This is a genomic window from Actinoplanes sp. NPDC019969 (assembly GCF_055562375.1).
The window spans coordinates 453,386-511,056 of sequence record NZ_JBVHFK010000001.1; the positions used below are offsets into that span (position 1 = coordinate 453,386).

Consider the following 57,671-nt stretch of genomic DNA (forward strand, 5'->3'; position numbering starts at 1 on the left):
AACCGGCCACCCTCGGCCGTCGCACACACTCGCCAACCAGCCCACCTCCCACCACGAGCCGTCGCTCAGACACGGCACCGGCCCGCCACAACGACCCTGAACGACGGCCGACCGCGCCGCCCAGATCGCGAGCCGTCGCTCAAACACCCCAACAGCCCGCGATAACCGCACTGGACGACGGCCGAGTGGCCGGCCCGTCGCCACCGATGCGGTGCTCACCGCTGCCTGCGCGGCCTCGGGCGGGCGATCTTTCCGGCTGGTTGTCACGGCTGTCTCAGCGCTGCTGAGACAGCCGTGACAACCAGCCGGACAAACCACCGCGTACCGGTCGGCGCGGTGTGTGCCGTGACGACCGCATCGGTCGCGGGGCCGGATTCAACCGGTGGCCGCGCTGAGGCCTGGGCCCTCGCCGATCTCGCGCGCCGGGGGTCGCGGGACGGGTTGGATCTGGCGGGGCGGCTCCGGGCGTACAGGAAACGGGGTTGAAAGCTGGACGTGCGGGATCGCCGCAACCACCGGCGGGGTCTCAGGCGCCGTAGCGGCGCTGGCGGGTGGCGTAGGAGCGGAGGGCGCGGAGGAAGTCGATGCGGCGGAAGTCCGGCCAGTTGGCGTCGTGGAAGTAGAACTCCGAGTGGGCGGACTGCCACAGCAGGAAGCCGGACAGGCGCTGTTCGCCGCTGGTGCGGATGACCAGGTCGGGGTCGGGCTGGCCGCGGGTGTAGAGGTGCTCGGCGATGTGCTCGACGTCGAGGATCTCGGCGAGTTCCTCGATGGTGCCGCCGGTCGCGGCGTGTTCGTACAGCAGGGAGCGGACCGCGTCGGTGATCTCGCGGCGGCCGCCGTAGCCGACGGCCATGTTGACCTCGACGCCGTCGGTGCGGGCGCGGGTCCTCTCCTGGGCGGCCTTGAGGGTGGCGGCGGTCGCGGCGGGCAGGATGTCGAGCGCGCCGACCATGCGCAGCCGCCACGGGTTGCCGTCCTCGGCCAGCTCGGTGGCCAGATCCTCGATGATCTTGACGAGGGGGTCCAGCTCGGCGGCCGGGCGGCGCAGGTTGTCGGTGGCCAGCAGGTAGAGCGTGACGTGCTCGATGCCGGCCTGGTCGCACCAGCCCAGCAGCTCCTTCACCCGGGTCGCGCCGACGCGGTGACCGTCGTTCGGGTCGACGAACCCCATCTCCCGGGCCCACCGGCGGTTGCCGTCGCACATCACGCCGATGTGTTTGGGCACGGGTTTGCCGGCCAGCTTCCCCGCCAGCCGCCGTTCGTAAAAGGTGTAGACCAGAGAACGCAGACTCATCACCCCAAAGCGTAGCCACCCGCGCCAGAGGCTCAAGCGGGACCGCCGTCATGGGGCCATCCGCGCACCGGATGCGCCCGATCGTGGGACCGAGCGTATCCGCCGACCGGCCGGTCCCGCCCGGGCGCCGTTGCCGCGGGCGGGGACCAGCCGGGGGTCAGGCGTCGGCGAGCCGGGCGCGCAGCGCGTCCAGTTCCGCCCACAGCACCGCGGGAAGTTTGTCGCCGAACTTGGTGAACCACTCGGTGACCTGCGGGATCTCCGCCTGCCATTCGGCCGGGTCGACCCGCAGCGCCGCCGCCAGGTCGGCCGGGTCGATGTCCAGGCCGGTGACGTCGAGGGCGTCCGGGGTGGGCACGAGGCCGATCGGGGTCTCGATCGCGTCGGCCTTGCCGTCGAGGCGTTCGGCGACCCACTTGAGGACCCGGCTGTTCTCGCCGAAGCCGGGCCACAGGAACCGGCCGTCGTCGCCGCGCCGGAACCAGTTCACGTAGAAGACCTTGGGCAGTTTGGCGGCGTCGCCGGACGCGCCCTTGGCCATGTCGATCCAGTGCTGGAAGTAGTCGCCGGCGTGGTAGCCGATGAACGGCAGCATCGCCATCGGGTCGCGGCGGACCACGCCGACCTGGCCGACGGCGGCCGCGGTGGTCTCCGACGACAGGGTGGCGCCCAGGTAGACCCCGTGCACCCAGTCGCGGGCCTCGCTGACCAGCGGGATGGTGGTCTTGCGGCGGCCGCCGAAGAGGATCGCGTCGATCGGGACGCCGCGCGGGTCGTGGTACTCGTCGGCGAGGATCGGGCACTGCTCGATCGGGGTGCAGAACCGGCTGTTGGGGTGACTCGACAACGCCTCCGACGAAGGCGTCCAGTCGTTGCCCTTCCAGTCGGTGAGGTGCGCGGGCGGCTCGCCCATGCCCTCCCACCAGATGTCGCCGTCGTCGGTCAGCGCCACGTTGGTGAAGACCGAGTTGCCCTTGGCCAGGGTGCGCATGGCGTTCGGGTTGGTGTGGAAGTCGGTGCCGGGCGCGACGCCGAACAGCCCGAACTCGGGGTTGGTGGCCCAGAGCCGGCCGTCCTCACCGAATCGCATCCAGGCGATGTCGTCGCCGATGGTCTCGACCTTCCAGCCCGGCAGGGTCGGCTCGAGCATGGCCAGGTTGGTCTTGCCGCAGGCGGACGGGAACGCGCCGGCGATGTAGCGGACGACACCCTCCGGCGAGGTCAGCTTCATGATCAGCATGTGCTCGGCGAGCCAGCCCTCGTCCCGGGCGGCCACGCTGGCGATGCGCAGCGCGAAGCACTTCTTGCCGAGCAGCGAGTTGCCGCCGTAGCCGGACCCGAACGACCAGATCTCGCGGGTCTCCGGGAAGTGCGAGATGTACTTGGTCTCGTTGCACGGCCAGGCGACGTCCTCCTGGCCGGGCTCCAGCGGCGCGCCGATCGAGTGCAGCGCCGGCACGAAGTCGGCGTCGTCCCCCATCGTCTTCAGGACCTCGGCCCCCATCCGGGTCATGATGCGCATGCTGGCGACGACGTACGGGCTGTCGGTGAGCTCGACGCCGAACATCGGGTCGGCCGCGTCCAGCGGGCCCATGCAGAACGGGACGACGTACATCGTCCGGCCCTTCATGCAGCCGCGGTACAGCCCCGTCATGAGCTGTTTCATCTCGGCCGGCGCCATCCAGTTGTTGGTGGGGCCGGCGTCGGCCTCGTCGGCCGAGCAGATGAACGTACGCTCCTCGACCCGCGCCACATCGGACGGATCGGTGCGCGCCCAGAACGAGTTCGGCTTCTTCTCCGCGTCGAGCCGGACCAGCGCGCCCGACTCGACGAGCTCGTCGGTGAGACGGGTCCACTCGGCCTGGGAACCGTCACACCAGACGATGCGGTCCGGTGTGGTCAGTGCGGCGACCTCGTCGATCCACGCCAGCAGGCGGGGGTGCGAGGTGGGGGGAAGAGACAAGATGAAGCTCCTTCGGTCGGCATTGACCTATGACTGACCTGCCGGGGATTTCCGGCCTTGTCATGGGGAGTCACGTCAGCCTAAGCCCGATTCCACGCCGAGTTCATCGGCAGAACTTGTGGACAACCGCACAATCTATGGCTGTCGTGCGCGCAAACGATCGATTCTTCGCCGCAAAGTGCACCAGCGCGCAAGTCCGTCTCCTGGAGCCCGTGCCACACCGCGCTCACGACAACTTTCACAAAAAGGACTTAACGCCTTAGACTTCCGCGTAATCGGGCTTTCCTCGCAGTTCCGGCCACAGGAGGCGGAATGACGATCCCGGGCAACGACGCGGACTCGGACACCGGCCTCCTGGCGGCGGTCCGGGCCGGCGACACCGCCGCGTACGGGACGCTCTATGAGCGGCACCACACGGCAGCCCGCAAGTTCGCCTTCGGTCTGGTCCACGATCCCGCCGACGTCGACGACCTGGTGGCCGAGACGTTCGCCAAGGTCTTCGCGACGCTGCGCGCCGGGCGCGGCCCGCTCGTGGCGTTCCGCGCCTATCTGCACACCACCATGCGGCACCTCTTCTACCAGCGGGCCCGGCGCGACCGGCGGCTCGAGTTCACCGACGACCTGACCCGGTACGACCCCGGCGAGCCCTTCACCGACCCGGCCCTGGACCGTCTCGAGCGCAGTTTCGCCGCCGCCGCCTTCCGCCAGCTTCCGCAACGCTGGCGCGACGTGCTGTGGCAGACCGAGGTCGAGGGCAGCACCCCGGCCGAGCTGGCCCCGCGGATGGGCCTGACCCCGAACGCGGTGGCGGTCCTGGCCCACCGCGCCCGCGAAGGGCTGCGCAGCCTCTATCTGCAGCAGCACGTGACCGTCGCCGAGCACCCGGAGTGCCGGTGGGCCGGCGAGCGGCTCGGCGGGCAGGTGCGCGGGCGCCTGGCGACCCGGGACGAGCACCGGATGCGCACGCATCTCGGCTGGTGCGCGGAGTGCCGGGGCCGGCTGGCCGAGATCCGCGAAGTCGACGTCCTTCGTCACGGTCCGTACAGGCAGCGTCACCATGCTGAGACGCCTCATTAAGGCTCAGCAACAAGGTACGGCGATGGGTGACGCACGCCGGTACCCTCGAACTCGTGCCCCCGACAGCCACGCCAGCGAGTCTCCGGGGGCTCGTCCGTGAGCCGGGCATCACCACCACGTCATCGCGGGGTCCGGCGCCCGAACCGCACTGGGTACCCTGTCCCGGTTGCCCACAGTGACCCCGCGTAACCGCCCCCGTTCCCGTAAGGTTGCCCAATGCCCTCAGCCAGCATGCTGACGGAACGAATCCGTCAGCTCGCCCCCGAAGCCGTCGCCTTCGGCATCATCGGGGCCGGCAACACCCTGCTCTACCTCGCCATCACCTACGTGGCGATGGGAATCGGGCCGGTGAAGGCGAGCGTTCTGGCGACGGTCATCACGACCACGCTGGCGTACGTGGCCAACCGTTACTGGACCTACCGGCATCACACCCGGACCGCGCTGCGCCGCGAGTACACGATGTTCTTCGGGTTCAACCTGGTCGGCATGGTCATCCAGTCCGGCATGACCGCGCTCGGCAAGTACGGCCTGAACCTCTCCGAGCACGACGACAAGCTGCAGCTGCTCGGCATGACCACGATCGGCATCGTGATCGGCACGATCTTCCGCTTCTGGGCGTACCGCACGTTCGTCTTCCTGAAGCCGCCGGTCGACGGGCACGAGGGCGCCATCACCGACATGGACGCGACCGCCGGGTTCGCCGAGCTCAGCGCGATCGACGAGCCGGGCAGCGCGGCTAGCCTCGACCTGCGGCCCGAGCTGGATCCTCGCTGACCGGCTCCGCCTCCTCGGCCGGGGCCAGCTCGATCAGCTCGTAGAGGGTGCTCTGCACCAGCTGCGCGGCGGGCACCCCGGCCAGCACGGCGCTCTGATCACCGATCGAGTCGACGGTGAGCGTCCCGCTGCCGAACATCCGGTCCAGCAGCGACTGGGCCAGGGCGTGATCGTTGATCCGGTTCAGCGGCAGGTCACGGCGTTCCCGGACGAGCACGCCGCGCTGGGTCAGCAGCCGCTCGGTGGTCAGCACGTACTCGGTGCAGCGCCAGCGCAGGAGCGGCAGAACGCCGTACCGCGCGCCGTAGTAAAGCATGATCGCGGCGACCATCAGGAGCCCGATCCGGCCGCCCTCGCTCGGCGGCAGCATCACCCAGCCCATCGTCAGGCCGGTGACGGCCAGGGTCAGCACCAGCGACGGAAGAACCGCCGCCTTCCAGTGACCGCGCAGGTGGAGGACGATCTCCTCCTCGTCGGCGAGCAGCTCCTCCGGGAATGACACGCCGTCAGCGTACGTGCAGGACATCCCCCGCTGAGACCCGGAAATCCACACCTTCCTCCGTACGGATCACCAACTGCCCGGCCCGGTCCACACCGGTCGCCTCGCCGGACCGCTCGCCGCCGCCCGGCAGCAGCACCCGCACCCGGCGGCCGATCGTCGCGCAGTGCCGCTCGTAGGCGCCGAGCAGCCCGCACATCTCGGCGTCGCCGCCGGACTCGCGCCAGCCGGTGTACCACCGCTCCACTCCGCGCAGCAGCGCCCGCAGCAGCGGGTCCCGGTCGAAGCTCTCGGCACCGGCCACGCGCAGCGAGGTGGCCGGCGCCCCGGTCGTCTCGGGCAGCTCCTCGGCACGGGTGCTGACATTGAGCCCGATCCCGACCACGATCGCGTCCCCGGCCACCTCGGCCAGGATGCCGGCGCACTTGTGGTCACCGACCAGCAGGTCGTTCGGCCATTTCAGGGCCGCCTCCACGCCGGCCACCCGGGTGACCGTCTCGGCCAGCGCCACCCCGGCCAGCAGCGGCAGCCAGCCGAACTCGGCCGGCGCCACCCCAGGGCCGGGCCGCAGCAGCACGCTCACGGTGAGCCCGGCCCGCGGCGGCGAGGTCCACTGCCGGTCCCGGCGGCCCCGCCCGGCGATCTGGCTCTCGGCCACCACCACCAGGCCCTCCGGCTCACCGCCCGCGGCGGCCGCGGCGGCGTCGGCGTTCGTCGAGCCGGTCTCCTCGCGCAGGTCGAGCCGGGACCACAATCCGCCCGGCACGATCAGCGCACGGGTCAGCGCCCGCGCGGACAGCGGCGGCCGGTCCAGATCGGTGTAACCCATCCGGGCAGCTTAGGCCCTAATCTGCCGAGTGGCGGCTGACGTAGGGAGTGGTGTTCCGCGGGCGGGGACTCGGGCGGTCGACGTCGCGGTCGGCCCACGAGCGGGGCAGCCGGACCCGGTGCTCCCGCATCGGCCACTCCGGGGCGGGCGCGGCCGGTTCGGCGGGCACCGGCGGCAGGTCGAAGCCGGTCGCGGGCTCGTAGTCCGGCACCGGTGGCAGCACCCCGATGGCGGACGCCGAGAAGAGGTCGTCCGGCACCGGGGTCCAGTAGTCCCCGGCCGGCGGGCGGTCCCAGTCGTCGCCGTGCAGGCCGCGGTACCGCCCGGCGTACCCCAGCGGGACCTCGGCGTCGCGCCGCGCCCAGGCCGGGCCGTCCGGTTCCGGGTCGCGCCGGCGCCGCCGCGGCGGCCAGGAGTCGTCGTGTTCGGCCGCCATGGCCTGCTCCTCGTCCTCCTCGTCGTCGGCCAGGCCGATCGACGCCAGCGTGCTGGGGCCGGGATCCGCCTCGGCGGGACGGCCGCTGAAGGCTTCCGCCAACCGCCGCCGCCGGGCGGCAGGCGGCTCGGCATCCACCGGCGGCGCAGCGTCCACCGGGGGCTCAGCGTCCACCGGGGGCCGGGGCCGCACGGCGGCTTCCGGACGCCGGCGGCGGGACCGGCGCTCGCCACCGCCGAAGAGCACGGCGCGGAAGCTGATCAGTGTGGCGAGGCCGGCTGCGATGAAGGCGAGCCCAGCCGCGGTCATCCAGTTCGTCACGCCGGATGTAACGAATGGGGCATTGGGTATGAAACGCACGCGTAGCGACGCCCTGCCTGTGCGACATCTCCCCAGTTACGATGCTGATCGTTGCCTTAACGAGCGCTCAGAGGGTGGAGACCTTCGTGACCACAGAGCCCGACATCCACACCACCGCCGGTAAGCTCGCCGAACTCGCCCGCCGCACCGAGGAGGCCGTGCACGCGGGCTCGGCACGCGCCATCGAGAAACAACACGCCCGCGGCAAGAAGACCGCGCGCGAACGCATCGAACTGCTCCTCGACAAGGACTCCTTCGTCGAGCTGGACGAGCTGGCCCGGCACCGGTCCACCGCCTTCGGCCTCGACAGGAGCCGGCCGTACGGGGACGGCGTGGTCACCGGCCACGGCACCATCGACGGCCGCCAGGTGTGCGTGTTCTCCCAGGACTTCACGGTCTTCGGCGGCTCCCTCGGCGAGGTCTTCGGCGAGAAGATCGTCAAGGTGCTCGACCTGGCCATGAAGATCGGCTGCCCGATCATCGGGATCAACGACTCCGGCGGCGCGCGCATCCAGGAGGGCGTGGTCGCGCTCGGCCTCTACGCCGACATCTTCTTCCGCAACGTCCGGGCCAGCGGCGTCATCCCGCAGATCTCGCTGATCATGGGTCCGTGCGCGGGCGGCGCCGTCTACTCCCCCGCGATCACCGACTTCACCGTCATGGTCGACCAGACCTCGCACATGTTCATCACCGGACCCGACGTGATCAAGACGGTCACCGGTGAAGAGGTCGGGATGGAGGAGCTGGGCGGGGCGCGGACCCACAACACCCGCAGCGGCAACGCGCACTACCTGGCCAGCGACGAGGAGGACGCGATCGAGTACGTCCGGGCGCTGCTCTCCTATCTGCCGAGCAACAACCTGGACGAGCCGGTCGCTTTCGACGCGTCCGTTCCCCTCGAGGCGGATCTCGAACTCGACACCCTGATCCCGGACTCGCCGAACCAGCCGTACGACATCAAGAAGGTCGTCGAGACCGTCGTCGAGGACTTCCTCGAGGTGCAGGCGCTCTACGCGCAGAACATCGTGGTCGGGTTCGGGCGCGTCGAGGGCCGGCCGGTCGGCGTCGTCGCCAATCAGCCGCTCAGCCTCGCCGGGACGCTCGACATCGCGGCCTCGGAGAAGGCGGCACGCTTCGTGCGCACGTGTGACGCGTTCAACATCCCGGTCCTGACCTTCGTGGACGTTCCCGGCTTCCTGCCCGGCACCGGCCAGGAGTGGGACGGGATCATCCGGCGCGGAGCCAAACTGATCTACGCGTACGCCGAGGCCACGGTCCCGAAGGTCACCGTCATCACGCGCAAGGCGTACGGCGGGGCGTACGACGTGATGGGGTCCAAGCACCTCGGCGCCGACGTCAACTTCGCCTGGCCGACCGCGCAGATCGCGGTGATGGGCGCCCAGGGCGCGGTCAACATCCTGTACCGGGCGGAACTCGCCTCCGCCGAGGACCCGGCGCAGCGGCGGACCGAACTGATCCGGGAATACGAGGACACGCTCGCGAACCCGTACATCGCGGCGGAACGCGGCTACGTCGACGCGGTCATCGCCCCGTCACAGACCCGCGCCCAGGTGACCCGGGCGCTGCGGATGCTGCGTACCAAGCGGGAGACCCTGCCCCCGAAGAAGCACGGCAACATCCCGCTCTAGAGGGCGGCGCTGATCTCCGGCAGCCACTGACCCGCCAGCAGGAACGCGCCGGTGGCCAGGGCGATCAGGTTCACCACGAGGAAGACGCCGACCCAGAACAGCGCGGGCAGGTGGGTCAGCCGCGCCAACTGGTCGGCGTCCGAATCGCGCATCCGGCCGCGGCTGCGCAGACGCTGCAGCTCGAAGACCGGGCGGACACCGCCGAAGAGCAGGAACCACACGCCTGCGTACGCGAACGCGGCCTGCACCTGCGCCGACGCGTACCAGGACACGGCGAAGACGATCGCGCCCGTGACGAGCAGCGAGATCACGCCGAAGAAGTTCCTGATGTTGATCAGCATGAGCAGCAGCAGCGCCACCGCCAGCCACAGCAGCAGCGTGATCCGGTTGCCGCCGAGCAGCCACGCGCCCAGCACACCCACCAGCGACGGCGCGATGTAACCGCCGAGCAGGGTCAGGATCATGCCGAGCCCGGTCGGCCGGCCCGCCGAGAGCGTGAGGCCGGACGTGTCGAACTCCAGGCGGATGCCCTTCAGCTTGCGCCCGCTCAACAGGGCGATCAGCGCATGACCACCCTCGTGGGCGATCGTGACGGCGTTACGGGTGACCCGCCACACCACGGTGATCGCCACCGCGAGGAAACCGGCCACCGCTGTAACCAGCACCAGCGTCTCGGGCGGGTCGGGCTGTGCTCCGAGAAGCTGATCCCACAGGTCACTCACACCGTCGATCGACACGCCGGGGACTGTAGCCGATCGGGCTATGCGCCGGGTTATGCGCGGCGGCGGGCCACGATCTTGGCGGGCTCCGGCTCGGGGCGGCCGATCGAACGGGCCGCGGCCACACCGACGACGGTGAGCAGCGTGAGGGCGGTCAGGACCAGCAGCATCGCGAGAAGGCCGGTGGACGCCACGATGATCGCGACGTCAGCCGCCGCCACCAGCATCCACAGTGCGATCGTGGGCTTACTGCCGTGTCGTCGGCAGTTCATGATGTACCTCCATCCGTGACTCTGGATAACTACCCGGTCATCCGGATCTCACTCATGGAGGCCATCACTACCCGACTTTGAAGCTCTCGAAGACCTTGTCCCGGTCGCCCTTGAGCGCCTCCCACTCGCCGGGCGGGGCGTACCACGTCATCACGTAGGTCTTCCCGTTCCGGACGATGGCCCGGCGCAGCGCGCGCTGGTCCTCCTTGCGGAGGTAGTCACGCTCCGCCGCCGGCGCGCCTTGGAACTGCAGTTCCCGGACCGGGCCGGACGAGGACTCGTCACCCCGCAGGTACTCGACCGGGGTGCCACCGCCCGGCACGATGTCGACACGGAACCGGCGGCTGCCGTACTGACCCCACACCAGGGTGACGTCGCCGTCGGACTCCGGCTCCGCCTCCTGCGGCACCCACACCCGGTAACCGGTGCCCTGGTAGGTCTTCCAACCCGCCGGCAGGGTGGGCGTGGTCGGCGCGGCGCTCGATGGCGCCGCCGGACTCGGGCTGCTCGACGTGCTCGGCGACTTGTCACCACCGGCGTTCGCCGACGGCACCGGCAGCGCGCCGCCCTGCGTGATCGCCTTGTCGCCCGTGTCGTCCTTGCCGAACGCCTGCACCACGATGATGCCGACGAGCAGCACGAACGTGAGCACGATGCCGAGACCGATCACCGCCTGGCGACGGGTCAGGGTGGTGCCGAAGATCGTCACCCCGCGGCGGGCCGCCGGCCGCAGCTGCATCGGCGTCCACGCCGGACGGGTCGGCCGGCTGAATCCGGGCACGTCACCGACGACCCGGGTCTCCTGCTCCGGCGCGGTGACGATGCGGCGCCGCGGCGGCATGCTCACCACCGACGTCTTGTCGTCGTCACCGGCGGCCGGGGCGGGCCGCCCGGCCGGCAACAGCAGCGACGTCTTCTCCTCGGCGTCCGCCCGGCTGCCCAGCAGCGACGTCTTCTCCTCGGCGTCCGCCCGGCTGCCCAGCACGGACGTCTTCTCCTCGGCTGCGGAGGCGGCCGGGCTGACCACCGACGTCTTGTCGTCGGCGATTGGCTCCACCACTGCCGATTCGGCCTTCGCTGCCGCGGGCTCCGTCTCCTCCGCGGGCTCCGGGGCCTCGGCGGGCTCCACCGCCGCAGCAGGCTCCGCCGGGCTCTCCGCCTCGGACTCGCCCTCGGTGTCCGCCGCGTCGGCCTGCGTGTCACTCTCCGGAGTGGCATCCGACTCGTCGGCGGGCTCCTCCTCCGGGGTGACGGCCGGTTCCTCGGCGACCTGGGCGTCCGGCGTGTCCTGGGCGGCATCCGGCTTCACGTCGGCGTCCGCCGTGGTCGCCGGGGCGTCCTCGGCGGCGGGCTCCTCGGCCGGAGCGTTGCGCGGCGTCACGACCGGGTAGCCGGACGTGGCCTGGGCCAGCGACCGCTCGTGCTCGGGCGCGGCCTGCTTACGCCGGTTGGCGGCCACGTCGGCAGCGGTGAAGCCGGTACGCAGCGCGTTCGTCGGCGCCGAACTGTTCGCCATCGACTGCGCCTCGGCGGTCAGCGGCGCGCTGCCCCCGATGCCGGCGATCGGCGGCTGACCGGAGTCGGCAGGCTGCCGGCCCGGGCCGGGACCGGTCGGACGGCCCGTGGCGGGACGCGGCTGACCGGCGCCCGACAGCGGCGGCTGACCGGGGCCGGGGCCGGTCGGACGACCTGCCGGGCCGGCACCCGGCGACGGCGATTGACCAGGGCCGGCGCCCATGGGACGACCCGCCTGGCCGGTGCCCGGAAGCGGCGGCTGGCCAGGGCCGGGGCCCGTCGGGCGACCCGCCTGGCCGGCACCCGACAGCGGCGGCTGACCGGGACCGGGGCCCGTCGGGCGGCCGGCGCCGGGGAGGGGCGTACGGCCCGGGCCGGGACCGGTCGGGCGGCCCGTGCCGGGGCGGGAGGCTTGGCCCGTACCGGAAGAGGGGTTGATGTCGTCTCGAACCGGAGGGGTGTCGACGCGCGTCGGGTCCAGGGGCTTTCCGCCGCGGCGCGGCGTCTCCGGCGGCGTCTGGCCACCGACCTGGGCCTTGCCGGAGGCGAAATGCGGCGGACGGCCATCGGCTGCGGGTGGCTGCGCGACCGGGGGACGCGGATTGGGTACGACGGGAGCCGAACCCGTGGCGGTCACCCAGCCCGAACCCGGCAGCACCGGCGGTCCACCCGGGCCACTCGGCAGCGACGGGCGCTCCCGGCCGGCGCCCGGACGGCGCATGCTCGGGCTCATCGGGAACGTGATCTTGGAGCGGCGGCCGGCCGCACGCGCCAGCAGACGCTCGGCCTCCTCCGCGTTGATGCGATGCGCGGGATCCTTGCGCAGCAGCCCGTTGAGCACCGGCTTGAGCGGGCCCGCGTTCCGGGCGACCGGTACGTTCTCCGTGGCCAGGGCGGCGAGCGTGGCGATCGCCGACGGCCGGGCGAACGGCGACTGCCCCTCGACCGCGGCATAGAGCGTGGCGCCCAGCGACCACAGATCGGCGGCCGGGCCGGCGGTGCCGTCACGGGCGCGTTCGGGAGCGATGTACGCCGGGGAGCCGAGCACCAGACCGGTGCGGGTCACGTTCGGGTCGCCGGGGACGGTGGCCAGGCCGAAGTCGGTGAGGACCACCCGGCCGTCCGCTCCGAGCAGGACATTGCCCGGCTTGACGTCCCGGTGCACGACGCCGTTGCGGTGGGCGGCACGCAGCGCGTTGAGCACGCCCAGGCCGATCTCCGCGGTGCGCAGCGCGTTGAACGGGCCGTCCTGCGCCAGCGTGTCCTGGAGGGAACGGGACGGAACGTACTCCATCACGATCCACGGGTCGGCATCCGTGGAGAGCACGTCGAAGACACGAACCACGTTGACGTTGTTGAGCCGGGCGATGGCGCGCGCCTCGCGAAGGGAGCGCTCGCGCATCTCCTGCCGCTCACCCGGGGTCAGCCCCGGCGGCGGCACGAGCTCCTTGATCGCTACTTCTCGGTGCAGGACGACATCGGTCGCCCGCCAGACACGACCCATCCCGCCCTGACCGAGCGGCGCAACGAGCCGGTACCGATCAGCGACAACGAGTGGGGGAGAAGAAGACATCACGCAGAAAATACCTGGTTCTGTCGAGCGGCCGCGAATTGATCAGCCGAGTGTGGGACACGTGTCACCGGATCTCCGGCCACGCGTCGTACGCTCGGTTGATGAATGAGGAACCGCTGGTCAGCGTCGTACGAGGAAGCCTAGACGATCATGAGTTGGCGGCGCTTGCCGCCATCCTGGCATCTCGATCCACTTCGGTCAATTACCCCACGCCGCCCCAAGCCGTCTCAGACTGGTCCCGTTCCGCGCGTCCCACCGCCGAACCGCGCAACTGGCGCACCTCCGCCCTCCCCCGCTGACCGTCATCCACAGGGGCAGAAAAGCCGGGCACAAGTTCGCTAACCTCCGAAGTTCGTTCGTCGATGTCGATGGGAGGTTCGCCGATGCGGTACGACGACCCTGTGCCCAAGAGCACGGTCGCCGACTGGGACTTCAGTTCCATCGAAGGGATTGAAGCCGACATCGCCGCGATGGAGGATTTCGCGGCCGGCCTGAAAGCGAACCTCCAGCAGAACTACGCGCCACACTCGGACGCGGTCGCCGAGGCGATGTTCACACCTGTGCCCTCCGGCGACCCGTTCTACGAGCTGCACCTCTTCATGTACACACATCAGCAGGTCCAGGACGCCACCCAGCGCAACGTCGACCTGTTCTTCGACGACACCCACCAACTCGCCGTCGCAGCCGAGGACATCAGCGCGAAGTACCGCGATTCCGACGCCTTCTCCCGGGCCACCGTGGCTGATATCGAGGCCGAGTTCCGGACGCCCCCACCGGGCACACCGCGGGGCGGAGACACACTCAAGCCGCTCGGGGAGGCGTGATGGGCGAGCTCAACGACAGTGGAGGTGCTCTCGCCGGCAACGGCAGGTGGCAGAGCACAGACGTGCCCCACATGTGGAGCATGCTGAGCGGCCACGATCACGCTCCGCACCAGGTGGCACTCGACGGGTGGCGGCACGCCTACGAATTGGTCCTGGCTCACCGGACGCAGATCGAGGCGTACAAGGACAAGCTGATCCAGGCGTGGCCACCGGAACGCAGCTCGGCGTCCCGGGCGTACGTCGGACGCCTCGACAACCTGATCACCAACCTCACGAACACGTACGAGGCGGCGATCGCCAATTACACGACGTACTCCTCGGCCATTAACGCGGTCAGCGCGGCCAAAGCGGAGATGAAGTACATCCAGGAGGAGTACGCGAAGAACGCGGTGCTGATCGCGCAGTTCAAGGAAGCAAGCGCGAACCAGGTCGTGGGGCTCGGGGAGGCGGGCATGATCGCGCCCCAAGCCCCAACCAACCCGGTTCCCGACGGACACCAGGAGGCGCTCCAGAGACGCGCCGCCGAAATCATGACGAAGGTTAGCGCCGAACTCTCCACCGCCAAGTTTTCGCTCGTGACACCTGAGCCTTTTGTATTGCCCGTCGCTAAGGTCGCCGACAATACAAAAATCCTTGGTGGAGGCGGAGGAGCTTCATCCTCTTCTTCGATTTCAGTATCGCCGTCGGGGCGAACAAGCCGAGCGACTCGACCTACAGAATCGTTGATCCGCGAGCCCGTCGATACGAGCGTCACCGGTCCAAGCAGCGGTAACACCGGGAAGTCAGAAACGCCGGGTTCATCATCTGATGGACCGGTCCTAGGCGGAGTCAAGACAGATCCTACCGGACCAGTGACGACGCTCCCTACTAATACGACCCCAGTTACTACCACTCCGAACACCAACACATCCGGCCCTTACACGTATACACCGGGCGTCACACCGCCGAGCACTCTGCCTCGAGGTGGAACCGGCCCCTTCTCGCCCACAAATAATCGCGGCCTGGGCCCTACCGCCGGGTCAGGCCCCGGCCCCATCGGCACACGCGGGGGCACAGGCCCTCACTCAGGAATCATCGGTGCGGTACCTCCCGGCGGCACCGCTGCTTCCGGCCGAGGTGGAATGCCTATCGGCGCGATGCCAGTTGGTCAACCGCCCTCCGCCGGACGCGCGGGCCAACCCGGGACGTCGAGCCGCACTGGACAAAGAATCAATCCTGTCGGCGGCATGATCGGGCAAGATGGAATAGCTCGGCCCGGACAACGTCAAACCCGTCGGACTGGAGAGGAAGAGCAAAGCCGAAGCTGGGATCCGGATAACCCCTGGGAGACCGACGCCGGCGTCGACCCGGTGCTGCTTCCCCCGCCAGAGCGGCACATCGACCCCGGGCCCACAATCGGCGGTCGATAAGTGAAGCGCATGAGCAGAGCGGCAGTTGTTGTTGTTGCGGCCGCAGCCTTCTACCCCGCGACACCAGCACATGCCGATCAAATACGGAATTCTCAATGGCATCTCCAATTCCTCAACATAAATAAAGCTCACAGCCTATCCCGAGGGGCTGGAATCAGCGTTGCAGTGATCGACTCTGGCGTTTCTCCCCACATCGACCTACAGCGGAACCTCAGCAAAGGCACCGACACGGTTCCCGGGGGCGACGGCAGCGGGCAGGTCGATAAGGACGGCCACGGGACCATGATGGCCGGGCTGATAGCTGGACACGGCCACAACTCCAGCGACGGCGTCATCGGGATAGCCCCAGAAGCTAAGATAATTCCAGTTCGAGCCCTCGATAACCGAGATAGCGGCGACGGTCTGATAGCTGGAATAAAGTCGGCATCCCAGTCCGGCGCAAGAGTGATTAACATATCGGCGACGACAGTCAGATCTAGGGCCTTGAGTGATGCAATTTCCGAAGCCTCCTCCGCCGACAGCGTCATCGTCGCGGGCTCCGGGAATGCATCAACAAGCGGACGTTTTGGTTATCCCGCAGCGCTGCCGGAGGTCCTCGCCGTAGGCGCGATAGGCCGAGATGGCATACACGCCAAGTTCTCGATGACTGGGCTAGAGATCGATATCTGCGCGCCCGGTGTGGATATCGTCACAACTCACCTCAGGAATCGATATTCCAGCAGCGAAGGGACGTCTGACGCGACGGCGATTGTTTCGGGGGCGGCGGCGTTGGTTCGGGCGAAGTTTCCGGAGCTGTCGGCGCAGGAAGTCATTCACAGGTTGACGGCGACGGCTACGGACATCGGGCCGGCGGGCAAGGACGACCAGTGCGGCTACGGAGTGCTGAACATCGTCAAGGCTCTGACGGCTGACGTACCGCCGCTGAACGCGCCTGCGGGAACGTCCTCCATTCAGCCGACCGCCTCGTCGGTGACCGCTGCGCCTGCTGCCACCGGACCGGCGGGAGCCGCGCCGGCGACCGAACCGGCCAGTTCCAACCTGCCGATCGTCATGGCCGGGGTGGGCGCCGGGATCGTTGCCGCCGGAGCGCTCGTCGCGCTTCTCGTCGCCCGACGGCGGCGGTCAGGTTCGTAAGGGTCACTCTCCGGTGGCCATGGCCACCGGAAGCGGGGGCGGAACCGTGGGCGGTCATTCGCTAACCTCTCAGAGGTCATTCGCTGGGGATCGATGGGAGGACGCCGAATGCCCCAAGCATGGGACGCCAGTGGGACATGGCTCGGCAACGTCGACTACACCGACTTCGGTGCCATCGAGGCGGACATCGCCGCCATGGAGGAGTTCGCCGCTCAGCTCAAGGCGGACATCGAGAACAACTTCGCGCCGTACGCGGAGACCGTGAGCCAGACGATGGTCGAGCGGCTGCCCGAGACGACGTTCTACGACCTGCACCTGTTCCTGTACTCGCACGATCAGGCGCAGATTGCCACCCAGATGAACGTGGCCAGCTACACCGACGGCACGTACCAGTTCGCCAGCGCTGCCAGTGGGATCAGCCAGCAGTACCGCGACTCCGACGCGTTCTCCCACGCCCGGGTCGCCGATGTCGAAGCTGCCTTCAAGAACCCTCAGCATCTCGAGTCCAGCGTGGAAACCGTGACCGGAACCGGCGAGACCGTCGCCGAGGTTCCCGGTTCTGGAGGTTCCTGATGGTTGATTACACCGGTGGCGGCGTCCCGGCGACGGACTGGCGGAGCATGCCGATCGAGATGATCTGGCCGCTCCTGAAGAGCCATGACAGCGGGCCGCACCGCACCATGGGTGACGCCTGGCAGAAGTCGTCCGAGCTTCTGGCAAACCACATAAGCCAGGTCAAGGCTTACCGCGACAAGCTGAGCGAGGCCTGGCCGCCGGAGCGGAGCCGCGCCGCGGCGGCCTACCTGGATCGTCTCGAGCTTCTGATCGCCAGCCTGCAAGAGACCCAGCTCGCGTCCGCCACGAACGGGCGTGCTTTGACGGGTGGCATCGACGCCGTCGACGAGGCCAAGGTGGAGCTGGCCGGACTGGAGCAGCAGTACCGGGAGATCAAGGCACAGACCGACGCGTACGAGAAAGCCGCCTCAGCGCCGATTCTCGCCACGACGGATCCTCTGCCGGTGCGGCCGGTGGAGGCGTACGCCCGCTTGAATGCGCTGGACAAGCAGGCTCGGGCCACGGTGCAGTCGCTCTCCGCCGAGCTTGCCGCGGCCCAGAGCACGTTCGTCGCACCGAAGCCGTACAACCCGAACCTCAAGATCGACAGTGTCGAGGACATGGGTGGTTCGGGTGGCGCCGGGGCCGGCATGCCGCCGATGGTGCCGCCGTTCTCTCCGCGTTCGGTAACGCCGAGCAAGCCATCGCCGAGGGACACCGTCGCCACTCCGGTTCAGGAGAAGCCTTCGACGGGCCCGGTGACGAAGCCGGATCTGCCGGACTCCCACGCCCCGTCGAATCCGTCGGTGGACGGCCCGATTCTCGGCGGTACGAAGACGGTGCCGGCGCCGTCTCCCGGTCTGCCTCCCGTCACGACGACACCGGGCCTGCCGCCGACGAACACGCCTGCTTTCCACCCGACGGGCCCCTACACGGTGACGCCCAGCGGCCCGTCGACGTCGCCGATCTCGCGTTCGTCCGGTCCGAGCGGTTCGGCTCCGCACTCGTTCCAGCCGACGTCGGGGAGCCGCGGCACGTCCGTTCCGCACAGTGGGGTGCTGGGTGGTTCGCCGTCGGCCATGACCGGCGCGGCTCCTTCGGGTGGCCGGGGGGTCCCGGGCACCTCGACTCGTGGCGGGCAGCGCGTTAATCCGGTCGGCGGCGTGATCGGCGGCGTGGGAACCGGAACGGGCACCGGTGGGGGGCCGGGCATGGGCGCCTCACCCGGGCGGCGTTCACCCGCCCGCGGCGAGGAGGAGTCGCATCGCCTGCAGTGGGATCCGGACAATCCGTGGGAGACGTCGGAAGGCATGGACCCGGTTCTGCTTCCCCCTTCGGTGCAGCGCATCGATCCCGGACCGACCATCGGCGGGCGATGAATGGGCGGGGCAGCGAGGTCGGCGAGCTTTCTCGCGGCGTGTGTCGTGACCATGGCCCTGTGCCCGGCCGCGCCGGCGTTCGCCGACGACACCAGGAGAGCGCAATGGCATCTGCCGTTCCTGAAGGTGGAGCAGGCGCACCGGATCACCACGGGCGCCGGCGTCACCGTTGCGGTGGTCGACAGCGGTGTCTTTCCGCACCGTGACCTGACGGGGAATGTCAGGAAGGGCGCTGACATGGGCCCCGATGGTGACGGGACGGGTCAGGTGGACACGGACGGACACGGCACCCGGATGGCCGGCATCATCGCCGGGCGGGGACATGGTTCCGGCCAGGGCGTTCTAGGGATCGCCCCCGGCGCGAAGATCCTCCCGATCAAGGACAGCGCCCGCCGGGACAACGGACGGAGCATCGCCGACGGGGTGGCGTGGGCGACGAAGGCCCGCGCCGATGTGATCAACCTGTCGGTCGTCGTGCCCGATTCCAGGATCATCAGGGACACTGTCCAGGCCGCGATCGACGCCGACATCGTCGTGGTCGCGGGTGCGGGGAACACCACCAAGAATCTGAAGCTCGGCTATCCGGCGGCGCTTCCGGGCGTCCTGGCCGTCGGGGCGACGGACCAGCAGGGGAAGCGTCACGGCATTTCGGTGACCGGTCCGGAGATGGGGATCTGTGCGCCCGGCGCCGAGATCATCACGACGGGCATCAACAACAAGTACCAGCGCGCCACCGGCACGTCCGATGCCGCGGCGATTGTCTCGGGGGCGGCGGCGCTGGTGCGGGCGAAGTTCCCGAACCTGTCGGCGCCGGAGGTCGTGCACCGGCTGACGGCGACGGCGGACGACTACGGGACGCCGGGCAAGGACGAGGAGTGCGGGTACGGCGTACTCAACATCGTCAAGGCTTTGACCGCCGACGTCCCGCCGCTGCCTGTCTCGGCCGCTCCGGAGGTGTCGTCGGCGAAACCGGCCGAGTCCGCGGTGCAGCTCACGGAGTCGGCCCGGGCCGTGCCCACGCCGAAGTCGTCCGGGTCCGGTCTTCTCCTGTTCGGCGGGATCGGCGCCGCTGTCGTCGCGGCCGGTGCGGTGGTGGCCCTGGTGCTGACCCGCAGGCGGCGGGCCAACGGCTGAGCCGAAACCGGAATCAGGGCGGAAACACGCTGCTTGGTGACGGTTTTGTATGGGTCGGGCTTGTAGGCTCGTTTTCCGTGCAGACCGACATCGCATACCGCCTGATCCTCGCCTCGGCCAGCCCTGCCCGGCGGGCGCTGCTCACCGGGGCCGGGATCGATGCCGAGGTCATCGTCAGTGGCGTGGACGAGAGTGTCGTCGATGCCGACGACGCCTACACGACGAGTCTGGCGCTGGCGCGGATGAAGGCGCGGACGGTCGCGGCGAATCTGCCGGCCGATCCGGCGGCGCTGGTGCTGGGTTGTGACTCGGTGCTGGCTTTCGAGGGTGAGGTGTTCGGCAAGCCGGCCGACGCGGGGCAGGCGGTGCGCCGCTGGATGGCGATGCGCGGCAAGTCGGGGGTGCTGCACACCGGGCACCATCTGACCGGCCTGGTGAGCGGGTTGCAGGCGGAGGCGGTCGGCACGACGACGGTGCATTTCGCTGATGTGACCGACGCGGAGATCGAGGCGTACGTCGAGTCCGGTGAGCCGTTGCAGGTGGCGGGCGCGTTCACGCTGGACGGCCGGGGTGGCGCGTTCGTGGAGCGGATCGAGGGCGACCCGGGCAATGTGATCGGGTTGTCGCTGCCGCTGCTGCGGCGCCTGCTCGCCGACATGGGCATCCCGATCACGAGTCTCTGGCGCAGCTGAATTCCACCGGAGCCGACGCGGGCGACGTGCGAAAATTGACGAATCTGGACTAACATATCGATTGACGGTCAGGCACGGTCCGCGTGGTGGGAACGATCCACAACCGTGCTGTCTCAGCGGTCCGGATCCACCTGAGGAACCGTTAGGCTCTGCAGTTGTGCGGAAGATTCTGATCGCCAATCGTGGCGAGATCGCCGTCCGGGTTATCCGGGCCTGCAAGGACGCCGGCCTCACCAGCGTCGCCGTCTACGCCGACAGTGACCGGGACGCGCCACACGCGCGCCTGGCCGACGATGCTTACGCGCTGGACGGCGAGACGGCCGCGGACACCTATCTCCGCATCGACAAGCTGCTGGAGATCGCGGCCCGGTCCGGGGCGGACGCGGTGCACCCGGGCTACGGTTTCCTCTCGGAGAACGCCGAGTTCGCGCAGGCCGTACAGGATGCGAATCTGATCTGGATCGGGCCGACGCCGCAAGCCATCCGCGATCTCGGTGACAAGGTCACCGCGCGGCACATCGCGCAGCGTGCCGGGGCCCCGCTGGTGCCGGGCACCGCCGAGCCGGTCGCGGACGCGGCCGAGATCGTCGCGTTCGCCGAGCAGCACGGCCTGCCGGTGGCGATCAAGGCGGCGTTCGGTGGTGGCGGCCGGGGGCTGAAGGTGGCCCGCACGGTGGAGGAGATCCCGGCGCTGTTCGAGAGCGCGACCCGGGAGGCGGTGGCCGCGTTCGGGCGGGGCGAGTGTTTCGTCGAGCGCTACCTGGACCGGCCCCGGCACGTGGAGGCGCAGGTCCTGGCGGACACGCACGGCACCGTGGTGGTCGTCGGCACCCGGGACTGCTCGTTGCAGCGCCGCCATCAGAAGCTGGTGGAGGAGGCGCCGGCGCCGTTCCTGAGCGACGAGCAGCGGGCGAAGATCCACGAGAGCGCGAAGGCGATCTGCCGGGAAGCCGGCTATCACGGTGCCGGCACGGTGGAATACCTGGTCGGCCAGGACGGGACGATCTCGTTCCTGGAGGTGAACACGCGCCTGCAGGTGGAGCACCCGGTCAGTGAGGAGACGGCCGGGGTGGATCTGGTGCGGGAGCAGTTCCGGATCGCCGCGGGCGAGCCGCTGCCGTTCACCGAGGATCCGGCGCCGCGTGGCCACTCGATCGAGTTCCGGATCAACGGGGAGGACGCGGGCCGCGGCTTCCTGCCGGCGCCGGGCACGGTCACCGCGCTGACCTGGCCGTCCGGGCCGGGGGTGCGGGTCGACTCCGGGGTCGAGCAGGGCAGTGTGATCGGCGGTAACTTCGACTCGATGCTGGCGAAGGTCATCGTGACCGGGGCGACCCGCGCGGAGGCGCTGGAGCGGGCCCGCCGGGTGCTGGACGAGACGGTGATCGAGGGCATCGCCACGGTGCTGCCGTTCCACCGGGCGGTGATCCGCGACGAGGCGTTCACCGGCGAGCCGTTCACCGTGCACACCCGCTGGATCGAGACCGAGTGGAACAACGAGGTCCCGCCGTTCACCGCGCCCGCCGCGCCGGAGGCCGACGCCTCCGAACGGGAGTCCGTCGTGGTCGAGGTGGGCGGGCGGCGCATCGAGGTGCGGCTTCCCAAGACCCTTTTCTCCGGTACGGTCCAAGCCGCCCCCAAACGCGCCGCGTCCCGCCCGCGCAGCGCCCAGGGCCGGACGGCAGCCGTGTCCGGTGGCGGGCTGACCGCGCCGATGCAGGGCACGATCGTGAAGGTCGCCGTGCAGAACGGTGACGTGGTCGCCGAGGGCGACACCATCGTGGTGATCGAGGCGATGAAGATGGAGCAGCCGTTGCAGGCGCACAAGGCCGGCACGGTCGCGGGCCTGTCCGTCGAGCCGGGCGCCGCCGTCACGGCCGGCACGGTGCTCTGCACCATCGACTGACCGCTCCCCCACCGAAGCCCGGGTGCCTGCCGCACTCGGGCTTCGTGCTGTGCACACGACGACAGACCCGTCACATCCGGCCGGGTGACGCGTTCAAGGAGCGGGCCGCCGATACGGGACCTACCGACGGCCCGCGGCCGCGCGCCGCTGCACAGCGCGGGCGAGTCAACCGTACGCCCGGCCCCGGCGGCCCCCGCAAACCGGGCGCGCCGGACGGACCCGGCCCGTAGCGTGTCCCGCATCACCGCAGATCCGCGCCCGGCCGGGCGCATGCTCGAAACACAGCGCTCTCTCAGCCGGTCCCGCGCAGAATGCTGTGAGTCCCGATGCCCACGAGGTGGCCCGCACCGATGATCGACATGTTGACCATGGTGGCAACGCCGGCCTGGGCGTACCTTGCCCTTTTCGCGTTCCTCGCGGTCGACGCCCTGGTGCCGGTGGTGCCCACCCAGGCCATCATGATCACGTCGGGCGCCCTGACCGTCTACGGCGACCTCGACCTGGTCGCGGTGATCGCGGTCGGTGCGGTCGGCATGTTCACCGGTGACGCGATCGCCTTCGTGCTGGGCCGGTCGACCGGGGCCCGGCTGAGTTCGCTGCGGGCCCGGTTCGCGCCGCGCGGCGAGGAGACCGAGTCCCGCACCCGCCGGGCGGCCGAACGCTTCACCCGGGGCCTGCGCCGCCCGGGCCCGCTGGTGATGGTGCTGTGCCGGTTCGTTCCCGGCGGCCGGATGGCCGCCGGATACAACGCGGGCCGCACCGGCTATCCGATCCGGTCGTTCGTCGGTTACGACGGGGCGGCCGCGCTGACCTGGGCGGCCTACGGCGGACTGGTCGGGCACCTCGGGGGCACCGCGATCACCCAGTCCGCCTGGCGGCTGTTCGCCGCCGCCGCGATCGCCGCCGTCGTGTTCGGCACGGCCGGCTGGGTGCTGGCCGTGTTCGGCGGGCGGGACAAGGAACCCGTCACTGCACCTCGTGCTGCATCAGCTGACGTGCCGCCTCCGCGATCGACCCGGAGAGCGAGGGGTAGATCGTGATGGTGTGCGCCAGCTGATCGACCGTCAGGTTGTTCTCGATCGCCATGGTGATCGGCAGGATCAGCTCGCTCGCCTTCGGCGCCACCACGACGCCGCCGACGATCTGGCCGGTCGCCGGGCGGCAGAACAGTTTCACGAACCCGTCCTGCAGGCCGGCCATCTTGGCGCGGGCGTTGCCGGTCAGCGGCAGCATCACCTGACGGGCCGGGAACCGGCCGGAGTCGACCTCGTTCTGCGAGACGCCGACGGTGGCCAGCTCCGGGTCGGTGAACACGTTCGCCGAGACGGTCCGCAGCCGCAGCGGGGCGACCGCCTCACCCATCGCGTGCCAGATCGCGATCCGGCCCTGCATGGCGGCGACGCTGGCCAGCGGCAGCACGCCGGTGCAGTCGCCGGCGGCGTAGATGCCGGGCACGTTGGTCCGCGACACCCGGTCCACGGTCACGTAGCCGCCGTCGGAGACGTCGACCCCGTACTCCCGCAGTCCCAGATCGGCGGTGTTCGGGATCGCCCCGACCGCCATCAGCGCGTGCGACGCCTCGACCGTGCGCCCGTCGGAGAGGGTGACCCGTACCCCATCCCCGGTGTTGACCACCGAGTCACCGCGGGACTGGCTGAGGATCGTCATGCCCCGTTCCCGGAACACCCGCTCGATCGCCATCGCCGCGTCGGCGTCCTCGTGCGGCATGACCCGCTCCCGGCTGGAGATGAGCGTCACCTTCACGCCCATCGCGAGGTAGGCGCTGGCGAACTCGGCGCCGGTCACACCCGACCCGATCACCACCAGGTGGCTGGGCAGCTCCTCCAGGTCCCACACCTGCCGCCAGTCGAGGATCCGCTCCCCGTCCGGCCGCGCCGACGACAGCACCCGCGGGGTGGCGCCGGTGGCCAGCAGCACGGTGGTGGCCTCCACCGGGTACGTCTCGCCGCCCTCGGGGGTGATCAGCACCTGGTGGGTGTGGCCGAGCCGGTCCTCGCCGAGCCGGGCCCGGCCGCGGACCACGTCCACCCCGGCCTTGATCAGCTTGGTCTGGATGTCACCGGACTGGGCCAGGGCGAGTTTCTTGACCCGCTCGTTGACCGCCTTCGCGTCGACGCTGACCCCGTCCAGCCCCGCCGACCGGATGCCGAACCGCTCGTTGCGCCGGTAACCGGTCATCACCTCGGAACTAGCGATGAACGTCTTGGACGGAACGCAGTCGGTGAGCACGCACGCGCCACCGGGTCCGTCCGCCTCCACGAGGGTGACCTCCGCGCCCAGCTGGGCAGCGACAAGAGCCGCCTCGTAGCCTCCCGGCCCCCCACCGATGATCACGATCCGACTCACGATTTATGACCTCCAAAAGCGGCAACTGTGCCGACACGCGTCTCTCATATTCTCACCGACCGACTATGCGACTAGTGTCGTCGCCGTGCGTCACTACGCCGCGTATGGCTCGAACCTGGATCCCGCCCGCATGCGGGCCTACTGTCCGCACTCGCCGATGGTCGGCGTGGGGTGGATCGAAGGCTGGCGCCTCACCTTCGCCGGTGAGGGAGAAATGGGCTGGGAGGGGGCGGTTTCGACGGTTGTCGAGTCGCCCGGCGACCGTGTCTTCGTCTCCCTCTACGACGTCCACCCCTGGGACGCCGCGCAGCTCGACGAGGTCGAGGGGGTGACCGCCGGGACCTACCAGAAGCTCACCGTGCGTGTATCGACACTTGACGGTGACGTACCCGCCTGGGTCTACGTCTTCGCCGGTTACGAGGGTGGCCTGCCGACCGCGTGGTACCTCTCGGAGATCGCGAACGCGGCCGAGAAGGCCGGCGCGCCCGACGATTACGTCGCCGATCTGCGCAGCCGGCCCACCGGCACGTCGACCCCCGAGGTCTAACCGCTGGCGTGTTGAGTTCGGCCGTCCCTGACGCCCGGAATCAACACGCCTTCTGGTAGACGTTGCCGCGGTAGAGCGCGGTCATGCCGACCTTGAAGTACAGGCTCGCGGCGTCGGTCGGGTTCGCCAGGTCGACGCCGAGCCCTGCCGTCGGGCGCCCGTTGGCGGCATAGGTCGCGAAGGCCCGGCGCAGAAGCGCTTCACCCACACCCCGCTTGCGGTACGGGCGGAGCACCGCGAGGTACTTCACATAGCCCTCGTCGGTCTCCCCGCTGCCGTCGGACGACTGCAGGGCGCCGGCGATCTCCCCGTCCACCTCGGCGACCAGCCACTCGTCGGCGGAGATCGAGGACTCGCCGTCGAGCTGGGCGCGCCATCCCTCGTACCCCATCGCGGGGTGATCGGAGTCCCGGAAAGCCGACTCGATCACCGCGTGGAAGGCGCGCACCTCGGCCTCGTCGTCGAAGCGCAGCGGCCGGACGGTCACCCCGGCCGGCGGCTCCGGCGCGACCGGCGAGACACCGTCGAGCGGCATCTGCATCCGGGCGAACTGCTTGAGGAAGGTGAACCCCGCCTCGGCCAGCGCCTCGATCAGGTCGTCCTCACCCGGGAGCGCCCCGGCCCGGACGTGGTAGACGTCGTGGCCGAACTCGGCGCCCCGCTCGGCGATCCGGGCCATCAACAGCTCCAGCAGCGGCCGCAGGGCGGGCAGTCCGAGCTTCGGCCAGAAGAAGACGTTGGCCATGTCACGCGGGCCGCGGGTGGCGTTGTACGGGTACGCCCAGGCCACGATCCGCCCGGTCTCGTCGAGCGCCAGCCAGGAGTCCCGGGACAGGTCGGTGTTCGGCGCGGTGAGCTCCTCGCGCACCTCGCCGCTGGTGAAGTCGGGCTTGCCCACCGCGGCGATGTCGCTGGCGTGCACCACCTCGAGGATCGCCGGTACGTCGTCGAGAGTGGGCCGGCGCGTCGTCCATCCGGCGGGCAGTTCCGTCATGTGGGAATCCGACCACGCTCCCGTCGCGCCGCTCAACCGAGTTTCGCCGCGGGCCCCGGTCGCCTACGATCGGCCGCATGCAGCCGCGCCGTGAGCGAATGATGCGCCCCTTCCCGGGGCTCCTCGCCGTGCGCTGATCCAGACCACGACCAGGCCTCGTCTCCGCGGGGCCTGGCTTTGCCGTCTTCTCCCGCCGGACTCGGGCCGTCAGGAGAGAGACGATGAACACCTTCTACGTGACGACCGCCATTCCGTACGTCAACGCCGCCCCGCACCTCGGGCACGCGCTGGAACTCGTCCAGGCCGACGTGCTGGCCCGGCACGCCCGGCTCCGTGGCCGCCCGGTGCGCTTCCTCACCGGCACCGACGACAACGCGCTCAAGAACGTCACCGCGGCCCGCGCCGCCGGGGTGGACGTACGTGCCTTCGTGGACCGCAACGCCCACCGTTTCGCCGCCCTCCGCGAACCCCTCGACCTGTCGTTCGACGACTTCATCCGGACCAGCGCCGACGCCCGGCACCCGGGCGGGGTGGACCGGCTGTGGCGCGAGTGCGCCGCCGCCGGTGACTTCTACCGGCATTCCTACCAGGGGCGCTACTGTCCCGGCTGCGAACAGTTCCTGTCAGCGGGCGACCTGTGCCCCGAACACCGCGTGCCGCCGGAGACAGTGGTCGAGGAGAACTGGTTCTTCCGGCTGTCCCGCTACACCGAACAGATCCGCGAGATCCTCGAGTCGGGCCGGGTCCGGATCGAGCCGCCGGCCCGGCGCAACGAGGTGCTCGCCCTGGTCCGCGGCGGCCTGACCGACTTCAGCGTCTCCCGCCCGGCGGCCCGGGCCGGTGGCTGGGGCATCCCGGTGCCCGGCGACCCCGGCCAGGTGATCTACGTCTGGTGGGACGCGCTCGCCAACTACGTCACCGCCCTCGGGTACGGCGCCGGCGCCCCCGACTACCAGCGCTGGTGGGCGTCACCGGGCGAACGCACCCACGTGATCGGCAAGGGCATCGTCCGCTTCCACGCCGTCTACTGGCTGGCGCTGCTGCTCTCGGCCGGCCTGCCGCTGCCCACCGCCGTCCTGGTGCACGACTACCTGTCGGTGGACGGCGCGAAGATCTCCAAGAGCGCCGGCAACGCCGTCGACCCGGCCGGGCTGGCCGCACGGTACGGCGTGGACGCGGTCCGCTGGTGGCTGCTGCGCGAGGTCGCCCCGCTCGGCGACACCGACTTCACCGTCGACCGGCTCGCCCGCCGTGCCGACGCCGACCTGGCCAACGGACTCGGCAACCTGGTCAACCGCACCCTGACGCTGGTCTGGAAGCACCGGGACGGCCACGTGCCGGAGACCGTCCCGTCCGGCCGCCTCGGCGAGCTGTGCGCGGCCCTGCCCGGCCGGATCGATGCGGCGCTGCACCGGTTCGATCTCCGGGCCGCGACCGGCGCGCTGTGGTCCGTGGTCGACGAGGGCAACCGGTACGTGGAATCCGAGCGCCCCTGGGAACCCGCCGCCGCCGACCGCCGGGATGCGGTGCTGGGCGCCCTGATCGCGGCCTGCCGCCTGGTCGCGACCGAACTGCGGCCGTTCCTGCCGTCCGGCGCCGCCCGCCTGCACGACCGCCTGCTCACCGGCGACCGGGTCGCCCGCCCCGAGCCCGTCTTCCCTCGCCTCGCCGCCCGGTGAAACCCCGGCTGGTTCTCAGGGCTGTCTCGAGCGCCCGGAGACAGCCCTGAGAACCAGCCGGACATGACCCACCCACCGGAACAGACGCGGGACCGGCCCGGCGGCGGGATGCTCAGAGAGCCAGGCGGTGGCCCAGGGACTCGAGCAGGCCGGTGAACTCGACCCGTTCCGCCTGGTCCAGGGCCGCATAGGCCTGCCCGGCCAGCGCGTCGGCCACCGCCTCGGCCCACAGCAGGCGGCGGATCAGCGGGCCGGCCGACGGGTACGGCGCCTGCCACCCCAGAGCCACGGCGTCGGTCTCGCCCTCCGGCCCGGCGATGATCGCTTCGAGCGGGGTGAGACCGGCCGCCCGGACGGCGATCACGTGCACCCCGAGCCGGTGTTCGTGCAGCAGGTGCAGCAGGACCGCGGCGCGGGCCCCGGGCTCGCCGCTCGGCACCGGCATGGCCCGCCAAGCGGCGAACAGCGGCAGCCCGGCGGCGTCCACCCGGTCGACGATCCGCCGGGCGAGGTCGAGCAGCCGGGTCAGCCGGGGAAACCCGCCCAGGTTCTCGTCGCCCCAGTTGCACAGCTCGCCCAGGTGCCAGGCGGCGACCTCGGCGGGGGCCGACGACTTGACTGCCGCCTCCCAGCCGTCGGTGACGGCCTCCGGCGCGATGAAGGCCAGCGCCGCCGCCACGGTCTCCGGCCGCACGTCGCCGAGCGCTCCGGCACGGGCGGAGACGTGGTAGGCCCAGCCGGAGAGCCCGAGCAGCCTGGCCCCCTGGAGGGTCCGCGGCGACTCGGAGAACGCTCGATGGATGACGGCGAGTCCGGCGCGAGCGTTGGCGGCAGCCTGTTCCGGGGTCACCCGCCCGATTCTGCTCCCCCTGACCGTCTAAAGAAAATCTCCCGGACAGTCCGAAGAAAACGCTTTCGCGATCTTGGTGTTTCTCGGCTTCCGGTCTACACCTTGCTCCGGTACGGGCCACGCAACGTCCCGTGCCTCGCGCCGGCCACGGCAGGCGTCCCCTCACGACAGTCCCGCGGGTGCGGCTCATGCATGCCCGTCGCGGTCACCCGCGGCTGGTTGTCAGGGCTGTCTCAGCGCGGCTGAGACAGCCCGGACAACCAGCCGGGCAAACCCTCAGCGCAGGTCGTCGAGAGCGGCCTGCGCGTCGCCGACCCGGCGGCGGGCCGCGGCGGCCTCGCGTTCTGCCGTCCGGCGGGCCTGTTTGCGGCGGGCCACGTCGGCGACCGCTTCGGTGCGGCGTCGTTCCAGTTCGGCGAGTTCCGCCTCCAGGTCGTCGACCAGGTGCTCGGCGTCCCGTTCGGCGTTCTCGGCGCGCTGCAGCTGATCCTCGGCGCGGCGCTCGGCCGCCTCGGCCGCCTTCATCTCCCGGTCCAGTTCCCGACGACGGCGTTCGAGCTGATGTTCCCGCCGCCGCTGCTCGGCCTCGATCTCCTCCCGGCGTCGCTGCTCAGCCGCGGCATCTTCCCGCGCGGATGGAGGTGACGAATCCGGCGGGGCCGGTGACACCGGCGCGGAGGCCGACGGGGACAGGGCCGGATCGTCGTCGGTGACCAGGCGCAACCGAGGGCGGGGGACCTCGCCGAAGCCCGCGTACGTCGCCGCCCGGATCAGCCGCCCGGTCCGCACCTGCGCCGCGATCTCCGGTTCCGCCAGCGCCGCCGTGAACGTCGCCTCCACCTCGTCGAGCGGCAGTTTCGCCCGGGCCGCGCCGGCCGATACCGCGAGTCGCCGGGCCGCGTCGACCAGCGAGGTGACGAACCGCCGCCGCTGCAGGGACAGCTCCCGCAGTTCGTCGCCGCGCAGGTCCCGCTGGGCGGCCCGCAGCGCGGTGGACAGCTCGGCCAGCTCGTCGATGAGTTCGGGGCGCCGTGACGCCAGCAGGTTGACCACCCAGGCGGCCACCGTCGGTTTCTTCAGCGCGGCGAGCCGTTTGGCGGTCTCCCGGTCGCCGGCTTTCCGGGCCTCGTCCACGGCGGCGGCCCGGGCGGCGACGAATCCGTCCGGCGGCGCCTCGTACAGCTGCCGGGTGATGTCGTCGGTGGCCGGCACGTCAGTCCAGCACGCTGCCGGGCGCCACCTGCTGGAAGCGGGTGTCCGAGAAGTTCGCCAGGTGTGCGCCGTAGATGGCCGCGCCCCGCTCGTTGATCAGCCCGTCGTGCAGCGCGAAGGCCCGTTCGGGCCGGACCCCGCGGACGAACGCGAGGGAGTCGGCGATGGTCGCCCAGGGCGCGTTCATCGGTACGAACAGCGTCTGCACGGCGGTGTCCGGGGCCACGAACGAGTCGCCGGGGTGGTACAGGTTGGTGCTCCCGTCGTCGATCAGGAAGCCCAGGTTCGCGAAGACCGGCACGTACGGGTGAATGATCGCGTGCTGCCCGCCGTACGCCCGCACCCGGTATCCGGCCGCCTCGAACTCCTGCCCGGCCTCGACAGCGGTGGTCGCCGGCGCCACGTCGCCGAGCAGTTTCAGCACCGCGTCGTGGGCGTAGATGCGCAGTTCCGGCCGCCGGGCGACGGCCGCCGTCACCGCCGCGACGTCCACGTGGTCGGGGTGTTCATGGGTGATGAGCACGGCGTCCGCCCCGTCCAATGCGGACGCTTCGGAGAATTCGCCGGGATCGACGACGAGCACTCCCGTGCCTTCGATCCGCAGGCAGGAATGCGTGAACTTCGTGACGCGCACGGGACCCCTCCGCTACTGAACTGTGACCGCCCACCAAGCAGTCTGCCGGAACCGGGAAGTGCGTGCCGCACGTCCCACGGTCAGTGAAGACGCGAGATCGGAGCTGCCATGAATAAACGGGGAATCGTCGTCGCACTGCTGGCGGGCCTGCTGGTCGCCGGGTGCGGGGCCGACAACAAGGACAGCGCCGGATCGTCGGCGGCCCAGCCGGCGGCCGGCCGGGCGGAGGGTGGGGCCGCGGCGCCGGCCGCGCCACCGCAGGGCGAGCAGGCCGGCAAGGACACCGCCGCCCAGGCGCCGGACCTTCGGGTGGATCAGCGTTCGATCATCTACACCGGTTCGATCACCGTGCGGGTCGACGACGTGACCACAGCCGCGGCCCAGGTCACCGGCATCGCGTCCGGGGCCAGCGGGTTCATCGGCGGCGACGAGCGGCACAGCGGCACCGGCTCCGCGACCGCGAACATCACGTTGCGCATCCCGGCCGACAAGTTCACCTCGGTGGTGGACCAGATCGGCAAGCTGGGCAAGGAGGAGAGCCGGGGCCTGAACACCGAGGACGTCACCGAGCAGGTGGTCGACCTGGACGCCCGGATCTCGGTGCAGAAGGCCCGGGTGGACAGCGGCAAGCGCCTGCTCGCCGAGGCGAAGAGCCTGGACGACCTGGTGATGCTGGAGCGTGAGGTGGCCAGCCGGGAGTCCGATCTGGCCTCGCTGGAGGCCAAGAAGCGCCGCCTGGCCGACCTGACGTCGCTGTCCACGATCACGGTGGTGCTGCTCGACCCGGAGGCGACCGCGAAGGACGCCGGCGACGACCCGCCGGGCTTCCTGGCCGGCCTGTCCGGCGGCTGGGACGCGCTGGTCGCCTCGCTGGGCGTGCTGCTGACGGTGCTCGGCGCGCTGCTGCCGTGGGTCGTCGCGATCGGTGTGCCGGTCTGGGCGATCATCCACACGCTGCGGCGTTACCGCCGCCGGAACAGCCCCGCCCTGGTGGCTCCGCAGCCGCCGGCGCCGGGCAACTGACCGGGGTACGGGGATGGGAACGGCGCCGTGCCCATCCCCGTACGCCTCAGAAAGCTCCGGTGGAGAGCGCGGCGAGCGCGGTGTGGGCCATCACCCGCACGCCGTGCCCGATGCAGCTCTCGTCCACGTCGAAGTCGCCCTGGTGCAGGTCGTGCCGCTGGTCCGAGCCGGGGGTGCCGGTGCCGAGCCGGATCATCGCGCCGGGCGCGTGCTCCAGGTAGAACGAGAAGTCCTCGCCGCCCATGCTGAGCTCGGCCTCGACCACCCGGTCCGGGCCGAGCGCGGCCCCGGCCGCGCCCGCGATGACCGCCGACGCCATCCGGTCGTTGATCACCGGCGGGACGCCGCGGATGTAGTTGACGTCGACCTCGGCGCCGGTCGGCGCGACCACCTCGTGGATCAGCCTGGTGATCAGCTCGGGGGCCTCCCGCCAGGCCTCCCGGCTCAGCACCCGGACGGTGCCGCGCAGGTCGCCCGCGCCGGGGATGGCGTTGAACGCCTGTCCGGCGTGCACCGCGCCCCAGACCAGGGAGAGCCCGGCCCGCGGGTCGAGCCGGCGGCTGAGCAGGCTCGGCACGTCCACGATGATCCGGCCGAGCGCGTGCACCAGGTCGGCGGTGAGGTGCGGCCGGGCGGTGTGCCCGCCGGGACCGGAGAGTTTCACCTCGACCGCGTCGGCGGCCGCGGTGAACGGCCCGGAGCGCACCCCGACCAGCCCGGACGGCAGTTGCGGGTAGCAGTGCAGGGCGTAGATGGCGTCGACGTCCTTGAGGCCGCCGGCGGCGATCACCTCGGGCGCGCCGGACGGCATCGCCTCCTCGGCGGGCTGGAAGAGCAGCCGGATCCGGCCGGGCAGCAGGCCCTGCTCGTCGAGCTGGGCGAGGGCCATGCCGAGGCCGAGCATGATCGTGGTGTGCACGTCGTGGCCGCAGGCGTGCGCCTGGCCGTCGACGGTGCTGCGGTACGCCACGTCCTTGAGGTCCTGCAGCGGCAGCGAGTCGATGTCGGCCCGGAACGCGATGGTCCGGTCGCCGGAGCCGATGTCGCAGATGACGCCGTTGCCGCGCGGCATCATCCGCGGGCTGAGACCGGCGACGGCCAGCTCACGGGAGATGAGCGCGGCCGTCTCGAACTCGGAGTGCGACGGCTCCGGGTGAGCGTGGAGGTGCCGGCGGATGGCTACCAGCTCGGCGCCCCTCTTGGCGAGCCAGCGGTCCAGCCGGCCGGGGAGCGGGTCGGTGCCGGGCAGTTGCCCGGGCCACGACGTCTCGGCGCCCTCCGGCGCCTCCAGAGCAGTAGTCACGTCGGCTTCCGTATCACTCTCGAATTTCGTCGGATTACGCAACGGCCGACAGCTTAGTCCGGTTTTCCGTAACTCTGTGTAACGGTCGCGTAAAAGAGGCTGGCCCCATGGGAGATCGTCCCGGCCGCCAACCCCTCAACGGGTAGTGGATCGCGCAGGTGACGCGACACACCACGAGTGCGTCTCACTGCATCAGAACCGCTCGACCGGGCGATGGACACCCCAGACTCCGCGGAGGGTGTGACACACCTCCCCTACGGTGGCACGTAGCCGCAACGCCTCTTTCATCAACGGTAGGACGTTCACCGTTCCTTCGGCGGCCTTCGCGAGATCTGCCAGCGCGGCCTGCACGGCGGGCTCGTCCCGGTCGGCCCGCAGCCTCGCCAGCCGGGCCACCTGGGCGGCCTCGATCGCCGGGTCGACCCGCAGCGGCTCGTACTTCTCCTCGCTGTCGGCCACGAACCGGTTGACGCCGACCACCACCCGCTCGCCCGCGTCGATCTCGGTGGCGATCCGGTACGCCGAGGCCTCGATCTCGTTCTTCTGGAAGCCGGCCTCGATCGCGTCGACCGCCGAGCCGAACTCGAAGACCCGGTCGATCAGCGCGGTCGCCTCGGCCTCCACGGCGTCGGTCAGCGCCTCCACCGCGTACGACCCGGCGAACGGGTCGACGGTGCCGGTCAGGCCGCTCTCGTAGGCGAGCACCTGCTGGGTGCGCAGGGCCAGCCGGGCCGACTTCTCGGTCGGCAGCGCGATCGCCTCGTCGTACGAGTTGGTGTGCAGCGACTGGGTGCCGCCGGCCACCGCGCCGAGCGCCTGGATCGCCACCCGGATCAGGTTGACCTCGGGCTGCTGGGCGGTGAGCTGGACGCCCGCCGTCTGGGTGTGGAACCGCAGCATCAGCGACTTCGGGTCCTTGGCCCCGAACTCGTCCCGCATGATCCGTGCCCACATCCGCCGGGCCGCCCGGAACTTCGCGATCTCCTCCAGCAGCGTGGTCCGGGCCACGAAGAAGAACGACAGCCGGGGCGCGAAGTCGTCGACGGCCAGGCCGGCGGCGATCGCGGCACGGACGTACTCGATGCCGTTGGCCAGGGTGAACGCGATCTCCTGCGCGGGCGACGCGCCGGCCTCGGCCATGTGGTAACCGGAGATCGAGATGGTGTTCCACTTCGGGATCTCGGCCTTGCAGTAGGCGAAGGTGTCGGCCACCAGGCGCAGCGACGGCTTGGGCGGGAAGATGTACGTCCCGCGGGCGATGTATTCCTTCAGGATGTCGTTCTGGATGGTGCCCTGCAGAGCCGCCCCGGGGACCCCCTGCTCCTCGGCGACCAGCTGGTAGAGCAGGAGCAGCACCGAACCCGGCGCGTTGATCGTCATCGAGGTGGACACCCGGTCCAGGGGGATGTCCTTGAAGAGCAGCCGCATGTCGTCGATCGAGTCGATCGCCACGCCGACCTTGCCGACCTCACCGTGCGCGATGGGGTCGTCGGAGTCGTAACCCATCTGGGTGGGCAGGTCGAAGGCGACGGACAGGCCCATGGTCCCGGCCGCGAGCAACTGGTGGTAACGGGCATTGGACTCGGTGGCGGTGCCGAAACCGGCGTACTGCCGCATGGTCCACGGCCGCTTCGTGTACATCGTCGGATAGACGCCGCGGGTGTAGGGAAATTGACCGGGCTCGTCGGTCCCGGCGCTCGCGGGCACGTCAGCAGGGCCGTACACCGGCTTGATGGGAAACCCTGACTCTGCATTCACACGGCTGATCCTAAGACTCGTTAAGGCGGCCCACCGTGAGGAATTTGCCACCCTCTGTTCGTTGTCGCTGCACCCTCCGCCACTCGCTCGCTACCCACGGTGGAAGTGTGGTGAACAGTGCCGCAGCGACTTTCGTTAACAGGCAACCTGCGGGCAAGATAGCGGGGTTGGTCGACAGCCCCTATACCCCCTCGGTGGCATCCTCAGTGACTCAAATTCCGACGTGGAACGGTGGTTCGGCTCCGGTCAGCGGACGCGCCGCCCCGGGCACGCTCATCGGCGGGCGGTACACGCTGCGCGCCGCGGTGGGTCACGGTGGCATGGGAACGGTGTGGAAGGCAGCTGACACGCTGCTGCGTCGCGACGTCGCGATCAAGGAGGTCATCCTCCCGCCCGGCCTGGCGCCCAGCGACCGCGACGCGATGTACGAGCGGACCATGCGCGAGGCCCGGGCCGCGGCCGCGCTCCAGCACCCCGCCGTGGTGCAGGTCTACGACGTCGTGCACGAGAACGGCCGCCCATGGATCGTGATGGAGCTGCTGGACGCCCGCAGCCTCGCCGACATGGTGATCGAGGACGGCCCGATCTCCCCCCGCGTGGTGGCGAAGATCGGCATCGCGCTGCTCGGCGCGCTCGAGGTCGCCCACGCCCACGGGGTCCTGCACCGCGACGTCAAGCCGGCCAACGTGCTGATCTGCGGTGACGGCCGGTGCGTGCTGACCGACTTCGGTGTCGCCCGGATGCCCACCGACGTGCAGCTGACCACGCCCGGCATGGTGCTCGGCTCGCCGCACTTCATCTCCCCGGAGCGGGCCATGGGCCACGACTTCGGGCCGCCGAGCGACCTCTTCTCGCTCGGCGTCACGCTCTACACCGCGATCGAGGGCCGTCCGCCGTTCGACAAGGGCGACCCGATCGAGACCATGCACTCGGTGGTCGAGGACCCGCCGGCGCCGGTGGTGCGGGCCGGTTCACTGACCCCGGTGCTGATGGGCCTGCTGGAGAAGAACCCGGCTCAGCGGATGGACGTGCAGACCGCCCGGACGATCCTGCGGCAGCAGCTCGCCGGCCCGCTGGCCAGCAAGAACCCGCCGCACATGATGACCGACCCGTACTCGGTCGTCCCGTCGCCGCGCCCGGTCAGCCCGGCCCCGGCGGAGACCCAGCAGATCCCGCCGCAGCCGCAGCCGTCCGGTCAGATCGGCGGCCGGGCCATGCTGTCGCCGGACGAGTCGCTCACCGATCACCTGGCCAAGCTGGAACAGCAGAACTCCGGCGGCCGCCGGCGCGCTCCCGAGCCGCCGCCGCCCGCCCCGGTGTCGAGCAAGAGCGTCCCGACCGGCACCATGCCGGCGTACAAGCTGCCCGACGGCGGCCGTTCCTCGGCCGACCCGACGAGCGTCATCCCGCCGCAGAACTCGTGGGTGCAGCCGCCGGTCGCCGAGCCGCGCCAGGGCACCGTGGTGATGAGCCCGGCCGCCAAGCGCCGCAACACCGTCGGCAACGTGGTCGGCACCGTGCAGCAGACGGCAGGCCGGGCCGCCGCCACGTTCCGGTCGTGGCCGCGCAACAAGCAGCTGATCTCCGGTGGCGCGGCCGCCGCCGTGGTGCTGGTCCTGGTGCTGGTCTTCGCGATGAGCGGGTCCGGCGAGCCGACCACGCCGACGCAGGCGGCCGAGCAGCCGAGCACGCCCACGGCCGCCGCCGTCGAGACCGCCGACTACAAGGGCAACGCCGCGGTCAGCGTGAAGGTGCCGGCCGGCTGGACCCGGGCCGCCGGCGGGGTGTACGTGGAGTACATCGAGCCCACCGACAAGAGCACCAAGGTGCGCGTCCTGGTGGAGAAGGGCTCGGTCGACCCGAACAAGTTCGTCACCCAGACCGCGCCGGCCGGGCTGAAGAAGGGCAAGACCTGCCCGGCGCCGTTCACCTCGGTCGAGGTCAAGCAGGTCGAGGTGGCCGGCAACCCGGGGGCGCAGCTGGAGTACACCTGCGGCGAGGGCGAGGCCAAGCGTCACGGCATCTGGCGGATGACCACGGTCGGCGGCAAGATGTACTCCTTCTACCTCACCACCACCGACGCCAAGTTCGCCGACTACCGCAAGTATTTCGACACCATGGCGGAGACGTTCCAGCTCAGCCTGTGACGGCGCTGTGCTATCAATCCCTGATGGCACCAGAAGTTGATGTTGACCTGATCGCCCGGGCCGAGGCCTGGCTCGCCGACGACCCTGATCCGGTGAGCCGGGCCGAGTTACGCGCGGTGATCGACGGCCTGCCGGACACCGCGGCCGACCTGAGCGACCGGTTCGCCGGCCCGCTCACCTTCGGCACGGCGGGCCTGCGCGGCCGGCTCCGCGCCGGGCCGAACGGTATGAACCTGGCGGTGGTCACCCGGGCAGCCGCCGGTCTGATCAACTGGCTGGACGCCCAGGGCGGCGAGGGACCGCTGGTCATCGGCTACGACGCCCGGCACGGGTCGCGGGAGTTCGCCGAGCGGACCGCGCGGGTGACGACCGGCGCCGGCCGCGAAGCGCTGCTGCTGCCCGGCACGCTGCCGACCCCGGTGCTGGCGTACGCGGTGCGCGCACTCGGCGCGGTCGCCGGCGTGATGGTCACGGCGAGTCACAACCCGCCGCAGGACAACGGCTACAAGGTCTATCTCGGCGCGGCGCTGGGCGGCCCGGCCGGGGACGGGGCGCAGATCGTGCCGCCCGCCGACGCCGGCATCGAGGCGGCCATCCGCGCGGTCGCGAGCGTGGCGTCGGTTCCGCTGGGCGGTCCGGGCACGGTTCTCGGCGACGAGATCCTTGCGGGGTACGTCCGGAGCGCCGCCGCCGTCCTCACCGAGGGCGGCCCGCGTGACCTGGCCATCGCGTACACCCCGATGCACGGGGTGGGCGGTTCGACGGTGGTCGCCGCGTTCGCCGCCGCCGGTTTCCCGGCCCCCGCGGTCGTCGCCGACCAGGCCGAGCCCGACCCCGCCTTCCCGACCGTGGCCTTCCCCAACCCGGAGGAGCCGGGCGCCATGGACCGGCTGCTGGCCCTGGCCGCGTCGTCCGGCGCCGACCTGGCGATCGCCAACGACCCGGATGCCGACCGTTGCGCCGTGGCGATCCCCGGCCCGGACGGCTGGCGCCCGTTGCGCGGAGACGAGCTGGGGGTGCTGCTCGCCGACCATCTGATCCGCCGCGGCGTCCCCGGCCTGTACGCCACCACGATCGTCTCGTCGTCGCTGCTGGGCCGGCTGTGCGCGGCTCGTGGCGTGCCGTACGCGGAGACCCTGACCGGCTTCAAGTGGATCGTGCGGGCCGCCGGCGAGCTGGCGTTCGGTTACGAGGAGGCCCTCGGGTACTGCGTCGCCCCGGCCATGGTCCGCGACAAGGACGGCATCACCGCCGCCCTGACCGTCGCCGAACTGGCCGCCGAGCTGAAACGGCACGGCCGTACCCTCGCCGACCGGCTGGACGAGCTGGCCGCCGAGTTCGGGCTGCACGCCACCGACCAGCTGTCGGTCCGCGTCGACGACCTCACGGAGATCGGCGCGGCGATGGGCCGGGCCCGGCGCAACCCGCCCGCGACGCTGCTCGGCGCGCCGGTCGTGGAGACGACCGACCTGCTGCCGGACAACGACGTGCTGACGTTCCGCACCGCCACGACCCGGGTGGTGATCCGCCCGTCGGGAACGGAACCGAAGCTCAAGGCGTACCTCGAGGTGGTCGTCGACGGTGACCCGGCGACCGCCCGCACCCGGGCGGCGACCGATCTGATCGCCCTCCGCGCCGAGATCGCGGCAACGCTCGGCGTCTGAGGCTCCGTTCGGCGTGTGGATTTCGGGCGCTCTGCGCGGCCGAAATCCACACACTCGAAGGCGTCAGATCGGTTTCGGAGCGCCCAGCGCGGCCTGGATCGCCTTGCCGAGGGTGGCCACCACCAGCGCGACGCTCGGCCGCACGATGGAGTCCTCCAGGCTCACGTCACCGACGAAGCCGGCGTTGCTGGCGATCTCCACGAGCCGCTCGTGGGCCCGCTCGGACTCCCCGGCAGGGAGCTTGAGCGCCGGGGTCATCCGGGCGGCGACGAGCAGGGTGGCCAGCGCGGCCGTCCGCTCGTCGGGCAGGGTGTCACCGATCAGCGCGGCAGCCAGCCGCTGCCGGATCTCCAGCTCGTAGGCGGGGTCGGTGGTCGGGTACCGGTGGACGTGGATCACGCCGAGCTGGGTCTCGTCGACGTCCTGCACCACACCCCGGGCGCACAGGTCCTCCAGCACCCGCGTGCGCAGCCGGTGCCGGAGGCGCTGCAGCCACTGGGCGGGTGTGTGCGGCTCGTCGGTCGCCACCTTCGCCAGCACGGCGTCGGCGACGGGGTCGCCCAGCGGGGTGGCGTCGACGACGGCGAGGTGGCCGTCGGCGGCGTAGGCGATCCGGTTTGCCAGCGCGAGGTCGATCAGCACCGCGGCGGCCATGCCCAGGTCGAGCCCGATGCGGGAGCCCGTGGCCTTTCCGGTCTGGTCGTCATACGCGAGGAGCAGAAGTTCCTCGGCGAGCGGGATGGGGGTCATAAATGGCAACGATAGTGGTCCTCGTCATCAGCTCCGATCCCCAGGTCGGTCAGATCCAAGACCATCCTGCGACTCGTGTCACTCGGCCGTTACCGCTACTTGAGCAACGATCGGCTCGATCACCGGGCGGATGACCCCCGATCCGGCGAGATCCACCAGGATCCGGTCCCGCTGCGCGAACCAGGTCAGCGAGTCCCGGATGCCGTCGGCGACGGTCCGCCCGGCCCGCCAGCCCAGCAGGTCCGCGGCCCGCGAGCCGCGGGTGAACGCCCCGGCCGGATCGCCCGGCCGGCGCGGCGCCGCGACCGTCGTGACCGGGCGGTCCACCACCCCGTTGAAGGCGTCGACGAACTCCAGCACCGTGGTGCCGGTGCCGGTGCCCAGGTTGATCGCCAGGTGCCCGCCGCCGGCCGCCGGGAAGAGGGAGTCGAACACCTCCAGCGCCCGCAGGTGCGCCCCGGCCAGATCCCACACGTGCACGTAGTCCCGGATCCCGGAGCCGTCCCGGGTCGGATAGTCCACGCCGGTGACCGGGAACGGGCGGCCCTCCCGGTACGCCTCGATCAGCTTGCCGAGGACGTGGGTCGGGGCCGGCAGTTGCAGGCCGGTCCGCATCTGCGGGTCGGCGCCGATCAGGTTGAAGTAGCGCAGCGCCAGCGTCCGCAACGGGGTGGCCGCCCCGATGTCGGCGAGCATCTGCTCCACGATCAGCTTGGTCCGCGCGTACGGGCTCAGCGCCGTCACGCCCGCCTCGTCGTCCACCGCGAAGTCGTCGCCCGGCCGGCAGATCGCCGCCGACGAGCTGAACAGCAACCGGGTCACCCCCCGGCCGATCAGGTGGTCGGCGAACTCCAGCGTCTTCGTCACGTTCTCCCGGTAGTAGTACGCCGGGGCGCGTACCGAGTCCGGCACCACGATCAGCCCGGCGCAGTGCACCACCGCCGTGATGTCCGGATGGTCGTCGAAGATCCGGTCGAGCAGCGCCGCGTCAGCGATGTCGCCGAGATAGAACGGTCGCCCCCGGCAGAACTCGAGACGGCCGGTGACCAGGTTGTCGAGGATGATCGGCTGGTGACCGGAGTCGAGGAGGCACGACGCGATCGTGCTGCCGATGAAACCCGCGCCACCCGCGATCAGAACCTTCACCGAGGTCCTCCTGATGCCGAAGTCCGCCGAAAGGCTAGCGCCACCGGCTACAACGACCCGCGCCGGATAAGGTGCTCGGCGTGCAAGCGATCCTCGCCACCCTCGGCTATGTGCTCTCCCCCGACCGCCGCAGCGTGCTGATGATCCGCCGGGACGCCCGTCCCGACGACATCCACTACGGCTACTACAACGGTCTCGGCGGCAAACTCGAACCGGACGAGGACATCGTCTCCGGCCTACGCCGCGAGATTCACGAGGAAGCCGGTCTCGACTGCACGGGAATCGATCTGGCGGGCACCATCTCCTGGCCCGGATTCGGCCGGAACGGGGAGAACTGGTTCGGTTTCCTGTTCCGCGTCACGGCCTGGACCGGAACACCGCACACCAGCAACGATGAGGGTTCCCTGCACTGGGTCGACGTCGCCGAGGTCCTCGCCGGCAACCTCCCGATGTGGGAATCCGACCGCCATTTCCTTCCGCTGGTCTTCGCCGATGCGCCGCAGGTCTTCCACGGCGTCATGCCGTTTTCTTCCGGCAGGGCGACCAGCTGGTCCTACCAACCTTGATGGGGTACGGCCCAGCCAGTCCACAAACGCGACATCGGTCGTTCCGTGGCTGCCACGCGAGCTTTGCGCGGGTCACCACCGAAACGCGTCTTTCGGGCGTGTGCGATGGCTGAGGCGTACCCCGAAAGGCTTTTCAGAAGCGGCGCATGCCGCCGAACTGGCGGTCGCCGGCGTCGCCCAGACCCGGGACGATGTAGGCCTTCTCGTTCAGACCCTCGTCGATGGAGGCGGTGACCAGGCGCAGCGGCAGGCCCGAGGCGGCGAGGCGCTCGACGCCCTCCGGAGCGGCCAGCACGCAGCAGATGATGATGTCGGTGCAGCCGCGGTCGGCGAGCAGCCGGCAGCAGTGCAGCAGCGAGCCGCCGGTGGCCAGCATCGGGTCCAGGACCAGCACCGGCTGGCCGGTCAGGTCACCGGGGAGCGACTCCATGTACGCCCGGGGCTCGTGGGTCTCCTCGTCACGGGCCAGGCCGACGAAGCCCATCGACGACTCGGGGAGCAGCCCCAGCGCGGCGTCGGCCATGCCCAGGCCGGCCCGCAGGACCGGGACGATCAGCGGCGGGTTGGCCAGGCGGGTGCCCTCGGTGGGGGCGACCGGCGTCTCGATGGGGTACTTCTCGACGGCGAAGAGGCGGGCGGCCTCGTAGACGACCATGGTCGTCAGCTCGTGCAGCGAGGCGCGGAAGACACCGGAGTCGGTCTCGGTGCGGCGCATCGCGGTGAGCCGGGTCTGGGCCAGCGGGTGATCTACGACAAGGACGTCCACGGGCAACAACCTATCGTTCCAGCAAGATCAACTGTCACAGGGTTGCGTAGAATCGTTCTCATGACTGTGACAGCGTCCGCTGGACTGTCCGATCTCCGCTCCTTCCTGCACGGCCTGCCCGGGGTCGACAAGGTGGGCGTCGAGGCGCGGGCGGCGGCGCTCGCCACCCGCTCGATCAAGGCCGGCAGCAAGGCGAAATCGATCGACCTGGCCATCCGCATGGTCGACCTGACCACGCTCGAGGGCGCCGACACGCCCGGCAAGGTGCGGGCCCTGTGCGCCAAGGCCCAGCGCCCGGACCCGGCCGATCCGTCCTGCCCGCCGGTCGCCGCGATCTGCGTCTACCCCGCGATGGTCCCGGTGGCCGCGTCCGCCCTGGCCGGCTCGTCCGTGCACCTGGCCAGCGTGGCGACCGCCTTCCCGTCCGGCCAGGCGCCGCTGGAGGTGAAACTGGCCGACACCCGGGAGGCCGTCGCCGCCGGGGCCGACGAGATCGACATGGTGATCAGCCGGGGCGCGTTCCTGGCCGGCGAGTACGACCGGGTCTTCGACGAGATCGCCGCCGTCAAGGACGCCTGCGGCGGCGCCCATCTCAAGGTCATCCTGGAGACCGGCGAGCTCGGGACGTACGACGCCATCCGCCGCGCGTCCTGGCTGGCGATGCTCGCCGGCGCCGACTTCATCAAGACCTCGACCGGCAAGGTGGCGGTCAACGCGACCCTGCCGATCACCCTGGTCATGCTGGAGGCGGTCCGCGACTTCCGGGACCGGCACGGCCGCGTCATCGGGGTCAAACCGGCCGGTGGCATCAAGACCACCAAGGACGCCATCAAATACCTCGTGCTGATCAACGAGACCGTGGGCGACGAGTGGCTGCACCCCGACCGGTTCCGCTTCGGCGCCTCCTCGCTGCTCAACGACCTGCTCATGCAGCGGACCAAGCTGACCACCGGCCACTACGCCGGCCCGGACTACTTCACCCTGGACTGAGGCCCATGTTCGAATACGCGCCAGCCCCCGAGTCCCGCTCCGTAGTAGATATCGCCGGGTCCTACGGGCTGTTCATCGACGGCGAGTTCGACGGCGGCCAGGACGGCAACGTCTTCAAGACCGTCAACCCGGCCACCGAGGAGGTGCTGGCCGAGGTCGCCGCGGCCGGCGCCGAGGACGTGGACCGGGCCGTGGCCGCGGCCCGCCGCGCGTTCGGCCCCTGGTCGGCGCTGCCCGGCGCGGAGCGCGCGAAATACCTCTTCCGGATCGCCCGAATCATCCAGGAGCGGTCCCGCGAACTGGCCGTCCTGGAGTCGCTGGACAACGGCAAGCCGATCAAGGAGTCGCGCGACGTCGACCTGCCGCTGGTCGCCGCACACTTCTTCTACTACGCGGGCTGGGCCGACAAGCTGGCGTACGCGGGCTTCGGCCCCGACCCCCGCCCGCTCGGCGTGGCCGCCCAGGTGATCCCGTGGAACTTCCCGCTGCTGATGCTGGCGTGGAAGGTCGCGCCCGCCCTGGCGACCGGCAACACCGTGGTGCTCAAGCCGGCCGAGACCACCCCGCTGTCCGCGCTGTTCTTCGCCGACGTGTGCCGGCAGGCCGACCTGCCGCCCGGCGTGGTCAACATCGTCACCGGGGCCGGCGACACCGGGGCCTACCTGGTCCAGCACCCGGACGTGGACAAGGTGGCGTTCACCGGCTCGACCGAGGTGGGCCGGGAGATCGCCCGGACCGTGGCGGGCACCGGCAAGCGGGTCACCCTGGAGCTCGGCGGCAAGGCCGCCAACATCGTCTTCGACGACGCCCCGATCGATCAGGCGGTCGAGGGCATCGTGAACGGGATCTTCTTCAACCAGGGGCACGTCTGCTGCGCGGGTTCGCGCCTGCTCGTGCAGGAGTCCCTTTTTGAGCCGCTGCTCGAGTCGTTGAAGCGCCGGATGGCCACGCTCCGGGTCGGTGATCCCTTGGACAAGAACACCGACATCGGCGCGATCAACTCCGCTGCACAGTTGGCGCGTATTTCGGAATTGTCGGAAATAGGGACATCAGAAGGCGCGGAGCGCTGGTCGCCGGCCTGTTCCCTGCCGGACCGGGGTTTCTGGTTCGCGCCGACGATCTTCACGGGCGTCACCCAGGCCCACCGGATCGCCCGCGAGGAGATCTTCGGGCCGGTGCTGTCCGTGCTCACCTTCCGGACCCCGGAGGAAGCGGTCGCCAAGGCCAACAACACGCCGTACGGATTGTCGGCCGGCATCTGGTCGGAGAAGGGCTCGCGGATCCTCGCCGTCGCCGACCAGCTCCGCGCCGGCGTGGTCTGGGCAAACACGTTCAACAAGTTCGACCCGGCGTCGCCGTTCGGCGGCTACAAGGAATCCGGCTACGGCCGGGAGGGCGGCCGGCACGGCCTGGAGGCGTACCTTGCCTAAGTCATCGAAGGTCTTGGAATCGGGGCCGTCCCGGCTTACCGTTCGCAAGACCTACAAGCTCTACATCGGCGGCAAGTTCCCGCGCAGCGAGTCAGGACGAACCTACGTGGTGGACGGCGACAACGTGGCCCTCGCCTCCCGCAAGGACGCCCGCGACGCCGTGCTCGCGGCCCGGGCGGCGCAGCCCAAGTGGGCCGGCGCGACGGCGTACAACCGGGGTCAGGTCCTCTATCGCGTCGCCGAGATGCTCGAGGCCCGCCGGGCCGAGTTCACCGCCCTCGGCGTTCCGGGCAGCGAGGTGCACGCCGCCGTCGACCGCCTGGTCTGGTACGCGGGCTGGTCCGACAAGATCGCCCAGGTGACCGGCGGCGCCAACCCGGTCGCCGGGCCGTTCTTCAACATCTCCGCGCCGGAGCCCACCGGGGTCGTCGCCGTCGTCGCGCCCGCCTCACTGCTCGGCCTGGTCAGCGTCGTCGCGCCGGCGATCGTGACGGGGAACACCGTGGTCGTCCTCGCCGCCGGCCCGCAGGTCGCGATCACCCTGGCCGAGGTGCTGGCCACCTCCGACGTCCCGGGCGGCGTGGTGAACCTGCTCACCGGCCGCTACGCGGAGACCGCCCCGTGGCTCGCCTCCCACGACGACGTCAATGCCCTCGACCTGACCGGCGTGGAGCACCCCGAGCTGGCCGCCGAGCTGGAGCGGGCCGCGGCGGGCACGCTGAAGCGGGTGATCAGGCGCGGGACAGCGACCGACTTCACCGCCGACCCCGGCCTGCGGCCGATGACGGCACTGCTGGAGACGAAGACGGTGTGGCATCCGAAGGGCTACTGAGCCCACCGGGGACGCTGTCACACAGCGTTGCCGACTAGGGTGTGTGCCCAGAGTCACCCGTCCCGCCACCCCCAGATCACCCGGAGGTCACCGTGACCAGCCAGTCCGACGAGCCCGAGGCGTCCGCGCCGGTGGCGGAGAAGTCCTCGCCCGAGGGGTCTTCCGGGCGGGAGCTTTGGGATCAAGTCCGCATCGAGCCGGTGGAGATCGCGCTGCCGGGCGGGGTGGGCCTGACCCTCCGGGCGTACCGGAAGGCGTCCGAGCTCACGCCGACCGAGATCGTCGTCGATGAGGACGACCCCTTCGAGGCCCGCAAGCGGCGTGCCGAGGAGGAGGAAGAGGTCATCGTCGACGAGGAGTACGAAGCTCTCCTCGCCGAGGGTTCCGCCGACGCGGACGCCGAGGCCTCCGCCGAGGAGCCGGACCCGACCGACTTCGAGGACGAGAAGCCGGCCCAGCCGGATGACGAGGAAGTACCCATGTTCCTCAGTCACAAGGGCCGACTGCTGGCGTTCAAGAGCGCCGAATCGCTCGTCTCGTTCGTTCGTTCGGGTGCTCCGCACGATCTCGCACAATTGGACACCTGGGGTGACCTGGCCGAGCGGGTACAGTCGAGCGACGTCGACCCGCAGCCGGAGGACCGCTACGAGCTCGACCTGGTGGTGGAGAACCTCCGCGGCGGCCACGACACGTGGGATCTGCCGTTGCTCATCAACGCCGGCGAGGTGGCCCGTGATCTGGGTTACGCGCTCCGCATCAAACCGGTGATCCTGGCACTGTCGCCCGGCTCACCCCTCGACGACCTCGACGAGTCCCTTCGTACCGCCGAAAAAGGCGGAATGGGCGGGTTCTTCGGTCGGCGCCGATTGAAGAAAATCGGGGCACAACAGGCGAGTCTCGGCTGGCGTTCGGTCATCGGCAAGATCTCTGCCGCCGTGGACTGGCGTGACTGACCGATTACCAGGGAATATCAGTCCTTGGCCACAGAGAAGCACTCCCGGGGAGGAGGACGACGCCGTGGCGCTCGTGCGCGTGTACTGCGGTCTGGCGTCGGCTGATGATTCGGTGCGTTCGGCCTCGGCCGCTCCGCTGACCATCGCCGTGGTGGACGACGCAGGCCGGCTGCTCGGCGTCCATGAGATCAGCGACGACCCGGCCGGGTACGCCCAGCTGGGAACGCTGCTCGTGGAACGGACGACGGGCTTCAGCGACGCGGCGGTCGCCGCCGACAGCGACGACCACGTCGTGACATCCCTGCTCACCGCGGCCGGCCGGCCGCTCGTGGTCGTCGACGACGATGCCGTCGACGACTACGCGGAGCGCTTCTCCGACGACGACTCCCCCGAGGAGATCTCCGCGCCGGCGGCCGCCCGCAGGGCCGTCGGCCTGGCCCGGGCGCTGCAGGCCGGCGCCATCGCCGCGGTGACCCTGCAGGCGCCACGGGACCTGGTCAGCTACAAGCCGGTCCTCGCGGCGCACGTGGCCATGCTGAACGGGCGCAACGCCGCCGGGGTCGCCCTGCGCGAGGTGCTGCGGGAGCTCTATCCGGCGGCGCTCCGGGCGTACCCGGACCCCGCCGACCCGATCGCCCTCCTGGTCCTCGACGCGCTGCCCGAGCCCGGCCGGCTGACCGGCCGGGACGAGGACGTCACCGAGATCGCCCGGGAGATCGCCGACTCCGCGACCGTGAGCGAGAGCGAGCTGGCCGCCGCCATCACCGCGTTGCAGGTGGCGATCAGCGAGTCACCGCGCCGTGGCGGCGTCAACAAGTCCCTCGCCCCCGCCGCCGCCGACGCGGTCCGCCAGGCCATCGCCGCCGTCCGCGCCAGCGACTTCGCCTGCCAGGTGCTGGTCGGCACCCTCGCCGCCCGGGCCACCCCGCCCGCCACCGGGCCGAACGTCGGCCGTCGCGGCGCCCGCCGCGGCACCGAGCCGGTGCTGCAGCCGGTGCCCGGCGCCGACAACGGCTCCCGGTTCGGCCGTCGTGGCCGCCCCGAGCCGATCTCCACCGGCAGCGGCCCGGCCACCCCGCAGCCGATGACCGCCCCGCCCGTCGCACCGGACCCGCTCACCGCGCCACCGGTCGCCCCCGCCGCGGCGAACGGCCTGCCCGGCCGGGCCACCGCCGGCCCGCTGAACCGGCCCGTCTCGGTTCCGCCGCCCCCGCCGGGCATGACGCCGATCACCCCGGGGACCCGCCCGGTTCCGGCGACGCGCAGCCCTCTCGCGCCGACCTCGGGTCCTTCGCTCTCACCGCGCGAGCCGTCTCTGATGCCGCGCAACCCCGCCACGCCGACCTCGGTTCCGCCGCGCAACCCCGCCACACCCACGTCGGTCCCGCCGCGCGAACCCTCTCTGATGCCGCGCAACCCGGCCACCCCGTCGTCGGTGCCGCCGGGCGGAGCCAGCACGCCGGCCGAGGCCGGCGAGCCGTTCCGTGCCACGCTGAGTCACGCCGAGCTCAGCCGGGCCCGCGCCGAACGTCAGCGCACGGTCATCCCGCCGCGCCCGTCGTCTGCGACCCGGCCCGCCGCCGCCGCGGCCAACGGCGCCACCGACTTCAGCCTGCCGATGCCGACCCAGCGGCCCGCTCAGGAGACGCCTGAGCCGGGTTCCCGGGCCAACTGGCCGCTGCTGAACACGGAAAAGGACGAGGCCACCCGCCCCGACCTGCCCACCCCGGACGATCTGCCGTCCCGGCCGGATCTCCCCACTCGGACCGGCCCGTCGTCGCGGTCCGACCTCTCCGCCATCACCTCCCGGCGCGACATGCCGTCCCGTGGCGAGAAGACGTCCCGGATCGACCTCCCGTCCCGTGGCGAGAAGACCTCTCGGATCGACCTCCCGTCCCGAGGCGACGCCCCTTCCCGCGGCAACGCCCCTTCACGTGGCGACGCACCGTCCCGGGGAGACCTGCCGTCCCGTGGCGACCTGCCGTCCCGTGGCGACCTGCCGTCCCGTGGCGACCTGCCGTCCCGGGGAGATCTTCCGTCGCGAGGCGACGCGCCGTCTCGTGGTGACCTGCCGTCGCGGGGTGACCTGCCGTCCCGGCCCGCCGCCGCGTCGATCAGTTCGCCGCCGGCCGGTGGCCGGGTGAAGCCGCCGTGGCACGACATGCCGCAGGAGCCGCCGGCGCTGGACCTGCCCAAGGAACCCGCGCTCCGGCTCGTCGATCAGGCCCGCAACAGCAGCGGCCGGGCCCGCCTCCCCGGACTCGACCAGCTCGGCGGCGCCCCGTCGGCCCGCCGCCCCGAGGACAGCCAGCCACCCAAGATCACGGCGTTGGACCGCAGCGCCACCCCGCCGGTCCCCGCCGACAGCAACGACGGCGACCTGCTGATCTTCGCGGCGGCCCGGTCCGCCTGGTTCACCGGCCACAACGACTCCACCGACGTCACCTGGTCCAACCCGAACGACAGCGGATGGCGCGCCGCTCAGAAGGCCGCCACCCCCGCCGTCGCCGCGGAGACGTCAGCCGGCCTGCCTAAGCGGGTCCCGCAGGCGAACCTGGTTCCCGGTTCCCCGCTACGCGAGGAACGCCCGGTCCGGATCGTCCGCGACGCCGCCTCGATAGCCGCCCACACCACCGGCTACTTCCGTGGCTGGCGCCGCGGCCAGGAGATCGGTGGCTTCGCGATGGGTGGCCGCCCGGGCCGCGAGGCCGCCGGCGGCTGGGACTTCAGCCGCGACGGCCAGCCCGCCGACGAGTTCCGCAACAACAACGCGGGCTACAGCGGCCGCTGACACCGAAACAGCCGACGGGCCGCGACCATCCCCGGTCGCGGCCCGTCGTCATGCTCTCCCCCTCCACGCAGCCAGGCAAAGATCAAATGCGTTTGCGGGTACGGCAGCCCGAACCGGCGATCAAAGTGCTCACTGCCCGGCTGGGGCCAGCAACCAAAGCCCTCTGGGCCAGGGCGGGGCCGGCGGCAAAGCCCTCGCTGCCGACCGGGACCGACAGTTCAATTCCTCCACTGCAGTTCGGAACCAGCGGCCAAGCGCTCACAGCCACAGGCAAAGCCCGACAGCCAAGCCTTCACGACCGGTCGAAGCCGACAGTCAAAGCCCTTCGCGACAGGTCGGAGCAGCCAAGCCCTCCTGGCGGAGCCGGCGTAAACGGTCGAAGCCTCTCACGGCCGGTAGGACCAGCAACCAAAACGCTTACGGAGATGCCGTGACCGCGGAGACGGATGCCGCCGCGCCACCAGCGCGGCCCAGAGCGCCCGAGACGTCCGCGACAATCAGCTAGGCAAGATCGGCTTCATCGTTGCTCCAGGACCGTCCCGGACCGCCGCATCGGCGGGCTACGCAGGATCTCAGCCACAGGCCGACATACATCCAAGCGACTGGCGGCCCCGACCGCAGGAGGAGCGATGGCTCCAGGGGTTCCGGACCGGAATAGCTCCGGACGAGCTTCGGCCCCCGCCGTGGTCAAGCGGGATGAGGCCGACTGTCGTCCACAAGCTGGAGCCGCGAGGACGGCCCCAGCAGCAGCATCTGCCGACGACCTCGGCCCAAGAATCGGTGGCGAGCGAAACCCTCCAGGCTCTGATCGCCAGGCATCCGGTAATGGGCACGGATGTGCGGACAGAGCCCGGCCCGCACGGCTTAGGCGACCCCGCAGTGGGTAGCGCTAGAGGCAAGAGCCCGACCGGACACAGGGGATGATCCGCTGGATGAGATCGAGCGATGACAACGGGTGATCACTCGTATACGATTGCGAACGGCCGGAAAGCGCGCGAAAGCCCCGCACCGGCCACTGGAGTGTTCCAGCAGACGCTGCGGGGCTTTCGACCGCTTCGTCAGACGGGCGCTGTGCTGACTAGGGGGCGTTCGGCTGCTTAGGCGGGTGCCGTGGCGCGGGTGCGACGCATCGTCAGCACATACTCGACGAGCGAGATGAGGACGTTCTTCGTCGACTCGCGGTTACGGGCGTCGCAGCTCACGACGGGCACGTCGCTGGAGACAGCCAGAGCGTCTCGCACGTCCTGCGCGTTGTGGTACTGCATACCGTCGAAGCAGTTGATCGCCACCAGGTACGGCAGGCGCCGGTGTTCGAAGAAGTCGATGGCGGCGAAGCAGTCGGCGAGCCGACGCGTATCCACCATGACGACTGCCCCGATGGCACCCCGGACCAGTTCGTCCCACATGAACCAGAACCGTGTCTGGCCAGGTGTGCCGAACAGGTAAAGGATCAGGTCACGGTCGATGCTGATCCGGCCGAAGTCCATGGCCACGGTCGTGGTCATCTTGCCCGGCACCTGCCGGTTGTCGTCGACACCCACACCGGCCGAGGCCATGATCGCCTCAGTGGTGAGCGGGGTGATCTCGGAGACCGACCCCACCAGCGTCGTCTTACCGACGCCGAAGCCACCGGCGATGACAATCTTCGCCGATGTCACGCGTCCCGCAGCGGGACGGTGCGACATGTCAGAGCCTGCGAAGTCCACTCAGCACCCTTTCCAGCAGTTCCGTGCCTACCGCGTCGGTCTCGTCCTCGAGCGAGGTGGGCTCATACACCGCGACCAGGCCGTCAGTGGCCATGTCCGCGACGATCACCCGTGCCACACCGAGCGGCAGTTGCATGCGTGCGGCGATCTCGGCGAGGGACTGAACCCGGCCGCCGTCACACATCGCCGCGATGTACTGATGCTCGCTTCCACCCTGCCCGCCGCGGTTGATCCCGGAGCGGCCGCGCGTGGTTGTCTCGACCAGCGCTTCCAGCGCTATCTCAAGCTTCGGTCGGGTCCGACCACGGGTCATGGCGTACGGCCTGACCAGCGCGCCAGTCGGCTCATCGCGTTCAGGCATCGTCACCCTCAACCCCTTCCTCGGCCCCTCGAAGTGTATTGGTTATCAAAGCTTTGACCAGTAGCCGGCTGAGCTTATCCGTGGTGTGAAACCGCGGATCGACCCATGAATCGTGCCGGCCCACTATCGGTGTCAGCCCAGGACCCCGGCCGCGGAACGCGGCGCGGGGGTGAGGGCCTCTCCGACCCGGTCGACCAGGAGAGCCATCTCGTACCCGACCTGCCCGACGTCGCAGCTGCGAGCCGCGAGCACCGCGAAGGACGAACCATCGGAGATGGACATCAAGAACAGGAAACCATTGTCCATCTCGACGACCGTCTGGAGGACGGCGCCACCCTCGAAGCATCGAGCGGCGCCCTGGGTCAGGCTTACCAACCCGGATGCGATAGCCGCCAACTGGTCGGCCCGGTCCCGGGGGAGGTCCCGCGAGGACGCCAGGAGCAGCCCATCGGCGGAGACCGCGATCGCGTGCGCAACCCCGGGGACGCGGTCAGCGAAGTTGGCGAGAAGCCAACCGAGATCCTGCGTAGATGTCATGCCTCATGCTCCTTGCCAGCCTGCGAGGGCTGCTGCCCTCCCGGAGTGTCCTCCAGGTTGGTCGATTGTTCCTTGGTGCGACCGCGCTGCACACCGCGGTGGTACGCGGACAGAAGACCGCGGACCCCCTCGGGAGTACGGCGCTGGACGGAGTTGCCGCCCCGATCGACACCGCCGGGGACGAGTTGAGCCATCGGCGTGCGCTTCGGCAGGCCCGCCGTGGTGGTGGTCTCGATCGGCGCCTCGGCGGCCGCACGGGCCGCCTGCCAGCCGTCGTCCGCCGCGGTGCGCCACGGGTTCGACGCGGGTGCGCCGTTGCCGTAACCCACCGCCGCGGCGGCCGGTGCACCAACAGTAGCCGTGTCGCGATCCCGCGACTCCGGGGACGCCTGCTGCGGCACTCCCGGGGTCCGGACCGGCTCGCCGGTCGGGATCCGCTGGGAGACGACCGACTCTTCGCCGGCGCCGGAGACCTTGGGCCGCACCTCGGCGTTGGGGCCGGTGGTGGTGAACCAGGCCGACTCCAGCTCCCGGAAGATCGGCAGTTCCATCGTCTCGTCGGCGAACGGGACGGCGCCTTCGCGGGCCGACGCCATCTGCGCGGCGGCGGCGGCCTGCGCCTCCACCGGCTCGACCGGCGGGGCCGAGTTCGGCACCGGGGCGGTCTGCGGGTTGGTCGGCGGCGTGACCTGCGGCTGGGCCTCGAAGTTCTCCGGCCGGAACCGCGGGATCTCGGCGGTCATGTCGAGCGCGGCGGCCAGGTTCTCCGGGACGTGCGGCGCTGCCGTGTCCCGTTCCGCGGCGACCGGCGGCCAGGCCGGGGGCGCCGAGGCGAACGGGTTCCGCTGGTCGGGCGATCCGGAGACCGGCGACGCCGAGACCGGCTCCGCCGGACCCGTGTAGAACGGGGCCGCGGAGACCGGAGGCGCCGAGGTGACCGGCGGTGCCGAGATCGGCGGGGCCGGCGGCGCGGAGACCGGTGGCATGAACGCGTTACGGGCCTGGGTCTGGCTCTCCGGGTTGGCGGGGAGCTGACGCGGGATGGTCGCCCCGAAGCCGTTGCCGTCCCCGTCGGGACGGAAACCGTCCGGCCGGAAGTCGTCACCGTTGCGGCGCTGAGCCAGCTCGTCCAGCCCGGCGAAGCCCTGCGGGCCGGCCGGCAGCGGCGGGATGATCTCGTTGCTGCGCGGGCCGTGGAATCCGTTGGCGCCGTTCGAGCCGTTGGCGCCGTTCGAACCGTTGGCGCCGTTCAAGCCGTTGGCGCCGTTCGAGCCGTTGGCGCCGTTCGAGCCGCCGAAGCCGTTGGAGCCACCGAACCCGTTGGTGTTCGCGGTGTAGCCGCCGAATCCGGCCGGCGCGGCGCCGGTCAGGTCGGACCAGGCCGGAACCGAGCCGTTGGAGCCGTTCGACGGGTTGAAGCCGCCGCTCTCCAGGGCCAGGGGCTCGCCGAAGCGGGGCAGGTCGCCACGAGGATCGCCGCCACCGAAGGAACCGAGTGACTGGACCTGGGCGGTGGCCGCGGCGGCCAGGACCGAGACGGGCAGGCCCACCTCGGCGACGGTGCCGCGCTCGCGGTCGGCCGGGCGGAGCTCGACCCGGACCTGGTGCCGGTTCGCTAGCCGGGCGACCACGACCAGGCCCATCATCCGGGAGACGGCCACGTCCACCGTCGGCGGGTTGGCGAGCCGCTCGTTGAGGTCGCGGAGCTGCTCGCGGCTGATGCCGATGCCGTGGTCCTCGACCGTCAGCACGGCGTTGTCACCGATGCGCCGGGCCTCGACGAGAACGTTGGAGTTCGGCGGGGAGAAGGCGGTCGCGTTGTCGAAGAGCTCGGCGACCAGGTGGACCATGTCGTTGACGGCGTGCGCCGCGACCTCGATCTCCCGGTCGATCATGCCGAACTCGATGCGGGTGTAGTGCTCGACCTCGGACTGCGCGGCGCGGAGCACGTCGATCAGGGCGGCCGGCTCCCGCTGCACACGGGTCGAGTCGGCGCCGGCGAGGACCAGGAGGTTCTCGTCGTTACGACGCATTCGGGTGGCCAGGTGGTCGAGCTGGAAGAGCTCGGCCAGCCGGTCCGGGTCCTCCTCGCCACGCTCCAGCCGGTCCAGGTGACCGATGAGCCGGTCGACCAGGATCTGCGAACGGCGGGCCAGGTTGACGAACATCGTCGCGACGGAGGCACGCAGGGCGGCCTGCTCGGCGGCGGTGCGGACGGCCTCGAGGTGAACCGCGTTGAACGCCTCGGTCACCTGCCCGAACTCGTCCCGGCTGCGCACCGGGAGAGGCTCGGCGATCTGGTCGGCGACCTGGGCCGGGGTGAGCGACGCGGACAGCGCCGGGTCACGCAGCCGGCTCACCGCGTGCGGCAGGCCGAACTGGGCGACGGCGAGCGCGCCCTGGCGCAGCTCACGCAGTGAGCGGGCCATCGACCGGGCGACCAACCACGCGAAGAGGATGGCCAGCAGCAGCATGCCCAGCAGGAGGCTGGTCTCCAGGAAGACGTCCTGGTTGGTGTCGTTGCGCAGCGTCGTGGCCTCATCCACGATCCGCTTGTCGAACTCCACCTCGACCTGACGGAACAGCTGGTTGTAGCCGGCGAGCGCCTCTTCCCAGTTGGCCGTGTTGATCGGCAGACCGGAGATGTCGTCGGTCTGCAGCGAGATCATCGGGTTGGTGTAGTTCTCGGCCTGCTGCTTCTTCGGGCCGACGATGACCTTGTCGTAGTACTCCCGCTCCGCCGTGGAGGCGACCGAGTCGAGAGTCTGCCCGGCGAGTTCGAGACCGGTCAGGGTGGACAGCAGGTCCCGGCGGAACTCGCTGCCGAAGGCCTTCTTCGCGATGACCTGCTGGCCGATGTAGCGCTGCTGCGCGACGTAGTCCTTGGCCTGGGCGACCGCGGCCACGACCCGCAGCCGGTCGCTCAGGTCCTGGTCGTTGGCCAGCTGCGCGGAGATGACGCGGACCTGGAGCAGGTCGTTGATCAGGGTGTTGTACGTCTTGAGGACGTCAGCCGGCTCCACGCCGCCCTTGGCGACCCGGCTGCGGAACACCGGCAGGTCCTCGAGGTTGCGGTCGAGGCGGAGGAGAAGGACGCCCACGTTCTCCGGGACGTCCTCCAGACCGGTCTGCTGGATGTACGGGTCCTTGGCCGCGTCGACATCGCCGTGCTCGCCGTTGTAGAGCTCGACAGCGGACTTGAAGGCCGGGCCGCCGGTGGGAGCAACAGTGATCATGACGCCGTACGTGCGCTCGGCCTGCAGGTGGTCGACCAGACCACCGGAGGCTTCGGAGAGCACCGAGAGGGTGCGTGCGCGCTCCGCGTTACTGGCTTCGTCGATGTGGTCCACGAGGCCGTTGACACCGACGATGATCGTTGCGACCGTCGGCACCAGCATGATCAGGCCAAGTTTGGACCAGATTGGTAGGTCTCGCAGCCGACCCGCGGGTCGCCGCAGACGCGACATGACGCCATTCGCGCTACTGGGGCGCTTGCTCACGTCACCGTCCTCCTGATTCGGGCCCGGCATTCGGCTCGCCGGACACCGCACACGGCCGACTCGCCGACGTCGGGCCCCCGAGATTCCATCACGACAAGTGTCAAAGAGAAAGAGCAGGCGGACACGGACCGGTTGTGTGACGCGATGTTGCAACCTCGTAGTTGGACATCGCCGGTCTCAGATCACTGCCTGTGGAACTGCACATCTCTCAAGGTCACTCACTGGGCGGCGTGGCATTGGGGGGTGGGTGCACGCCGACCGGGTCCCGATCGTAGTCGATCGCGATAAGAGTGACGATGACTCGGTTCCCCGCGATCGGCAAGGCGAGACGCCCGAGTATGCCGACTTTGCAGGCGGCAGTCTAGCCGAACGGCGGGGTCCCGGAGTCGGACGGTGGATTTCTTTTAACGTACGTTCGTCCAGATCCGTTTATAGGCGGATAAGCGCGCTTTTCAGGCGAGGAGCTTGGCGTACGCCGGCTTGATCACCTCATTGATCAGCACCAACCGCTCGTCGTACGGAATGAACGCCGACTTCATCGCATTGATCGTCAGCCACTGCAGTTCCATCCAGCCCCACCCGAACGCCTCGGTCAGCAGCGTCATCTCCCGTGACATCGAGGTGCCGCTCATCAGCCGGTTGTCGGTGTTGACGGTGACCCGGAACCGGAGGTCGTGCAGCAGCTTGATCGGGTGCTCGGCGATCGACGGCGCGGCCCCGGTCTGCACGTTCGACGACGGGCACAGCTCGAGCGGGATCCGCTTGTCCCGGACGTACGCGGCCAGCCGCCCCAGCACCGGCGGCGCCGAGTGGGTGCCCCCGGTGACCGACGGGGCGCTAGGCCCGTCCGCGGTGGCCGTGATGTCGTCGACGATGCGTACCCCGTGTCCCAGGCGGTCCGCGCCGCACCACTGGATGGCCTGCCAGATCGACGGCAGGCCGAAGGCCTCGCCGGCGTGGATGGTGAAGTGGAAGTTCTCCCGCTGGAGGTACTCGAAGGCGTCCAGGTGCCGGGTGGGCGGGAAGCCGGCCTCGGCGCCGGCGATGTCGAACCCGACCACGCCGCTGTCCCGGTAGCGGACCGCCAGCTCGGCGATCTCCTGCGACCGGGCGGCGTGCCGCATCGCGGTCAGCAGCGTGCCGACCCGGATCGGCGTGCCCTTGGCGGCGGCCTCGGCGCAGCCCTCCCGGAAGCCCTCGTGCACCACCTCCACGACCCGGTCCAGAGTGAGGCCGCGTTCCAGGTGCTGCTCCGGGGCGTACCGGATCTCGGCGTAGACGACGCCGTCGGCGGCCAGGTCGAGAGCGCACTCCTTGGCGACCCGGTGCAGGCCCTCCTCGGTCTGCATCACCGCCACGGTGTGCGCGAAGGTCTCCAGGTACCGTTCCAGCGAGCCGGAGTCGGCGGCCGCGACGAACCACTCGCCGAGCCGTTCCGGATCAGTGGAGGGCAGCTCGTGACCGACCGCCTCGGCCAGCTCGACGATGGTGGCCGGCCGCAGGCCACCGTCCAGGTGGTCGTGCAGCAGGACTTTCGGGGCCTTGATGATGTCGGAGTGTGCGATGCCAGCCATCCGAGAAGCCTAGACGGCTGTCGAGCGTTCTTCTTGACAGACGTCCGGACTTCAGATCTTCAACGAACCAACAGGAAGCACCCGATGATCGACGGAGCGATTCCGTATCTGCGGTGCCCGGTGTGCCGCGACACACTGGCCCGCCACGAGCGGGCGCTGCGCTGCCCGCGCGGGCACAGCTTCGACATGGCCAAGCAGGGGTACGCCGACCTCAGCGCCGGCCGCCTGCCGCACACCGGGGACAGCGCGGACATGGTCGCCGACCGGGCCGCGTTCCTGGCCGCCGGGCACTACTCGTTCATCGCCGGCGCGCTGGCCGGACACCGGACCGACGGCCTCGTCCTGGACGCGGGCACCGGGACCGGCGACTATCTGGCCCGGTTCCTGGACGACTCCCCGGCGGCGATCGGTCTCGGACTGGACGTCTCCAAGCCGGCGCTGCGCCGGGCCGCGAAGGCCCATCCCCGGGCGGCGGCGGTGCTGGCCGACCTGTGGCGGCCGTTTCCGGTCGCCGACGCGGCCGCCTCGGTGATCCTCGACGTCTTCGCGCCCCGCAACGGCCCCGAGTTCCACCGGGTGCTGCGCCCGGACGGGGTGCTGCTGGTGGTCACCCCGGCCGCCGACCACCTGTCCGAGCTGATCGCCGCGTACGGCCTGATCCAGGTGGACCCGGACAAGGCCGCCCGGGTCCAGGAGAGCCTCGGCGGGCACTTCACGCTCGTGGAGTCCGCCGCCCACCGCCGAAAGCTGACGCTGACCGCGGCGGAGGCCCGGACGCTGATCGGGATGACGCCCAGCGCCCGGCACCTGCCGGCGGACGGCCTGCCGGCGCACGACGTCACCGTGACGGCCGCCGTCGACGTGGCCGTCTACCGCCCCCGGCCCTAGACGGAGAGGTCGACCTCTTCCCACTCGGGCGGCTGATCGTGGTACGGCCCGTCGAAGACGACCGCCCACTCCAGCGCCCACCGACGCTGGCCGATCGCGTTGCTGTCCACCTCGCCGGGCAGCGACCTGCCGTGCTGTTCCGCCTCCTGGTACGCCCAGTCCAGGCAGTAGTAGAGGTCGAGCAGCACCGCGGCCTCGACCGGATCGCGGACCGCGACCAGTGACCGGGACCGCCAGCTGGTGAAGCTCTCACCGGCCGGCAGGTCCGGCATCTGCGTCATCAGCCGGTCGTCCGGGGCCACCGTGGGGTCCAGGTGCCGGCTCAGCCCGAGCAGCCAGGCCAGCGCGAAGACCGCGTCGTGGTGCAGCACGAACGAGCGGTGATCGCCTTTCGCGCCGATCACGAACTGCCACTCCGGCGGGGTGACCAGCTCGACCAGGTGCGAGCCGAGCAGCCAGCTCATCGCCGCCTCGGTGGGCATGCCGAAGCAGCGCGCGACGACGACGTGCAGCACCGCGGCTCGGGCTTCCAGCTCCGCGACCGGGCGCAGCTCGACCGTGTCACCGGGCTCCCAGACCAGCGGGAACGCCAGTGGGGGCAGGGGCAGGCCGAGCCGGGCCAGTTCGTCGAGGCTCGCCTCGCGAACGGCACGGGGGTCGGGGACGACCTTCTGCATGGCGCCTCAGGCTATGCGGTCGAGCAGCAG

General features: G+C 70.6%; 50 protein-coding genes (1 of these 50 cut by a window edge). 24 read left to right on the plus strand and 26 right to left on the minus strand.

Annotated features, from left to right (window positions below):
* Positions 1-526 precede the first annotated feature (526 nt).
* A complete protein-coding gene (locus ACZ3II_RS02120; RefSeq protein WP_465515773.1) occupies positions 527-1,297 on the minus strand; it encodes an isoprenyl transferase in 771 nt (256 codons plus the stop codon).
* Between the two features lie 157 nt (positions 1,298-1,454).
* Positions 1,455-3,260: a phosphoenolpyruvate carboxykinase (GTP) gene (locus ACZ3II_RS02125; RefSeq protein WP_465515774.1), complete on the minus strand. Its 1,806-nt coding sequence runs from the start codon at positions 3,258-3,260 to the stop codon at positions 1,455-1,457.
* Positions 3,261-3,572: 312 nt separating this feature from the next.
* On the opposite strand from ACZ3II_RS02125, the gene ACZ3II_RS02130 reads away from it, so the two are divergent.
* Positions 3,573-4,337 (plus strand): sigma-70 family RNA polymerase sigma factor, encoded by a 765-nt coding sequence (locus ACZ3II_RS02130; protein ID WP_465515775.1) that lies wholly within the window; start codon positions 3,573-3,575, stop codon positions 4,335-4,337.
* Positions 4,338-4,568: 231 nt separating this feature from the next.
* Complete coding sequence (locus tag ACZ3II_RS02135) at positions 4,569-5,111, plus strand: GtrA family protein (protein ID WP_465515776.1); 543 nt, start codon at positions 4,569-4,571, stop codon at positions 5,109-5,111.
* Here the strand turns inward: ACZ3II_RS02135 and ACZ3II_RS02140 are convergent.
* The 3 genes from ACZ3II_RS02140 to ACZ3II_RS02150 are packed head-to-tail and all read right to left on the minus strand — an operon-like array spanning position 5,074 to position 7,196.
* Positions 5,074-5,613 carry a PH domain-containing protein gene (locus ACZ3II_RS02140; RefSeq protein ID WP_465515777.1) on the minus strand — a complete coding sequence of 180 codons (540 nt, stop codon included), beginning with the start codon at positions 5,611-5,613 and terminating at the stop codon, positions 5,074-5,076. The two genes, ACZ3II_RS02135 and ACZ3II_RS02140, sit on opposite strands and share 38 nt — an antisense overlap.
* Positions 5,614-5,617: 4 nt before the next feature.
* The gene (locus tag ACZ3II_RS02145) at positions 5,618-6,439 is read right to left on the minus strand and encodes a biotin--[acetyl-CoA-carboxylase] ligase (protein WP_465515778.1); all 822 of its coding nucleotides are present in this window, start codon (positions 6,437-6,439) and stop codon (positions 5,618-5,620) included.
* A 16-nt stretch (positions 6,440-6,455) separates the two neighbouring features.
* Positions 6,456-7,196: a hypothetical protein gene (locus tag ACZ3II_RS02150; RefSeq protein WP_465515779.1), complete on the minus strand. Its 741-nt coding sequence runs from the start codon at positions 7,194-7,196 to the stop codon at positions 6,456-6,458.
* Between the two features lie 125 nt (positions 7,197-7,321).
* On the opposite strand from ACZ3II_RS02150, the gene ACZ3II_RS02155 reads away from it, so the two are divergent.
* Positions 7,322-8,884: an acyl-CoA carboxylase subunit beta gene (locus tag ACZ3II_RS02155; RefSeq protein ID WP_465515780.1), complete on the plus strand. Its 1,563-nt coding sequence runs from the start codon at positions 7,322-7,324 to the stop codon at positions 8,882-8,884.
* Here the strand turns inward: ACZ3II_RS02155 and ACZ3II_RS02160 are convergent.
* The 3 genes from ACZ3II_RS02160 to ACZ3II_RS02170 form a co-directional block, all read right to left on the minus strand.
* A complete protein-coding gene (locus ACZ3II_RS02160) occupies positions 8,881-9,621 on the minus strand; it encodes a M50 family metallopeptidase (protein ID WP_465515781.1) in 741 nt (246 codons plus the stop codon). The two genes, ACZ3II_RS02155 and ACZ3II_RS02160, sit on opposite strands and share 4 nt — an antisense overlap.
* Before the next feature lie 35 nt (positions 9,622-9,656).
* Positions 9,657-9,875 carry a hypothetical protein gene (locus ACZ3II_RS02165; RefSeq protein WP_465515782.1) on the minus strand — a complete coding sequence of 73 codons (219 nt, stop codon included), beginning with the start codon at positions 9,873-9,875 and terminating at the stop codon, positions 9,657-9,659.
* Between the two features lie 67 nt (positions 9,876-9,942).
* Positions 9,943-12,894, minus strand: a complete 2,952-nt coding sequence (locus ACZ3II_RS02170) for a serine/threonine-protein kinase (protein ID WP_465515783.1) — start codon at positions 12,892-12,894, stop codon at positions 9,943-9,945.
* Positions 12,895-13,064: 170 nt separating this feature from the next.
* Between ACZ3II_RS02170 and ACZ3II_RS02175 the strand changes: the two genes are divergently transcribed.
* Both ACZ3II_RS02175 and ACZ3II_RS02180 read left to right on the plus strand, forming a co-directional pair.
* The gene (locus ACZ3II_RS02175) at positions 13,065-13,262 is read left to right on the plus strand and encodes an acyl-CoA carboxylase epsilon subunit (RefSeq protein ID WP_465516582.1); all 198 of its coding nucleotides are present in this window, start codon (positions 13,065-13,067) and stop codon (positions 13,260-13,262) included.
* Positions 13,263-13,346: 84 nt separating this feature from the next.
* Complete coding sequence (locus ACZ3II_RS02180) at positions 13,347-13,787, plus strand: hypothetical protein (protein ID WP_465515784.1); 441 nt, start codon at positions 13,347-13,349, stop codon at positions 13,785-13,787.
* A 301-nt stretch (positions 13,788-14,088) separates the two neighbouring features.
* On the opposite strand, the gene ACZ3II_RS02185 is transcribed toward ACZ3II_RS02180, so the two are convergent.
* A complete protein-coding gene (locus ACZ3II_RS02185; RefSeq protein WP_465515785.1) occupies positions 14,089-14,241 on the minus strand; it encodes a hypothetical protein in 153 nt (50 codons plus the stop codon).
* Between the two features lie 964 nt (positions 14,242-15,205).
* On the opposite strand from ACZ3II_RS02185, the gene mycP reads away from it, so the two are divergent.
* The 7 genes from mycP to ACZ3II_RS02220 all read left to right on the plus strand — a co-directional run bounded on the left by mycP (position 15,206) and on the right by ACZ3II_RS02220 (position 23,036).
* Positions 15,206-16,330 (plus strand): type VII secretion-associated serine protease mycosin, encoded by a 1,125-nt coding sequence (gene mycP / locus ACZ3II_RS02190; RefSeq protein ID WP_465515786.1) that lies wholly within the window; start codon positions 15,206-15,208, stop codon positions 16,328-16,330.
* A 108-nt stretch (positions 16,331-16,438) separates the two neighbouring features.
* Positions 16,439-16,903, plus strand: coding sequence for a hypothetical protein (locus ACZ3II_RS02195; RefSeq protein ID WP_465515787.1), 465 nt, complete (start codon positions 16,439-16,441; stop codon positions 16,901-16,903).
* A gap of 47 nt (positions 16,904-16,950) precedes the next feature.
* On the plus strand, positions 16,951-18,264 hold the full coding sequence (locus tag ACZ3II_RS02200) for a coiled-coil domain-containing protein (RefSeq protein WP_465515788.1): 1,314 nt from the start codon (positions 16,951-16,953) through the stop codon (positions 18,262-18,264).
* Between the two features lie 51 nt (positions 18,265-18,315).
* A complete protein-coding gene (locus ACZ3II_RS02205; protein WP_465516583.1) occupies positions 18,316-19,398 on the plus strand; it encodes a S8 family serine peptidase in 1,083 nt (360 codons plus the stop codon).
* A gap of 77 nt (positions 19,399-19,475) precedes the next feature.
* Positions 19,476-20,090: a Maf family protein gene (locus tag ACZ3II_RS02210; RefSeq protein ID WP_465515789.1), complete on the plus strand. Its 615-nt coding sequence runs from the start codon at positions 19,476-19,478 to the stop codon at positions 20,088-20,090.
* Between the two features lie 157 nt (positions 20,091-20,247).
* Positions 20,248-21,996, plus strand: a complete 1,749-nt coding sequence (locus tag ACZ3II_RS02215) for an acetyl/propionyl/methylcrotonyl-CoA carboxylase subunit alpha (RefSeq protein ID WP_465515790.1) — start codon at positions 20,248-20,250, stop codon at positions 21,994-21,996.
* 350 nt (positions 21,997-22,346) lie between these two features.
* A complete protein-coding gene (locus tag ACZ3II_RS02220; protein ID WP_465515791.1) occupies positions 22,347-23,036 on the plus strand; it encodes a DedA family protein in 690 nt (229 codons plus the stop codon).
* Here the strand turns inward: ACZ3II_RS02220 and ACZ3II_RS02225 are convergent.
* Complete coding sequence (locus tag ACZ3II_RS02225; protein ID WP_465515792.1) at positions 22,963-24,363, minus strand: NAD(P)H-quinone dehydrogenase; 1,401 nt, start codon at positions 24,361-24,363, stop codon at positions 22,963-22,965. The genes ACZ3II_RS02220 and ACZ3II_RS02225 overlap by 74 nt on opposite strands.
* 85 nt (positions 24,364-24,448) lie before the next feature.
* Here ACZ3II_RS02225 and ACZ3II_RS02230 point away from each other — a divergent pair, with 85 nt between their 5' ends.
* Entirely contained in the window at positions 24,449-24,910 is a 462-nt protein-coding gene (locus ACZ3II_RS02230) for a gamma-glutamylcyclotransferase (RefSeq protein ID WP_465515793.1), read from the plus strand.
* A gap of 40 nt (positions 24,911-24,950) precedes the next feature.
* Here ACZ3II_RS02230 and ACZ3II_RS02235 read toward each other — a convergent pair whose 3' ends face one another.
* Positions 24,951-25,904: a GNAT family N-acetyltransferase gene (locus ACZ3II_RS02235; RefSeq protein ID WP_465515794.1), complete on the minus strand. Its 954-nt coding sequence runs from the start codon at positions 25,902-25,904 to the stop codon at positions 24,951-24,953.
* Positions 25,905-26,125: 221 nt separating this feature from the next.
* Between ACZ3II_RS02235 and ACZ3II_RS02240 the strand changes: the two genes are divergently transcribed.
* Positions 26,126-27,583, plus strand: a complete 1,458-nt coding sequence (locus tag ACZ3II_RS02240; protein WP_465515795.1) for a methionine--tRNA ligase — start codon at positions 26,126-26,128, stop codon at positions 27,581-27,583.
* A gap of 112 nt (positions 27,584-27,695) precedes the next feature.
* Here the strand turns inward: ACZ3II_RS02240 and ACZ3II_RS02245 are convergent, their stop codons facing one another.
* The 3 genes from ACZ3II_RS02245 to ACZ3II_RS02255 all read right to left on the minus strand — a co-directional run bounded on the left by ACZ3II_RS02245 (position 27,696) and on the right by ACZ3II_RS02255 (position 30,279).
* A complete protein-coding gene (locus ACZ3II_RS02245) occupies positions 27,696-28,433 on the minus strand; it encodes an SCO6745 family protein (RefSeq protein ID WP_465515796.1) in 738 nt (245 codons plus the stop codon).
* A 276-nt stretch (positions 28,434-28,709) separates the two neighbouring features.
* Complete coding sequence (locus tag ACZ3II_RS02250) at positions 28,710-29,645, minus strand: hypothetical protein (RefSeq protein WP_465515797.1); 936 nt, start codon at positions 29,643-29,645, stop codon at positions 28,710-28,712.
* A gap of 1 nt (position 29,646) precedes the next feature.
* A complete protein-coding gene (locus ACZ3II_RS02255; RefSeq protein WP_465515798.1) occupies positions 29,647-30,279 on the minus strand; it encodes an MBL fold metallo-hydrolase in 633 nt (210 codons plus the stop codon).
* A 108-nt stretch (positions 30,280-30,387) separates the two neighbouring features.
* Here ACZ3II_RS02255 and ACZ3II_RS02260 point away from each other — a divergent pair, with 108 nt between their 5' ends.
* Positions 30,388-31,302, plus strand: a complete 915-nt coding sequence (locus ACZ3II_RS02260) for a DUF4349 domain-containing protein (protein WP_465515799.1) — start codon at positions 30,388-30,390, stop codon at positions 31,300-31,302.
* Between the two features lie 46 nt (positions 31,303-31,348).
* On the opposite strand, the gene ACZ3II_RS02265 is transcribed toward ACZ3II_RS02260, so the two are convergent.
* Both ACZ3II_RS02265 and ACZ3II_RS02270 read right to left on the minus strand, forming a co-directional pair.
* Positions 31,349-32,605 (minus strand): amidohydrolase, encoded by a 1,257-nt coding sequence (locus tag ACZ3II_RS02265; protein WP_465515800.1) that lies wholly within the window; start codon positions 32,603-32,605, stop codon positions 31,349-31,351.
* A 192-nt stretch (positions 32,606-32,797) separates the two neighbouring features.
* Positions 32,798-34,363 (minus strand): acyl-CoA mutase large subunit family protein, encoded by a 1,566-nt coding sequence (locus ACZ3II_RS02270; RefSeq protein WP_465515801.1) that lies wholly within the window; start codon positions 34,361-34,363, stop codon positions 32,798-32,800.
* A gap of 206 nt (positions 34,364-34,569) precedes the next feature.
* Here ACZ3II_RS02270 and ACZ3II_RS02275 point away from each other — a divergent pair, with 206 nt between their 5' ends.
* Both ACZ3II_RS02275 and ACZ3II_RS02280 read left to right on the plus strand, forming a co-directional pair.
* Positions 34,570-36,510, plus strand: a complete 1,941-nt coding sequence (locus ACZ3II_RS02275; RefSeq protein ID WP_465515802.1) for a serine/threonine-protein kinase — start codon at positions 34,570-34,572, stop codon at positions 36,508-36,510.
* Positions 36,511-36,533: 23 nt separating this feature from the next.
* On the plus strand, positions 36,534-38,174 hold the full coding sequence (locus tag ACZ3II_RS02280; protein ID WP_465515803.1) for a phospho-sugar mutase: 1,641 nt from the start codon (positions 36,534-36,536) through the stop codon (positions 38,172-38,174).
* Positions 38,175-38,237: 63 nt separating this feature from the next.
* Here ACZ3II_RS02280 and ACZ3II_RS02285 read toward each other — a convergent pair whose 3' ends face one another.
* Both ACZ3II_RS02285 and galE read right to left on the minus strand, forming a co-directional pair.
* Positions 38,238-38,924: a GOLPH3/VPS74 family protein gene (locus tag ACZ3II_RS02285; RefSeq protein WP_465515804.1), complete on the minus strand. Its 687-nt coding sequence runs from the start codon at positions 38,922-38,924 to the stop codon at positions 38,238-38,240.
* Positions 38,925-39,002: 78 nt separating this feature from the next.
* Complete coding sequence (gene galE, locus ACZ3II_RS02290) at positions 39,003-40,070, minus strand: UDP-glucose 4-epimerase GalE (protein WP_465515805.1); 1,068 nt, start codon at positions 40,068-40,070, stop codon at positions 39,003-39,005.
* Between the two features lie 80 nt (positions 40,071-40,150).
* Between galE and ACZ3II_RS02295 the strand changes: the two genes are divergently transcribed.
* Positions 40,151-40,636, plus strand: a complete 486-nt coding sequence (locus tag ACZ3II_RS02295; protein WP_465515806.1) for an NUDIX hydrolase — start codon at positions 40,151-40,153, stop codon at positions 40,634-40,636.
* Between the two features lie 133 nt (positions 40,637-40,769).
* On the opposite strand, the gene upp is transcribed toward ACZ3II_RS02295, so the two are convergent.
* On the minus strand, positions 40,770-41,402 hold the full coding sequence (gene upp / locus ACZ3II_RS02300; protein WP_465515807.1) for a uracil phosphoribosyltransferase: 633 nt from the start codon (positions 41,400-41,402) through the stop codon (positions 40,770-40,772).
* A gap of 60 nt (positions 41,403-41,462) precedes the next feature.
* On the opposite strand from upp, the gene deoC reads away from it, so the two are divergent.
* From deoC to ACZ3II_RS02325, 5 genes are all read left to right on the plus strand, one after another.
* Positions 41,463-42,392, plus strand: coding sequence for a deoxyribose-phosphate aldolase (gene deoC, locus ACZ3II_RS02305; RefSeq protein ID WP_465515808.1), 930 nt, complete (start codon positions 41,463-41,465; stop codon positions 42,390-42,392).
* Positions 42,393-42,397: 5 nt separating this feature from the next.
* Positions 42,398-43,822 (plus strand): aldehyde dehydrogenase family protein, encoded by a 1,425-nt coding sequence (locus ACZ3II_RS02310; protein ID WP_465515809.1) that lies wholly within the window; start codon positions 42,398-42,400, stop codon positions 43,820-43,822.
* Positions 43,815-44,654: an aldehyde dehydrogenase family protein gene (locus ACZ3II_RS02315; protein WP_465515810.1), complete on the plus strand. Its 840-nt coding sequence runs from the start codon at positions 43,815-43,817 to the stop codon at positions 44,652-44,654. Before ACZ3II_RS02310 ends, ACZ3II_RS02315 begins: the two co-directional genes overlap by 8 nt.
* A gap of 92 nt (positions 44,655-44,746) precedes the next feature.
* Positions 44,747-45,607 carry a DNA primase gene (locus ACZ3II_RS02320; RefSeq protein ID WP_465515811.1) on the plus strand — a complete coding sequence of 287 codons (861 nt, stop codon included), beginning with the start codon at positions 44,747-44,749 and terminating at the stop codon, positions 45,605-45,607.
* Positions 45,608-45,719: 112 nt separating this feature from the next.
* A complete protein-coding gene (locus tag ACZ3II_RS02325) occupies positions 45,720-48,398 on the plus strand; it encodes a transposase (protein ID WP_465515812.1) in 2,679 nt (892 codons plus the stop codon).
* Positions 48,399-49,495: 1,097 nt separating this feature from the next.
* Here the strand turns inward: ACZ3II_RS02325 and ACZ3II_RS02330 are convergent.
* From ACZ3II_RS02330 to ACZ3II_RS02350, 5 genes are all read right to left on the minus strand, one after another.
* On the minus strand, positions 49,496-50,083 hold the full coding sequence (locus tag ACZ3II_RS02330; protein ID WP_465516584.1) for a GTP-binding protein: 588 nt from the start codon (positions 50,081-50,083) through the stop codon (positions 49,496-49,498).
* Between the two features lies 1 nt (position 50,084).
* Complete coding sequence (locus ACZ3II_RS02335; RefSeq protein WP_465516585.1) at positions 50,085-50,465, minus strand: DUF742 domain-containing protein; 381 nt, start codon at positions 50,463-50,465, stop codon at positions 50,085-50,087.
* 132 nt (positions 50,466-50,597) lie between these two features.
* Positions 50,598-51,002 (minus strand): roadblock/LC7 domain-containing protein, encoded by a 405-nt coding sequence (locus tag ACZ3II_RS02340; RefSeq protein WP_067706828.1) that lies wholly within the window; start codon positions 51,000-51,002, stop codon positions 50,598-50,600.
* Positions 50,999-54,502: a sensor histidine kinase gene (locus tag ACZ3II_RS02345; RefSeq protein WP_465515813.1), complete on the minus strand. Its 3,504-nt coding sequence runs from the start codon at positions 54,500-54,502 to the stop codon at positions 50,999-51,001. Before ACZ3II_RS02345 ends, ACZ3II_RS02340 begins: the two co-directional genes overlap by 4 nt.
* A gap of 452 nt (positions 54,503-54,954) precedes the next feature.
* The gene (locus tag ACZ3II_RS02350; protein ID WP_465515814.1) at positions 54,955-56,076 is read right to left on the minus strand and encodes an adenosine deaminase; all 1,122 of its coding nucleotides are present in this window, start codon (positions 56,074-56,076) and stop codon (positions 54,955-54,957) included.
* Between the two features lie 84 nt (positions 56,077-56,160).
* Between ACZ3II_RS02350 and ACZ3II_RS02355 the strand changes: the two genes are divergently transcribed.
* Complete coding sequence (locus ACZ3II_RS02355; RefSeq protein ID WP_465515815.1) at positions 56,161-56,964, plus strand: putative RNA methyltransferase; 804 nt, start codon at positions 56,161-56,163, stop codon at positions 56,962-56,964.
* Here ACZ3II_RS02355 and ACZ3II_RS02360 read toward each other — a convergent pair.
* Together ACZ3II_RS02360 and ACZ3II_RS02365 are read right to left on the minus strand one after the other, a co-directional pair.
* On the minus strand, positions 56,961-57,641 hold the full coding sequence (locus ACZ3II_RS02360) for a DUF4272 domain-containing protein (protein WP_465515816.1): 681 nt from the start codon (positions 57,639-57,641) through the stop codon (positions 56,961-56,963). The genes ACZ3II_RS02355 and ACZ3II_RS02360 overlap by 4 nt on opposite strands.
* A 6-nt stretch (positions 57,642-57,647) precedes the next feature.
* Positions 57,648-57,671, minus strand: partial view of a thymidine phosphorylase gene (locus ACZ3II_RS02365; protein ID WP_465515817.1) — the 3' portion only. Its footprint extends 1,254 nt past the window's final position; only the last 24 of its 1,278 coding nucleotides appear in the window; its start codon lies off the right edge, out of view; it ends in the stop codon at positions 57,648-57,650.

What these genes read in the sequence shown, in the direction of transcription:
- ACZ3II_RS02120 (WP_465515773.1), bottom strand. Translation starts at nt 1,297, where the DNA reads ATGAGTCTGCGTTCTCTGGTCTACACCTTTTACGAACGGCGGCTGGCG.
- ACZ3II_RS02130 (WP_465515775.1), top strand. Translation starts at nt 3,573, where the DNA reads ATGACGATCCCGGGCAACGACGCGGACTCGGACACCGGCCTCCTGGCG.
- ACZ3II_RS02135 (WP_465515776.1), top strand. Translation starts at nt 4,569, where the DNA reads ATGCTGACGGAACGAATCCGTCAGCTCGCCCCCGAAGCCGTCGCCTTC.
- ACZ3II_RS02145 (WP_465515778.1), bottom strand. Translation starts at nt 6,439, where the DNA reads ATGGGTTACACCGATCTGGACCGGCCGCCGCTGTCCGCGCGGGCGCTG.
- ACZ3II_RS02165 (WP_465515782.1), bottom strand. Translation starts at nt 9,875, where the DNA reads ATGAACTGCCGACGACACGGCAGTAAGCCCACGATCGCACTGTGGATG.
- ACZ3II_RS02170 (WP_465515783.1), bottom strand. Translation starts at nt 12,894, where the DNA reads ATGGGTCGTGTCTGGCGGGCGACCGATGTCGTCCTGCACCGAGAAGTA.
- ACZ3II_RS02175 (WP_465516582.1), top strand. Translation starts at nt 13,065, where the DNA reads ATGAATGAGGAACCGCTGGTCAGCGTCGTACGAGGAAGCCTAGACGAT.
- ACZ3II_RS02180 (WP_465515784.1), top strand. Translation starts at nt 13,347, where the DNA reads ATGCGGTACGACGACCCTGTGCCCAAGAGCACGGTCGCCGACTGGGAC.
- ACZ3II_RS02185 (WP_465515785.1), bottom strand. Translation starts at nt 14,241, where the DNA reads ATGCCCGCCTCCCCGAGCCCCACGACCTGGTTCGCGCTTGCTTCCTTG.
- mycP (WP_465515786.1), top strand. Translation starts at nt 15,206, where the DNA reads ATGAGCAGAGCGGCAGTTGTTGTTGTTGCGGCCGCAGCCTTCTACCCC.
- ACZ3II_RS02195 (WP_465515787.1), top strand. Translation starts at nt 16,439, where the DNA reads ATGCCCCAAGCATGGGACGCCAGTGGGACATGGCTCGGCAACGTCGAC.
- ACZ3II_RS02200 (WP_465515788.1), top strand. Translation starts at nt 16,951, where the DNA reads ATGCCGATCGAGATGATCTGGCCGCTCCTGAAGAGCCATGACAGCGGG.
- ACZ3II_RS02205 (WP_465516583.1), top strand. Translation starts at nt 18,316, where the DNA reads ATGGCCCTGTGCCCGGCCGCGCCGGCGTTCGCCGACGACACCAGGAGA.
- ACZ3II_RS02220 (WP_465515791.1), top strand. Translation starts at nt 22,347, where the DNA reads ATGATCGACATGTTGACCATGGTGGCAACGCCGGCCTGGGCGTACCTT.
- ACZ3II_RS02235 (WP_465515794.1), bottom strand. Translation starts at nt 25,904, where the DNA reads ATGACGGAACTGCCCGCCGGATGGACGACGCGCCGGCCCACTCTCGAC.
- ACZ3II_RS02240 (WP_465515795.1), top strand. Translation starts at nt 26,126, where the DNA reads ATGAACACCTTCTACGTGACGACCGCCATTCCGTACGTCAACGCCGCC.
- ACZ3II_RS02260 (WP_465515799.1), top strand. Translation starts at nt 30,388, where the DNA reads ATGAATAAACGGGGAATCGTCGTCGCACTGCTGGCGGGCCTGCTGGTC.
- ACZ3II_RS02280 (WP_465515803.1), top strand. Translation starts at nt 36,534, where the DNA reads ATGGCACCAGAAGTTGATGTTGACCTGATCGCCCGGGCCGAGGCCTGG.
- ACZ3II_RS02285 (WP_465515804.1), bottom strand. Translation starts at nt 38,924, where the DNA reads ATGACCCCCATCCCGCTCGCCGAGGAACTTCTGCTCCTCGCGTATGAC.
- deoC (WP_465515808.1), top strand. Translation starts at nt 41,463, where the DNA reads ATGACTGTGACAGCGTCCGCTGGACTGTCCGATCTCCGCTCCTTCCTG.
- ACZ3II_RS02310 (WP_465515809.1), top strand. Translation starts at nt 42,398, where the DNA reads ATGTTCGAATACGCGCCAGCCCCCGAGTCCCGCTCCGTAGTAGATATC.
- ACZ3II_RS02330 (WP_465516584.1), bottom strand. Translation starts at nt 50,083, where the DNA reads ATGTCGCACCGTCCCGCTGCGGGACGCGTGACATCGGCGAAGATTGTC.
- ACZ3II_RS02335 (WP_465516585.1), bottom strand. Translation starts at nt 50,465, where the DNA reads ATGCCTGAACGCGATGAGCCGACTGGCGCGCTGGTCAGGCCGTACGCC.
- ACZ3II_RS02340 (WP_067706828.1), bottom strand. Translation starts at nt 51,002, where the DNA reads ATGACATCTACGCAGGATCTCGGTTGGCTTCTCGCCAACTTCGCTGAC.
- ACZ3II_RS02350 (WP_465515814.1), bottom strand. Translation starts at nt 56,076, where the DNA reads ATGGCTGGCATCGCACACTCCGACATCATCAAGGCCCCGAAAGTCCTG.
- ACZ3II_RS02355 (WP_465515815.1), top strand. Translation starts at nt 56,161, where the DNA reads ATGATCGACGGAGCGATTCCGTATCTGCGGTGCCCGGTGTGCCGCGAC.
- ACZ3II_RS02360 (WP_465515816.1), bottom strand. Translation starts at nt 57,641, where the DNA reads ATGCAGAAGGTCGTCCCCGACCCCCGTGCCGTTCGCGAGGCGAGCCTC.